Source organism: Rhodocyclus purpureus (assembly GCF_016653115.1).
Classification (GTDB): domain Bacteria; phylum Pseudomonadota; class Gammaproteobacteria; order Burkholderiales; family Rhodocyclaceae; genus Rhodocyclus; species Rhodocyclus purpureus.
Genome location: NZ_NHRX01000058.1, coordinates 1 through 56283 on the forward strand (window position 1 = coordinate 1; position 56283 = coordinate 56283).

Consider the following 56283-nt stretch of genomic DNA (forward strand, 5'->3'; position numbering starts at 1 on the left):
CTGCCACGGCGCTACGCGCCTCGCAATGACGGGATAGCGGCGCGTCATCCGAGCCCGCAGCGCGTGGCAATCCAGACGACGCGTCATCGCGAGCCCGTAGGGCGTGGCGATCCAGTGCGTAGGGCCTGTATTGGGTTGCCCGTGGATGGCTGGCAAGGGCGACGAGACAGTGGAACGAACTGGATTGCCACGGCGCTACGCGCCTCGCAATGACGGGATAGCGGCGCGTCATCCGAGCCGGCAAAGCGTGGCGATCCAGACGACGCGTCATCGCGAGCCCGAAGGGCGTGGCGATCCAGTGCGTAGGGCCTATATCGGGTTGCCCGTGGATGGCTGGCAAGGGCGACGAGACAGTGGAACGAACTGGATTGCCACGGCGCTACGCGCCTCGCAATGACGGGATAGCGGCGCGTCATCCGAGCCGGTAAAGCGTGGCGATCCAGACGGCGCGTCATCGCGAGCCCGAAGGGTGTGGCGATCCAGTGCCAGGGCTGGTATCGCGTCGCCCGTGGATAGCTGCCAAGGGCGAGGAGACAGAAGAACGAACTGGATTGCCACGGCGCTACGCGCCTCGCAATGACGGTAGCGAATGGCTGCGTTTCATGCTCAGGGGCGGCACGACTCTTTATGATATTTGAATACTAAACGAGCACAACCCTATGTTTTGTTGCGTAGTTTTCGTTTTTCGTGGCTGAAAAGAGGTTTTAAGGATCAATCGAGCGCCAGTGTCCGTACCGCCGGAACGCGCGCCATCGCCCAGTGGGCGATCGCCCATTGCCAGAACTCCGGCAGCGGCAGGCGGGCGGCGTCGGCGGGGAGCGGCTGGCCGAGGAAGGCGAGCACCGTGGCCAGCAGCGCGCTGCCGCCCGCCGGATCGACCGCCGGCGCCCGCGTCTGCTTGGAGAGCTTCTGTCCGCCGGCGGTGGCGACCGGAAGGTGTGCGTAGCTCGGCGTCGCCACGCCGAGGCGCTGCTGCAGCCAGATCTGCCGCGGCGTCGACGCGAGCAGGTCGGCACCACGGACGATGGCATTGACACCCTGCTCGGCGTCGTCGACGACCACCGCCAGCTGGTAGGCGAACAGTCCGTCGGCGCGCAGCAGGACGAAGTCGCCGACCTCGCGTTCGAGGTCCTGTGACTGCGGCCCCTGCACGCGGTCGGCAAAGGCGATCGGCGCCGCCGGGACGCGCAGGCGCCAGGCACGGGCGCTGCGTCCTGCCGGCAGGCCGTTGCGGCAGGTCCCCGGATAGACGAGACCGCCATCGACCGCTTCAGCGACGGCTGCGGCGGCGATCTCGCTGCGCGAGCAGGCGCAGGGATAGGCATCGCCGGAAGCCTGCAGGCGCTCCAGTGCGGCCCGGTAGCGGTCCTTCCTCCGGCTCTGCACGAGCAGCTCTCCGTCCCAGGCGAAGCCGAGCGCTGCGAGCGTGTGCCGGATGTCGTCGGCTGCGCCCGCAACGCTGCGCGGTTCATCGACATCCTCGATGCGCAGCAGCCATTCGCCGCCCGCCGCACGCGCATCGAGATAACTGCCGACGGCGGCGAGCAGCGAACCGAAGTGCAGCCGACCGGTCGGCGAAGGCGCGAAGCGACCGCGGTAGCGCGGTTCCCGCGCTGTGAATCCCGTCACCCTGAAAACCTCTTTTCAGCCACGAAATGAAAGATGTGCTTGTCGTCGCTGGTTGATCACCCACCGGGTTGTTTCCAGTCGACGTCGGACCCCATCGATGATTTTTGCGGACGACTGCTTGCTTCGACGCCCCCGCCACACGGGCATCGGACGAGAGGCCGGCAGACGTTCCGGGAGCCGACAATGGTACGACAAGCAGGCCGGCAGGCGTAGCGCCGACGAAAGCGCCGACGAAACGCCCCGGTTCAGGGGCTGCCGAGCTCGATGCCGCTGCTCCGGCAGGCGGCTTCGAGCGCGGCCTGTGCGGCATCGAAATCGAAGCTTTCGATGTGCCCGCGCAAGCCGGGGAAGGCCTCCGGCAAACCGCTGCTCAACACGGCCGCGTTCTCCTCCAGCAGGTGGCCGGAATCGAAATCTCCGTCGAGGAGCAAACGGTACAAGGCCCGACACGCCCGTTGCAGGCTTTCGCGATCGACGGCTGCCGGCTCAGCCTTGCCGGCATCGTCCGCCAGCGCCGAGGTGATGGACTCCTGCGGGCGCCGCACGCCGCTCTCCCCGGCCGGCGCGCGTCTCGTCGCTGCCGACCGCTCGCCGGCGCTCGATGCGGGGGCTTCGCCGGCGAGCAGCGCCCTCGTCGTGGCGAACAGGGACGAGCGGGTGACGGGCTTGAGCAGCACCCCGGCCAGACCGGCCGGGATTTCCTCCTGCATCCCCGGGTCGCACGCGAGCAGGACGACCGACGGCGGCGCCGGAAGCGCCAGCGCCTCGATCGCCCGCACGGTCGCCATCCCGTCCATGCCCGGCATCGACGCGTCGACATAGACCACGGCGACCGGGCTTCCAGTCTGCCCGGCAGCCTGCAGCCGCGCCAGCGCGGCGGCCCCGGAATGCTCGTCGGCGACCATGAAGCGCATCTCGCGCAGCATGTCGCAGAGCAGCGTGCGCGCGTGCTCGTTGTCGTCGACCACGAGCAGCGGGCGCGCGCGCCAGGCTTCTGCGGCGATCCGTTCAGATGCGCTGCGCGGGGCCTGCGCAATGCCCAGCGGGAGACTGAACCAGAAGGAACTGCCGCGGCCCGCTTCGCTCTCGAAACCGATCTCGCCGCCCATCTTCTCGATCAGCTTCCTGGCCAGCACCAGCCCCAGTCCGGTGCCTCCGTACTGGCGCGTGCTCGATCCGTCCGACTGGATGAAGCGACCGAAGAGCTTGTGTTTCTGATCTTCGGGGACACCGATCCCCGTGTCGCGCAGGGTGACGGTGAGGAGCAGTTCGTCGGGCGTGCGCCGCTCGCCGCGCACGCCGAGCACGATCTCGCCGCGCTCGGTGAATTTGACCGCGTTGCCGTAGAGGTGCTGCAGCACCTGGCGCAGCCGCAGCGCATCGCCAACCAGGAAGGGCGGGACCTCGGCCGCGACGTCGACGAGGACTTCGAGCTGCTTGCGCCTGACCTCGCCGTCGAAGGGACGGATTGCCGCCAGCAGTTCGCCCTCCAGCTCGAACTCGCGTTTTTCCAGGCTCAGCCGGTTCGCCTCGAGCGCCGAGAAGTCGAGCACGTCGGAAAGCAGCGCAAGCAGGCTCTGGCTCGAGTGCAGGATCTTGCGCAGGTAGTCGCGCTGCCGCGGCGTCGGCGTGTTGGCGAGCAGGATGTGCGCAAAGCCGATGACCGAGTTGAGCGGCGTACGCAGTTCGTGGCTCATGTTGGAGAGGAACGCGCTCTTGGCCACGTTGGCGACCTCGGCGGCCTCCTTGGCCTGCGTCAGTTCCTCGGTCCGCTGCACGACGAGTTCTTCCAGATGCTCGCGGTAATGATCGAGTTCGCGCGCCGTCTTCCTAAGCTTGCTGACGTCGCGCGCCGCCGCGAAGACGCCGGCGATCTCTCCCGACTCGTCGCGATAGACGCTGGCGTTGTAGAGGACCTCGATGAGCTCGCCGCCCGGGCTGCGGATCGCCAGCGGATAGTCGGTGACGAAGCCCTTCTCGAATACCTGCAGGTAACCGGCGCGCGCCTTGTCCGGATCGGTGAAGTAATCGCTGAAATCGCTGCCGATCATCTGCGCGCGCATGAGCCCGGTGACCTTTTCGGCGGCGACATTGACATCGGTGATCTTGCCCTCGGCACTGATCGTGACCAGCGGATCGAGGCTGCTTTCGAGCAGGCTACGCGCATAGAGGGAAGCTGCGCGCAGCCTTTCTTCGGCGCGTTTCTGTTCGGTGACGTCGAGGATGATACCGTCCAGCCAGAGCGGGCGGCCCTGCGCGTCGTAGTGCGCGCGTCCGCGTTCATTGAGCCACTGGCTGCCGTCGTTGCTGCGCCTGATCCGGTAGCTGACGTTGTAGGACATACGCGCTTCGAGTGCCCGCTCGACCGCCGCGACGACCCTCTCCAGTTCATCCGGATGGACGAGGTCGGCCAGCCCGTATTCGCCCGACCGGAAGCGCTCCTCGGCGATTCCGCTGATGGCTTCGATGCCGTGGCTGACGTAGCGTACGCGCCAGGGCGGCTCGACTTCGCAGCGATAGACGACCCCTGGGGAGTTTTCGACCAGCGTCCTGAACTTTTCGAGGCTCTGCTCGACCTTGGCGGCGGCCCCGCGCATGTACTTCTGGTAGCGGATGTTGAGTAGGATCATGATCAGGAAGAGCAGGCTCAGGCTCAGTCCGCCGGCGAGGATCAGCCACGGCTGGTTGCTCTCGGTCAGATCCTCGAACTCCCGGCTGCTGCGGAAGCGGGCGGTCCAGCGATGCCCGCCGACGACGACTTCCCTGTCGACGACTTGGCGCGCGACGCGCGGCGCCGACTCGGAACTGAACAGCAGGTTCCCGGGCGCGGGTTGGCCGTCGAAGAGTTCGACCTCGATCTCGGTCGCCGGCACCCTGAACAGCCTGCGCATCAGGTCCCCTGCCCTTAACGGCGCATAGACGAAGCCGCGCAGCGCCGCACGGCGTTCATCCACGGTATTCAGCGGCATCCCCCGGCGATAGACGGGTTCGTAGATCATGAAACCCGCCTGGACGTCGACGTCCGTCTCCTGCACGAGGACGAGCTTGCCCGACAGCGCCTGCTCACCGCTGTCGCGGGCACGCTCCATCGCCTCGCGGCGGACGGGTTCGGAGTACATGTCGTAGCCGAAGGCGCGCAGGTTCCGACCGGAGAACGGCTCGAGGAAGACGATGCTGGAGAGCGGGTCGCGTTCGCCGGGCGGGCTGATCGCGTAGTCGGGAAAACCTTCGGCGCGGACGGCCGCCTCGTGCGCGGCGCGTTCGCCCGGCCGCAACATCACCGTATAGCCGAGCCCCAGCATGCCGGGCGGGTTGCGGGCGAGGTCATTGGCGACGACGAACTTGTGCCACTCCTCGCGGCTCACCGAGTCGCTCGAATCGAACAAGCCGCGTCCTGCGCGCAGCACCTGCTGATACCGCTGCATGTGCTCGCCGAGCAGGGTCTGCTGCTTCTCGACGCGATACAGGAAGCGCTCTTCCGCGATCTGCCGGATATGCTGTTCCGTGTAGTACCACAGCCCCACGCTGAGGCAGACCATGAACAGGAAAACGGCCCAGCCCAGCCACGGCTGGTTCTGGAACCGGTTAACCCGCTGCAGGGTGGCCCACTCGCCACTCGGCACGATGTCAAATTCTTCCGCCATGATCTCGTTCCCGACTGTGTTCCCGCATTAAAGCATATCCCGATGAAATAACGGAACATCTACGGAAGCCTCGGCTGGGCATTGGCGGTGGCAAACGAGGCGCGTAGAGGCAGCTCAAGAGGCCTGCTCGTGGCAACTGGCGGGAGAGGACGCACGCTCGTCTGCGCCGGCGCTGGGAAGCAGTCGCCCGGCGATCGAAACGCGTTCGAGGTGTCGAAAACTCTTACAGTGGCATCGCCGCGCCCGTCGCGCACGCCCGCTGCAGTTTATGGATCAAGCACTTGGCCACGCTTATCTTCATGGCATAGCTCGTGCTTATGCTTACAGCAAGGGCTGCGCGCAACAGGGACAGACACCTGCCGGCAGCACTCGGCGAACGCGGAGACGCGATGAGCAAGGCGGTACGGCCATGGCATCGACAGATCTCCTGCTCATTTGAGGGACGGTGAGGCACCCAATGTCCAAACTGCCAGCACCACGCTTCAAGGACGGCGACCAGATCAAGGAATTCCGCAGGAAATACGACCTGAACCAGACCAGTTTCTGGTCGGTGGTGGGGATGACGCAATCTGCCGGCTCGCGGTATGAATCCGGCCGCGAAATACCGAGGCCCCTGCATTTCCTGCTGACGCTGGCCTACGGCACCGACGGCCAGGCCGCGAAGGTGATCGACTACCTTCGTGCCTGGAAGAAGAAGCCCTAGGTTCCGCGCAGCCTTGATCGGCACTCAAGCGGGGCGCAATGCGCAGCCCGCCGACTCATGCGCTTTGCCGGCCACCGCCGGGGGCGACGACCTCCGCGCAAACGGCGGCCGCCGGTTTTCCGGGCCTTCCCGGTCCCCGCCAGGAAGGTCCGGAATAGCGCAGAACTTAGACGTTGAACAGGAAGTTCAGCACGTCGCCGTCCTTGACCACGTATTCCTTGCCTTCGGCGCGCATCTTGCCGGCTTCCTTGGCACCCGCCTCGCCCTTGCAGGCGATGAAGTCCTCGAAGGCGATCGTCTGCGCGCGGATGAAGCCGCGCTCGAAGTCGGTGTGGATGACGCCGGCAGCCTGCGGTGCCGTGTCGCCCTTGTGGATGGTCCACGCGCGCACTTCCTTGACGCCGGCGGTGAAGTAGGTCTGCAGGCCGAGCAGGTGGTAGCCGGTGCGGATCAGGCGGTCGAGGCCTGGCTCGTGCAAGCCCATCGACTCGAGGAATTCGAGCTTGTCGGCGTCGTCGAGGTCGGCGATCTCGGCCTCGATCGCCGCGCACAGTGCGACGACTTCGGCGCCTTCGGCAGCGGCGTGCGCTTCGACCGCAGCAAGGTGCGGGTTGTCGGTGAAACCGTCCTCGGCGACGTTGGCGGCGTAGAGCACCGGCTTGGCGGTGATCAGGCAGAAGGGCTTGAGGCTCGCCCATTCTTCCTTGGACAGGTCGAGCGCGCGCACCGGCTTGCCCTGGTCGAGCTGGGCGAAGCACTTTTCGAGCACCGCGACGAGGATCTTGGCGTCCTTGTCGCCGGCGGCCGCCGGACGCTTGTAGCGATTGATCGCCTTCTCGACGGTGGCCATGTCGGCGAGCGCGAGTTCGGTGTCGATGACCTCGATGTCGCGGATCGGGTCGACCGAACCGGAGACGTGGATCACGTTGTCGTCGGCAAAGCAGCGCACCACATGCACGATGGCGTCGGTCTCGCGGATGTTGGCGAGGAACTGGTTGCCGAGGCCCTCACCCTTCGAGGCGCCGGCGACGAGACCGGCGATGTCGACGAACTCGACGATGGCAGGCTGCACCTTCTGCGGCTTGACGATCGCCGAGAGCTGCTTCAAGCGCGGATCGGGAACTTCGACGATGCCGACGTTCGGCTCGATGGTGCAGAAGGGATAGTTCTCGGCCTGGATTCCGGCCTTGGTAAGCGCGTTGAACAGGGTCGATTTACCGACGTTGGGCAGGCCGACGATTCCGCATTTGAGGCTCATGGACGGGTTTCCTGGTTAGGCTTTGACGTGGAGGATGCGTTGCGCGGCGGCGACGTCGCCGGCGGCAAGTTTGGGCCAGGCGACGAGACAGCGGTCGAGCGCGGCATCGATCGCCTCCTGCTCCTCGCGCCGCGGCGGCTTGAGCACGAAGCTGGCGACCTCGGCGCGCTCGCCCGGATGGCCGATGCCGAGGCGCAGACGCCAGAAGTCGGGCGTCGACAGATGCGCCTGAATGTCCTTCAGACCGTTGTGGCCGCCGTTGCCGCCGCCCTGCTTCATGCGGATCGCGCCAGGCGGCAGGTCGAGGTCGTCGTGCACGACGAGGATCTCGTTCGGCTCGATGCGGTAGAAGCGCGCCAGCGCCGCGACCGCCTGGCCGGAACGGTTCATGAAGGTGGACGGTTCGAGCAGCCACAATTCGCCGGCGCGACCGACCTTGCCGAAGAACTTCGGCTGCGGCGCCAGCGTCGCCTTCAGGTCGGAGGCGAGCCGGTCGACGAACCAGAAGCCGACGTTGTGCCGGGTATCCGCGTACTCGGCGCCCGGGTTGCCGAGGCCGACGATCAGACGGGGAGCGATCATGGTGTGCGAGGCGGGCTAATTCAAGGATGCAAAAAGGCCGCCGCAGGCGCTGGCAGCGCCGGACGACGGCCTCTCATCGATCAGCAGGATCAGGCAGCGGCTTGTTCGCCTTCGGCGGCAGCAGCACCCTTCTTCGCCACGATCGAAACGACGACGCCGTCGTCGCCATGGACCACGACCTTGACGCCAGCCGGGACGACCAGCTGCGAGACGTGGATCGACTGGCCGGCGTTGAGCGCCTTCAGGTCGACTTCGATGAACTCGGGCAGGTCGGCAGGCAGGCAGGTGACTTCGACTTCGTTGAGGACGTGCGAGACGCTGCCGCCAGCGAGCTTGACGCCCGGCGCCTGGTCGGCGTTGATGAAGTGCAGCGGCACCTTCTGGTGCACGGGCTTGCTCGCGTCAACGCGCTGGAAGTCGACGTGCAGGACCAGCGGCTTGTAGGGGTGCATCTGCGCGTCGCGCAGCAGGACCGGCTCGGCGACGCCGTCGACGATCAGCGTCAGCACGGACGCGTGGAACGCTTCCTTGCGCAGGTTGAGCAGCATCTGGTTGTGGTCGAGTTCGAGCGCCTGGGCGGCAGCGTTGCCGCCGTAGACGATCGCCGGGACCTTGTTCGCACGACGCAGGCGGCGGCTCGCTCCGGACCCCTGCAGGGTGCGCTTCTGTGCATTCAGTTCGAATTTCATGGGAACTCCAGGTGGTGTTGCAGACCCGCCCGCGACCAGGCGGGGGTTGGAAATGCCGGACGGCACGCCGCCCGGCAAAGAAGACTGCTTACTCGATGAACAGCGAGGACACGGAATCCTCGTTGCTGATGCGGCGGATGGTCTCGGCCATCACGTCGGCGACCGACAGCTGGCGGATGCGCGGACAGGCCTGAGCGTCTTCGCGCAGCGGGATCGAATCGGTGACGACCAGTTCGTCGAGATCGGAGGCGTTGATGCGCTCGACCGCAGCGCCCGAGAGCACAGGGTGCGTACAGTAGGCGAGCACCTTGCGCGCGCCGCGTTCCTTCAGCGCCGAAGCGGCCTTGCACAGCGTGCCGGCGGTATCGACCATGTCGTCCATCAGCACGCAGGTACGGCCCTCGACTTCGCCGATGATGTTCATCACTTCGGAGACGTTGGCCTTGGGCCGGCGCTTGTCGATGATCGCCAGGTCGCATTCGAGGCGCTTGGCCAGCGCGCGCGCGCGGACGACGCCACCGACGTCGGGCGAGACGACCATCAGGTCGGGGAAGTTCTGCTTCCAAACGTCGGCGAGCAGGATCGGCAACGAGTAGATGTTGTCGACCGGGATGTCGAAGAAGCCCTGGATCTGGTCGGCGTGCAGGTCCATCGTCAGCACGCGGTGCACGCCGGCAGCGGTGAGCAGGTCGGCGACCAGCTTGGCGGCGATCGGCACACGCGCCGAGCGCACGCGACGGTCCTGGCGGGCGTAACCGAAGTACGGGATGGCGGCGGTGATGCGACCGGCCGAGGCGCGCTTCAGCGCATCGACCATCACCAGCAGTTCCATCAGGTTTTCGTTGGAGGGAGCACAGGTCGACTGGAGGACGAAGACGTCCTTGCCGCGCACATGTTCCTGGATCTCGACGCTGACTTCCCCGTCGGAGAAGCGACCGACATTGGCGCGGCCGAGCGAGATGTTGAGGCGCCTGACGACATCGGCTGCCAGCTTGGGGTTGGCGTTGCCGGTGAACACCATGAGGCTGTCGTATGCCACTTCCGACACTCCCTGCGCCCGAAACGGGGCGCACAAATGAAGACGGGCAGGCTTTTGACCTGCCCGACGTTAGAAATCAGGTGGCTGGGGAAGAAGGATTCGAACCTTCGAATGCCGGAATCAAAATCCGGTGCCTTGACCAGCTTGGCGACTCCCCAGCAATCGATCAACAACGTTTGTTGTCGAACGAGGCGCGCATAGTACCCGACTCTTTTGAAAAACACCAGCCCCTGCGCAAAAAATTTTGCAGGACCGTGTGCGCAGCGACCGGCTAGGCCGCGAGCGCGTGCAGCGGGTGGCGGTCGAGACCGTCGGCGAGCCAGCCCTTGAAGCCGGCCGGCGCCTGGCGCAGGACGGCTGCAGCCGCGGCGCGGTCGGCGAATTCGGCGAAGACGCAGGCGCCGGAACCGGTCATGCGCGCGCGCGCGTGGCCGCCGAGCCAGGCGAGGCGTTCGGCGACTTCCGGGAAGCGCGCGACGACGACGGGCTCGAGGTCGTTGCCGCCCGCGCCAGGACGCCAGTCGCCGGCGGCGAGCAGCGGCGTGTCGCGGCGCAACTCGGGCGCCGAGAAGACGAGCGCGGTCGGCACCTCGACCGGCGCCTCCAGGACCAGGTAGCACGCGGACGGCAGCGCGACCGGTTGCAGTTCCTCGCCGACGCCTTCGGCAAAGGCATTCTCGCCGAAGACGAAGACCGGGACGTCGGCGCCGAGGGTCAGGCCGATCTGCTGCAGACGCTGCCGCGAGAGGCCGAGCTGCCAGAGGTGGTTGAGCGCGAGCAAGGTGGTCGCCGCATCCGAACTGCCGCCGCCGAGACCGCCGCCCATCGGCAGGCGCTTGTCGACGGCGATCGTGACGCCCTTGCGGCAGCCGCTTGCGGCCTGCAGCAGGCGCGCTGCGCGCACGGTAAGGTCTTTCTCGGGCGGAACGCCGGGCAGCGGCGTGGCGAGGACGATTTCGCCGTCGTCGCGCGGCGTGAAGCGCAGCGCATCGCCGTGACCGACGAAACGGAAGACGGTCTGCAGGCAGTGATAGCCGTCCGGCCGGCGACCGACGACGTGCAGGAAGAGGTTGAGCTTGGCCGGCGCCGGGTAGACGCTGTCCCAGGTCCAGGAGTCAGGGCCCTGTCCGATGGGCGATGCTTGCGGTGACATGATCAGTTGTTGTTGGAAACAGGTTCAGTGGAAGATGCCGCGGCAGGTGCCGACGGCGTGTTCGGCAGGCCCAGTGCCCGCCATTCGTCGATGACCAGACGCAACTCGGGCCCCGCCGGCAGCGCGACAGATAAGCGCCGCGGCAGCGCATCGGGGGCCTCGCCATGGTAAGCGAACTCGATGCGCCAGCCGGCACGGACGAGCACCAGCGGACGGCCGAGCGCATCGAGCACGTCGTTTTCAGGCGCCGCGCCGTCGACTGGTGGGCGCGCGCGCACCCAGTCGGCGAGCCCGGCCAACGGCAGCGGATAGCCGAGCAGGCGGCGGGTCAGCGCGTCGAGGTCGGCATCACACTCGCGACGTCCGTCGCTGCCGGACAGGCAGGCCAGTTCGCGGGTACCGACGATCTCGGCAATCCCCTGGCCGAACGGCGACGACAGCAGCCACTCGTCGCGTGCAGGCGTGTGCCGCCAGTCGAGACGGCCGGAATGGTTCTGCGCGTCGACGCGCAGCGCGAAGCGCGCCGACAGGGCGAAGCTGTCGCTCGCCGCGAGGGTCGAGCGATCCGGCGGCGTGCCCAGCCCGGCGCACGCGCTCAGGCCCAGCGCCAGCAGCACGGCGCCGACACGCGCGGCGCGCAAGAGAAAAGGAGACACGCAAGGAAGCGACAAGATCGGCCAGCCACGCAGTCGCTCAGGGCGCAAAGCGCTTGAGCACGTCGGCGAGCGCCTCGTTGTCGGGGCTCCTGGCCTGCGCATCGCGCCAGAGGCGGGTCGCCTCCTCGCGGCTGCCGAGCATCCACAGCACCTCGCCCAGGTGCGCGGCGATCTCGGGGTCGGCACGCAAGGCGAAGGCGCGCTCGAGTTGCACGCGGGCAGCGGCGAGGTCGCCCTGGCGGTAGAGCACCCAGCCGAGGCTGTCGATGATGAACGGGTCCTCGGGCGCCAGGCTCAGCGCCTTGGCGATCAGCTCGCGCGCCTCGGAGAGGCGCAGCTTGCGGTCGGCGAGCGAATAGCCGAGCGCATTGTACGCGGTCGGACTGTCCGGGCGCAGCTCGATGAGCCGGCGCAGGTGCTTCTCGAGCAGGTCGATGCGCCCGAGCTTTTCGGCGAGCAAGGCGGTTTCGTAGAGCAGGTCGGGTTCGGACGGCTGACGCGAGAGTTCGTCGGAGAGGAGGACGAAGGCTTCCTGCCACTTGCGCGCATCGCGCAGGATCTGCGCCTGGACGAGCGCGAGCTGCGCACGTTCCTCCGCGCTGCGCGCCTTCACCGTGCGCAGTTGCCGGAGCGCATCCTCGTCTTGCCCGCGCTCGGCGAGCAGCCGCGCCGAGCGCAGTTGTGCCGGCAGGTACTGCTCGCCCGGTCCGACCGCACGGTAGAAGGCCAGCGCGGCGTCGAGCTGCTGACGCTGCTCGGCGATCTGGCCCAGATAGTAGCGGGCGACGCTCTTGTCGGCGAACTCGAGGTCGAGCAGGCGCAGCAGCAGCGTTTCGGCACGCGCGCTGTCGTTCAACTGCAGGGCCAGGATCGCGGCCGGGAAAAGCACCTCGGTGTTGTCCGGTGAGTCGGCGACGAGGAGCTCGAAGTGGCTGCGCGCATCGGCGTAGCGGTTCTCGGCGATCAGGGCGCGCGCCAGGTGCAGACGGACTTCGCGGGCGCCGGGGTTGTCCGCGACGAAACGCTCGAGCGAGGCGACGGCCGCGGCGGTCGAGGAACGCGCCAGCACCTGCGCCCTGAGCAGGGCGGCGAGTTCCCAGTCGGGACGCTGTTCGAGCGCGCGCTGCGCTTCGTCGAGCGCACGCGTCGGCATGGCAGCCGAATTCGCCGCCACTGCCCGCGCATAGTGGGCCTCCGGCAGCCCCAGGAAAGGCTCGGTGACCTGCTCGACCAGCTGCCAGGCTGCGCCGCGGTCGGCGGCGCGCAGCAGCATGCGGTTGAGCCCGACCAGATTGCCGGGCAGGCCCTCGGGATCGGCTGCGAGCATGCGCGTCAGCAGCGGCGCCAGTTCATCGTATTTCTCGCCGACGATGAGGACACCGGCGAGCATCTGCTGCGCACGCGACGAGGAAGGCTCGATTTCAAGCCACAGCCTGGCCGACTCCAGCGCCAGATCGAGGCGCCGCGCATAGCCGGCGACCTCGATGGCGCGTTCGAGCACCTGCGGGTCGCGGCTACGCTGCGCCAGATCGGTCCACGCCTGCGCGGCGAGCGCGACGTCGCCGCGCTGCAGCGCGATTTCGGCGAGCAGCACCTGGAAGACGAGCCGGGCGCTCGCCGATGCCTCTCCGGCCTCGGCGGCGGGCATGACCGGCTTCTTCCCGCGTGCGCGCAGTTCGGGCAGGCGCGACGACGGCGTGCCGGCGGGAGCGACTGCCGGCACGGCAGGGAGCGCAGCCTGGGCTGCCAGCGGTACGGGCTCGGCGGCGGGAGCCGGCGCCTGATCCGCTGCCGCAGCCGGCGCGGCCAAGGCCAGCAACAAGGCCGCAGGCAGCGTCGCGGCAAGCAGTCGGCAAGGGGATCGGCTCATGGCAGAAGTCCTGGTTGCAGCGAGTCGGGACTCGCGGTCGGCACCGGAAAGGCAGCCGCTGGCACAGCCGGAGAAGGCCGCCGCGGGGCCGCCGCCGGCTGCGTGCGACGAGCGAGGCGCGCTTCCCGCGCACGGCCGCCCCGAGCATGGGCGCAGAGCCTTTTCGGCGATAATGGGCAGTCCATGTTATGAACTTTTACTCATTGCAGCAATGCCCGAGCTACCCGAAGTCGAAGTCAGCCGCCTCGGCCTCCTGCCGAGGCTCTCCGCCCAACGCATCGCCGGCGCCGTGTTTCGCGTGCCGAAGCTGCGCCACGAGTTGCCGCCCGCGCTGGCGACGCGCGTGCAGGGATTGCGCATCGACGCCATCCTGCGCCGCGGCAAGTATCTGTTGTTCGACTGCGAGAGCAGCAGGGGCGGCGGCTGGCTGATCCTGCACCTCGGCATGTCGGGAAGCCTGCGCCTGACGGAGCCGGGGACCGCCCCCGGGAAGCACGACCACGTCGACCTCGTCTTTCCCGGAATCGTCATGCGTCTGCGCGATCCGCGTCGCTTCGGCGCGCTGGTCTGGCACGAAGGACCGGCGGTCGAGGAGCATCCGCTGCTGCGCGTCCTCGGCGTCGAGCCGCTCGAGCCCGGGTTCGACGGCGACTGGCTGTACGAGGCGCTGCAACGGCGGCACGCGCCGATCAAGCCGGTGCTGATGGACAGCCATCTGGTCGTCGGCATCGGCAACATCTACGCGGCGGAGAGCCTGTTCCGCTCGGGCATCTCGCCACAACGCGCCGCCGACCGCATCAGCCGCGCGCGCTGCGCGACGCTCGCCAGCGCGATCCGCGAAACGCTGAGCGACGCGATTGCCGCCGGCGGCAGCAGCGTGCGCGACTACATCCACAGCGACGGTGGCGCCGGCTGCTTCCAGTTGAGCTGCGCCGTCTATGACCGCGCCGGCGAAGACTGCCGCGTCTGCGGGACGCCGATCCGCAACCTGCGCCAGGCCGGGCGTTCGACCTTCTACTGCCCGCGCTGCCAGCGCTGAGCGGAGGGCGTGCTGCCACCGCGATCGTCGTCAGGCTGCCGAGCGCCCAGAAAAAAAGCCGCCCCATGGAGACAGTATGAGCATACTGCCCTCAGGGAGCGGCGTCTAAGGGACAGTATGATTCATACTGTCCCTCCCCTCTTAGGCGCGCGGGTTGCCGGTCAGCTGGGTGTACTTGGCCCAGAGCTGGTCTTCGCTTTCGGCGTTGCCGGCGTCCTTGATGATGCAGTCGACCGGGCAGACTTCGACGCACTGCGGGGTGTCGTAGTGACCGACGCACTCGGTGCACTTGGCCGGGTCGATCACGTAGATCTCGTCACCCGGGGAAATGGCGCTGTTGGGGCACTCGGGTTCGCACACGTCGCAGTTGATGCATTCGTCGGTGATCTTCAAAGACATGGTGGCACTTTCCTTCAGTTCATTGGTTGGAAAACTTCTTCGCCAGCCGCTCGCAGACGATCGGCTGTGAGAATTGGCTGACATCGCCGCCTAAGACGGCGATCTCGCGAACCATCGTCGCCGAGACGAACATGTACTGCTCGCCCGGGGTCAGGAACACGGTCTCGACGTGGGGATAAAGCTTGCGGTTCATCCCCGCCATCTGGAATTCGTACTCGAAGTCGGACACCGCGCGCAGCCCGCGCAGGATCACCTGCGCGCCCTGCGCCTGCAGGAAATCCATGAGCAGTCCGTCGAAGCCGACGACTTCCACGTTCTTGTAGTTCTTCAGCACCTCGCGCGCCATCTCGATCCGCTCTGCGAGCGTGAAGCAAGGGCGCTTCGAACGGCTCTCGGCGATGCCGACGACGACCCGGTCGAACAGGTGACCGGCACGCCGCACCAGGTCCTCGTGGCCGCGCGTCATCGGATCGAAGGTCCCCGGATAGACCGCGACGCGCTTGCCGTCGCCGCTGCGGGAAGCCGCCCTGGGTTCATTGTGCGTCACTGGTTTCGCCTCGCCGCATGAAATGATAACTGACCTGCCCGGCCTTGCCGGAACGCTCCGTCCGCCACTCGCCGAGTGCTTCGAGCGGCACTTCCGACTCGGCGTAGATGACCGCGTCGTCCTTGAGGAGACGCGGCAAGAGCGGCAGGAGCCGGTCGAACCAGCCCTGGCGGAAAGGCGGATCGAGAAACAGCACGTCGAAACGCCGGTCCGTGGACCGCGCGAATTCTAACGCATCCGCGCGCACAATCTCCAGCCGCGCATCATGACCGGGATCGATGCCGAGCATCTTCGCGTTGGCGCACAGCGCCGCGTAGGGTTGCGCCGCGCGCTCGACCATCACCACGCGGTCGGCGCCGCGCGAAGCGGCCTCGAAGCCGAGCGCGCCGCTGCCGGCGAAGAGGTCGAGGCAGGAGAGGCCGTCGAGGCGCTGGCCGAGCCAGTTGAACAGCGTCTCGCGGACGCGGTCGGGCGTCGGCCGCAGGCTGGTCGACTCGGGGAAGCGCAGGATCCGGCGACGCCACTCGCCGCCGATGATGCGGACCGAACTCACGCTACTACTCGCCGACGACGACGGTGGTCAGCGCCTGCGGCCGCACGTGCCTGGCGAAGGCCGCGCGCACGTCGGCGGCGCTGACCCGCTCGACGTTCTCGCTGTAGCGATCGAGGTAGTCGAGCGGCAATTCGTAGAAACCGATGGTCGCGACGTTGTCGAGGATCTTGGCGTTGCTGTCGAGGCGCAGCGGGAAGCTGCCGACCAGGTTCTGCTTGGCGGCCTCGAGTTCCTCGGCAGTCGGACCTTCGGCGAGGAAGGTCGCCAGCGTCGCGCGCGCCACCTCGAGCGCGTCGGCGGCCTGCGTCTTCTTGGTCTGCAGGCCGATGGTGAAGGGCCCCGGTTGCTTGAGCGGCAGGAAGTAGCTGTAGACGCTGTAGGCGTAGCCGCGGCGGTCGCGCACTTCCTTCATCAGCCGCGAGACGAAGCCGCCACCGCCGAGCGTGTAGTTGCCGACCAGCAGCGGGAAGAAGTCCGGGTCACCGCGGCGCACCGCCGGCAGGCCGAGCATCAGGTGCGCCTGCGCTGCCGGATGGGCAATGCGCTGTTCGACCGCCGCCTGCGCTGCGGGTACTTCCGGAACGGCCGGAACGGCTTTCCCGGCCGGCAGCCCGGCAGTCAGCTCGGCGGCGATCGCCTCGGCCTCCGGGCGCGAGAGGTCGCCGACCAGGGTGAGCGTCGCCGCGGCCGCGGTGTAATGACTCGCGTGAAAGGCGGCGAGGTCGTCGCGCCCGAGCGCGGCGAGCGACTGCGGCGTCGCCTGTACGCCGTAGGGATGCGTCGGGTACATGCCCGACCAGAAGGCGCGCGCGGCGATCGTCTCCGGCCGCGTCAGCGCTTCCTTGAGCGCGGCGATGCTGCGCGCCTGCTCGCGCTCGAACACGGCAGCGGCAAAGCGCGGCGCGCTCACCACCTCGCGCAGGATCGCCAGCGCCGGCTTCTGCTTGTCGGGCGCGGACAGCGTGCGCAGGCTGACCGAGGCGCGGTCGAGGTCGCTGCCGCCGCCGAGCCTGGCGCCGAGGTCGGCGAGCCGGCTGGCGATCTCGGTCTCGTCGAGCTTGCCGGCGCCGAGTTCGAGCAGGTCGCGCGTCAGCGCGGCCAGCCCCGCCTTGCCCGCCGGATCGTGCGCGTTGCCGGCGGCGAAATCGAGGCGCAGGTCGACGATCGGCAGCGCATGGCTCTCGACGAAGAAGACGCGGGCACCCGACGGCGCCCGCCAGTGTTCGATCGTCACGCCGGCCTGGCTGAACTGCGCGACGAGCAGCAGGCAGACGCCGGCGACGAGCTTGGCAAACTTCATTGTCTGACCTCTCAGTGGCGGTGGGGCAGCGCAGGACGCGGCGCCTTCGCCTGCGCCGGCAAGGGCTGCGGATCGAGCACGGCGACGGTCAGCGCGTCGTCGTCGAGATACTTCCGGGCAACCGCCTGCACCTGTTCGGCGCTGACCGACTGCAGTTTCTCGATGATGCGGTCGATCGCGCGGTACGGGATGCCGACGGCCTCGAGCTGGCCGATCTCCATCGCCTGCGCGAACATCGAGTCGAGCTTGTAGGTTTCGGTTGCGATCAGTTGCGCGCGGGCGCGCGCCAGTTCCTCGGCGTCGACACCGTGCTCGCGGATGCGTGCGATCTCGGCACGGAAGGCGGCTTCGAGCTCGGACACGCTGCGCCCCTCGCTCGGCGAGCCCTCGACGATGAACAGGCCCGGACCGCGCGCGGTCGAGTCGTAACCGGCGCCGGCGCTGACCGCGACGCGCAACTCCTTGACCAGTCGCTTCGGGAAGCGCGCCGCATCGTGCCCGTCGAGGATCGCGGCGAGCATCTCCAGCGCGTAGGGGTCGACATCCTCTTCGACATCGCGGATCACCGGCGCCTTGTACGCCATCATCAGTACCGGCAGTTCGGCGGGCGCCTTCACCGTCAGGCGGCGGATGCCGAGTTGCTGCGGCTCCTGCTGCGGCTTGCGCTTGGGCAGGGCACGAGGCGCCAGCGGCCCGTAGTACTTGTCGGCGAGGCGGAAGACCTCGTCGTGGTCGACGTCGCCGACCACCACCACATAGGCGTTGTTCGGCACGTACCAGCGGTCGTACCACTCGCGCGCGTCCTCGACGCTCATGTTCTCCAGGTCGTTCATCCAGCCGATCACCGGCGCGCGGTACGGGTGCGCGCCGAAGGCGACGGCGTTCAGTTGCTCGTAGAGCAGCGACTGCGGCTGGTCGTCGGTGCGCATGCGCCGCTCCTCCATGACCACCTTGATCTCCTGCGCGAATTCATTCGGATCGAGGGTCAGGTGGCGCATGCGATCGGCTTCGAGGCGCATCATCTCTTCGAGCTGCCCCTTCGGCGTCTGCTGGAAGTAGGCGGTGAAGTCGCGGCTGGTGAAGGCGTTGTCACGGCCGCCGGCAGCGGCGACGCGGCGGTTGAATTCGCCCGGACCGACGCTCGGCGTGCCCTTGAACATCATGTGTTCGAGCAGGTGCGCGACGCCGGTGACGCCGCTCTGCTCGTCGACGCTGCCGACGCGGTACCAGACCATGTGCACGGCCGTCGGCGCGCGCCGGTCTTCCTTGACGATCACCGTCAGGCCGTTGGCGAGCTGTCGTGAGAAGGGATTGGCCTGCGCCGCGAGCGGCGCGACCAGCAGGAAAAGCAGTGCAATCAGTCTCGTGCAGCGCATGGGCATGAGTCGCTTCTGTTAAAATGCACGCGATGCAGCGTGCGCGTCGTGGTGCGACGTCGGGTTTCGGCGGCGCAATCTTACCATCGCCGCGCCTGCCGGGTCCTGCCGGCGCGGCGAATGTCCGCGGCACGGCGCCGGCAGCCGCCGCCCGCACGGGTAGACGTGCCGGCAGGCGCTGAGTTCAGCCCCTGATCGTCGATTCAGGTCCGCCCATCGCCCGCCTCCGAAATCTGCCCTCATGTTTGGTTTCCTGAAGAAATCCCCGGCCGAGACCCCGGCCAGTGCCGCCCCCGCCCCCAGCTGGCGCGAACGGCTGAAGAACGGCCTCGCGCGGACGCGCTCGCAACTCGGCGGCCTCGGCGCGCTGTTCTCGCGCGGCAAGGTCGACGACGAACTGCTCGAGGAGCTGGAAACGCGCCTCCTGATGAGCGACGTCGGCATCGCGGCGACCGAGCGCCTGCTCGCCGACCTGAAGGCGCGCGCCAAACGCGAAAAGCTGGAGACGCCGCAGGCGATCCAGCAGGCGCTCGCCGATGCGCTGGTCGACATCCTCCTCCCGCTCGAACAACCGCTCGAAGTGTCGACGCACAAGCCCTTCGTGATCATGCTCGCCGGCATCAACGGTGCCGGCAAGACGACCTCGATCGGCAAGCTCGCACGCCACTTCCAGGCGCAGGGCAAGTCGGTGCTGCTCGCCGCCGGCGACACCTTCCGCGCCGCCGCGCGCGAACAGCTCGAAACCTGGGGCGAGCGCAACGGCGTCACCGTCATCGCCCAGGAAGGCGGCGACCCGGCGGCGGTGATCTTCGACGCGATCGGCGCGGCGCGCGCGCGCGGCATCGACGTGGTGCTCGCCGACACCGCCGGCCGCCTGCCGACGCAGTTGCACCTGATGGAGGAAATCGCCAAGGTCCGCCGCGTCATCCGCAAGGCCGACCCGACCGCGCCGCACGAGACCCTGCTCGTCCTCGACGCCAACATCGGCCAGAACGCGCTGCAGCAGGTGGCCGCCTTCGACCGCGCGATCGAGGTCAGCGGCCTGGTGCTGACCAAGCTCGACGGCACCGCCAAGGGCGGCGTCGTCGCCGCGATCGCCGCGCAGTGTCCGAAACCGATCCGCTTCATCGGCGTCGGCGAGGGCATCGACGACCTGCGGCCTTTCCGTGCGCGCGACTTCGTCGACGCGCTGTTCGAATGATCGTCTTCAGCTCGGTCTGCAAGCGCTACCCGGAAGGCCGGGAAGCGCTCAAGGACGTCAGTTTCGAGATCGCCGACGGCAAGTTCGCCTGGGTCACCGGCCGCTCCGGCGCCGGCAAGACGACGCTGTTCCGGCTGATCGCCGCCATCGAGCGCCCCTCGTCCGGCGGCATCGTCGTCAATGGCCAGAACCTGGCCTCGCTCGGCCGGCGCGCCCTGCCCTACCTGCGGCGCAACATCGGCCTCGTCTTCCAGGAACAGAAGCTGCTCTTCGACCGCAACGCGCTGGCCAACGTGCTGCTGCCGCTGGCGATCGTCGGCCTGCCGCCGCGCGACGCCGAGCGGCGTGCGCTCGCTGCACTCGACAAGGTCGGCCTGCTCGACCGGGCGAAGGCGATGCCGGTCGCCCTCTCGGGCGGCGAGCAGCAGCGCCTGGCGATCGCGCGCGCCGTCGTCAATCGGCCGGCCCTGTTGCTCGCCGACGAGCCGACCGCCAAACTCGACAACGATTCGGCGGCAGACATCCTCGGCATCTTTCGCGAATTCCATCGCGTCGGCGTCACCGTCGTCATCGCCAGCCACGACCCGCGCCCGATCCCCGGCGTCGAGCCGCAGCTGATCGCCCTCGAACAGGGCAGGCTGCTGGATACGGCGGCGAGCGCCGCGCCCGTGGAGGCTGCGCAATGACTTCCTGGTTCTCGCAACACCTGGCCGGACTGCAGGACGCCTGGCGCCGGCTCGTCGCCTCGCCGCTCAACACGGCGCTGTCGCTGCTGGTCATTGGCATCTCGCTGGCCCTGCCGGCCGCCGGCTGGCTGTTCATCGACAACCTGCGCCTCGCCGTCGGGAACACCGGCAGCTTGCAGCAGGTCAGCGTCTTTCTCGCCGACGACGCCGACGCCGCCGCCATCGCCGAGGTCGAGCGCGGCCTGCGCCAGGCAAAGCTCGGCAGCGTCCGCTTCGTGCCGCGTGACGAGGCACTGCAGGCGCTGCAGGCGCGCGAGGGAATGGCCGACCTGACCGCCGGCCTGCCGCGCAACCCGCTTCCCGACGCCTTCGTCGTCGAGGCCGACGCCAGCCCGGAAGCGCTGGAAGCGGCCGTGAAGGCCTTCGCCGAATTGCCGAAGGTGGACGACGTGCATCTCGATTCGGCGTGGATGCGCAGATTCGATGCCTTCCTGCACGTCGCCCGCCTGGTGGTCGCGCTGATCGGCGGGGTCTTTGCCGCCGGCCTGGTTGCGGTCACCTTCAACACCATCCGCCTGCAGATCCTCGCGCACGCGGAGGAAATCGAGGTGGCACGCCTGATCGGCGCCGCCGACGACTTCATCCGCCGGCCGTTCCAGTATTACGGTGCGCTGCAGGGCGCGCTCGGCGGGCTGCTCGCGGTGGCCCTGGTCACGGCCGGCGGCCTCCTGCTCGCCGATCCGGTCGCCGGCTTGGCGGCGCTCTACGGCGGCAGCTTCAGCCTGCACGGCCTCGTCCCGCTCGAAATCGCTGCCCTGGTCGGCGGCGGGGCACTGCTCGGCTGGATCGGTGCGCAGATTTCAGTGCTGATCCACCTGCGCCGGCTGGGCTGACGTGAAACGTGGAACAGTTTCGTGAAACATCGGCCGACGTGATCTGCGGAAGCCGTCGCGACCAGCAGCCCGTCAGTTGGCAAGGCCGCGAAAGTAGAAAAACGAACTGGATTGCCACGGCGCTGCGCGCCTCGCAATGACTTCAGCAGATGGGCGCGTTTCATGCTCGAAGGCGGCGCAACTCGTCATCGCGAGCCCGCAGGGCGTGGCGATCCAGTGCGCAGGGCTGCTAATTCAAACGGCGCCGAGACAGAAGAACGGACTGGGTTGCCACGGCGCTGCGCGCCTCGCATGACGGCAGCAAATGAGCGCATTTCGTGCGCCGCGGCGAGCCGCCACGACCGCCAGTCGCCGCCAAAAGGCCTCCGGGCCGAGAACCTTTCCGCCTGTTAGCACTCTCATGGCACGAGTGCTAGAATTCTTCGCGTAACAACAAGGAGGACACCGACCAATGACCCAAGCTCTGGCTTTTCCGATGCCCTCAGCCGTTGGCGACCTCGACGCCTACATCCGGGCGGCGAACCGCTTCCCGCTGCTGACCGAGAAGGAAGAGTTCGATCTCGCGTCCCGTTTTCGCAAGGAAGACGACCTGGAGGCCGCGCGCCAGCTGGTGCTGTCGCACCTGCGCCTGGTCGTCTCGATCGCCCGCGGCTACCTCGGCTACGGGCTGCCGCACGCCGACCTGATCCAGGAAGGCAACATCGGCCTGATGAAGGCTGTCAAGCGCTTCGACCCAGACCGTGGCGTGCGCCTGGTGTCGTTCGCGCTGCACTGGATCAAGGCCGAGATCCACGAATACATCGTCAGGAACTGGCGTCTGGTCAAGACGGCGACGACCAAGGCGCAGCGCAAGCTGTTCTTCAACCTGCGCAGCATGAAGTCCGACAGCTCGACCCTGCTGCCGGCACAGGTTGCCGACATCGCCCACCGCCTCTCGGTCAAGCCCGAAGACGTGGTCGAGATGGAAACCCGCCTGTCCGGCCGCGACCTGGCGCTGGAGGCGAACGACGACGAGGATGAAGGCTTTGCGCCGATCGCCTACCTCGCCGACGCGAGCAGCGAGCCGACGCGCGTGCTCGAGGCGCGCGCGCGCGAACGGCTGCAGGGCGAAGGCCTGCAGGCGGCGCTGGCGACGCTCGACCCGCGCAGCCGGCGCATCATCGAGTCGCGCTGGCTGGCCGACGACGAAGCCGCGACCCTGCACGAACTCGCCGCCGAATTCGGCGTTTCCGCCGAGCGCATCCGCCAGATCGAAGCGAAGGCGATGCAGAAGATGCGCGCGGCACTCACGCCCGCGTAAGCGGGCTGGGGACAGTATGGTTCATACTGTCCCGAGAGCGGCGAGCAGCTTGCCGTGGATGCCGCCGAAGCCGCCGTTGCTCATCACCAGCACCTGATCACCGGGACGCGCGGCGGCGACGATCGCCGTGGCGAGCGCGTCGACATCGGCAGCGACCTGCACGCGCTCGCCGAGCGGCGCCAGCGCAGCCGCCGCATCCCAGTCGAGCCCCGCTGAACAGCAGAAGACCCGGTCGGCGCCGGCGAGCGCCGCCGGCAACTGCGCCTTCATCAGGCCGAGTTTCATCGTGTTCGAGCGCGGCTCGATCACCGCCAGGATGCGGGCAGCGCCGACCTTGCGCCGCAGGCCGGCGATGGTCGTCTCGATCGCCGTCGGATGGTGGGCAAAATCGTCGTAGACCGAGACGCCGGCAACGACGCCGCGCAATTCCATGCGCCGGCGGACGCCGGCGAAGCGCGACAGCGCCGCGATCCCCTGTTCGAGCGGGACGCCGACGTGCCGCGCCGCGAGCAGGGCGGCCACGGCATTGGCGCGGTTGTGCTCGCCACTCAGCGACCACTGCGTCGTGGCGACGAGCTCGCTGCCCTGCCACAGGCTGAAGCTGCCGTCGGCGTCGTCGCCGGTGGCATGCCAGCCGTCGGCGCGGTTGAAGTATTCGACCGGCGTCCAGCAGCCGCGCGCCAGGACGCGTCCGAGGCTGACCTCCGAGGCATTGCAGACGATCTGCCCGGAGCGCGGCAGGGTACGCACGAGATGGTGGAACTGCGTCTCGATCGCCGCCAGATCGCTGAAGATGTCCGCATGATCGAACTCGAGATTGTTCAGGACCAGGGTCCGCGGCAGATAGTGCACGAACTTCGAGCGCTTGTCGGAGAAGGCGGTATCGTATTCGTCGGCCTCGATCACGAAGAAAGGCGAGTCGGCGAGCTCGCCGGCCAGGCGCGCGGAAACGCCGAAGTTCTGCGGCACGCCGCCGATCAGGAAGCCGGGGGCGAGCCCGGCATCCTCGAGGATCCAGGCGAGCAGCGACGAGGTCGTCGTCTTGCCGTGCGTCCCCGCCACCGCCAGCGTCCAGCGCCCGCGCAGGACGTTCTCGGCGAGCCACTGCGGCCCCGAAACATAGGGCAGCCCGCGGTCGAGGATTGCTTCGAGCAGCGGATTGCCGCGCGAAATCGCGTTGCCGACGACGTAGAGCTCGGCGCCGAGGTCGATCTGCGCGGCGTCGTAGCCCTCGACGAGGGTGATCCCGGCCGCGGTGAGCTGCTCGCTCATCGGCGGATAGACGCCGGCATCGCAGCCGCTGACCTGATGGCCGGCAGCCCGCGCCAGTTGCGCGAGCCCGCCCATGAACGTGCCGCAGATACCAAGAATGTGAATTCGCATGAGCTTGAAAGCAAACAGTGATCGAGGACGGATTGTAGCGCTGGCGGAGAGGGCCGCAGCGCCCCGGCGGAAACGAGAAAGCAGGATCGGCCGCCGACGACACTTGCCAGCACCGCGGCGGACGGCTAGTCTGCCACTTCCGCACTGCAGCCGGCGCCATCCCGCGACCGGCCAGCCTCCCTCAGCCCCGACACCGACATGCCCCGCCGCCGAGACCATTCACCCCAGCAGCGGGCGCTGATCGCCAGCGCAGCCGCACGCATCATCGCCGAGGACGGAATCGCCGACTACGGCGTCGCCAAACGCAAGGCGGTGCGCATGCTCGCGCTTCCCGACAGCGTCGAACTGCCCGACGACAGCGCCATCGAGAGCGAACTGCGCACGCGCCTGCGCCTCTTCCAGGGCGACGAACAGCGCCAGCGACTGCACCAGCTGCGAACGATCGCCGCCGAAATGATGGCCATCGTGCAGCGATTCAACCCCTATCTCGCCGGATCGGTGGCAGACGGCAGCGCCGGCAGACACGCCGAGATCGACCTGCAGTTATTCACCGACACGGCCAAGGACGTCGAGATCTTCCTCCTCAATCAGGGCATCGAATTCCGCCACAGCGTTCCGCGCAACGACCGGGCCGAGGCCGTCCTCAGCATCGACCGTGGCCCCACCACCGTCAATCTCGTCGTCTATCCGCCGCATGAAGAGCGCGTCAGCGCCCGCGGGCGCGACGGACGGGTGCGCACCCGACTGCGGCTGCCGGCGCTGCTCGCCCTCAATGCCGAAACCGAGGCCAACTCATGAACAGGCTCCCGATCCTCCTCGCCGGCCTGACCATCGCCATCGCCGCCGTGCTTGCCGGACTTTACGCCTCCGCGCCGGGCAAGGACGGCAGCGCCGGCAAGCGCACCGAGATCCCGGCCGACGCCGCCAGCGCGGTGTTCGCCAGCACGCTGGTCGACAGCGACGGGCGCCCGCAAGCACTAGCGCAGTGGCGGGGAAAAACCCTGGTGATCAATTTCTGGGCGGCATGGTGCCCGCCGTGCCGCGACGAAATGCCGGGCTTTGCCCGCCTGCAAGAAAAATATGGCGCAGATGGCGTCCAATTTGTCGGCATCGCCCTCGATTCTGCAGACAACGTGCGCCATTTCGTGGCACAGACACCGGTCAACTACCCGCTGCTGCTGGGTAACGAAGCGGGCCATGAGAGCGCCAGCGAACTCGCCCGCGCGATCGGCAACCGGACACTCGCGCTTCCCTACACGCTGATCATCGATGCCGGCGGTCGTGCGCGCTTCGCGCGCCTAGGCTACGTCGCCGAAGAAGAACTCGAAAACCATATAAAACAATTACTTAACAGATAAGGCGCGGCTAACCAGGAGCACAGACAGGCCACGAGGACAGGCTGCGCTGCACCATGGGCCCTGTGCCGGACGGGGCTCGCCAGGCCCGAACACTGCTTTTTCAGCCGCCCGCGCAGCAGTTTTTTGGCGGCAAGATGACGACAAGAAATGCCGAAGTGGACAAGTTGCGGCGAATTGCGGCAAACTTGCAGACATGAAAAAGCAGAAAGAATCGTCCGACGACGCGGAATCGCCCACTGCTAGCGGACGCGTGCTCGTCATCCACGGACCGAACCTCAACCTGCTCGGTACGCGCGAACCCAAGCACTACGGATTGCACACGCTAGCCGACATCAATCTGGCGCTCGCCTGTCGCGCGGAAGCCGCCGGCATCCAGCTCGACAGTTTCCAGAGCAATCACGAAGGGGCGCTCATCGAGCGGATTCACGCGGCGCGCGCAGAGGGCGTTCGCTATCTGATCATCAATCCCGCTGCCTATACTCATACCAGCGTCGCGCTGCGCGACGCCATCGCCGCGGTCGGCATTCCTTTCATCGAAGTCCATCTGTCGAACGTCCACGCGCGCGAGCCTTTCCGGCAGCACTCGTACTTCTCCGACCTCGCCATCGGCGTGATCAGCGGACTGGGCAACGAGAGCTACCTGCTCGCGCTCGACTACATCATCGGCAGGCTGCGCCAGGACTGACGCGCGCCGCGAGGGGTCGACACAGCACCCGCCGCGCCGGAACGGCACGGCGTTCAAGAATTCTGACGGAGAAATCACATGGATCTGCGCAAACTCAAGAAACTGATCGACCTCGTCCAGGAATCGGGAATCTCCGAACTGGAAGTCACCGAAGGCGAGGAAAAGGTGCGTATCGCCAAGCATGCACCGCAGCCCACCGGTGGCTGGAGCATGCCGCAATACGCGCCGCCGCCGGTCGTGGCGAGCGCGCCCGCCGCGTCGAGCGTTTCGCTCGAAGACGAGGAAGAGGAGCCCGAAGGCAGCGAGGTCACCTCGCCGATGGTCGGCACCTTCTACCGCGCGGCCAGCCCCGGCGCCGAGCCTTTCGTCGAGGTCGGCTCGACGGTCAAGGTCGGCGACACGCTGTGCATCATCGAGGCAATGAAGCTGCTCAACGAGATCGAGGCCGACGTCGCCGGTACGGTGAAGGCCATCCTCGTCGAAAACGGACAACCGGTCGAGTTCGGCGAACCGCTGTTCATCATCGGATAAGACGCCATGTTCGGCAAAATCCTCATCGCCAACCGTGGCGAAATTGCCCTGCGCATCCAGCGCGCCTGCCGCGAGCTCGGCATCAAGACGGTCGTCGTGCACTCGGCCGCCGACCGTGAAGCCAAGTACGTCCGCCTCGCCGACGAGTCGGTGTGCATTGGCCCGGCAGCATCTGCACAGAGCTACCTCAACATCCCGGCGATCATCTCGGCCGCCGAGGTCACCGACGCCGAGGCGATCCACCCCGGCTACGGCTTCCTCTCCGAGAACGCCGACTTCGCCGAGCGCGTCGAGACTTCGGGCTTCACCTTCATCGGCCCGCGCCCCGAGACGATCCGCCTGATGGGCGACAAGGTCTCGGCCAAGGCGGCGATGCGTGCTGCCGGCGTCCCCTGCGTCCCCGGCTCGGAGGGCGCGCTGCCCGACGATCCACGCGAAATCCAGGCGATCGCGCGCGCCATCGGCTACCCGGTGATCATCAAGGCCGCCGGCGGCGGTGGCGGTCGCGGCATGCGCGTCGTGCATACCGAGGCGGCACTGATCAACGCCGTCGCCATGACCAAGCAGGAAGCGCAGACGGCCTTCGGCAACCCGATGGTGTACATGGAGAAGTTCCTCGAGAACCCGCGCCACGTCGAAATCCAGGTGCTCTCGGACAGCCATCGCAACGCCGTTTACCTGCGCGAACGCGACTGTTCGATGCAAAGACGCCACCAGAAGGTGATCGAGGAAGCCCCGGCTCCCGGCATCGCGCTGCGCCATATCGCGCGCATCGGCGAACGCTGCGCCGACGCCTGCCGCCGCATCAACTACCGCGGCGCCGGCACCTTCGAGTTCCTCTACGAGAACGGCGAGTTCTACTTCATCGAGATGAACACGCGCATCCAGGTCGAGCACCCGGTCACCGAGATGATCAGCGGCATCGACCTCGTCCAGGAGCAGATCCGCGTCGCCTACGGCGAAAAATTGCGCTTCAGGCAGCGCGACCTCGAATTCCGTGGCCACGCGATCGAATGCCGGATCAACGCCGAAGATCCGTTCACCTTCGTTCCCTCGCCCGGCAAGATCGTCGCCTACCACCCGCCCGGTGGCCCCGGCATCCGCGTCGACTCGCACATCTACCAGGGCTACACGGTACCCTCGCACTACGACTCGATGGTCGCCAAGGTGATCGCCTACGGCGACACGCGCGAGCAGGCGATCCGCCGCATGCGCATCGCGCTGTCCGAGATGAGCATCGACGGGATCAAGACCAACATCGCGCTGCACCAGGAACTGATGCAGGACGCCCGCTTCGTCGAAGGCGGTACGAGCATCCACTATCTCGAACACAAGCTCGCCGACCGTGGCGAAGTGAAGAAGGTGAACTGAGGTGGCCTGGCTCTCTGTCGCCATCGAAACCGACTGCGCGCGCGCCGAGGCGCTGGCGGACGCCCTGATGGAAGCCGGCGCCCTCTCGGCGAGTATCGAGGACGCTGCCGCAGGCACCGCCGAGGAGAAGCCGCAGTTCGGCGAACCCGGATCGGTGACGACGCCCGGCTGGGACCGTTCCCGCGTCGTCGCGCTGCTCGATGAGGATGCGGATGTCGCTGCCCTGATCGATAGCGCGGCGCAGGCCGTCGGCCTCGCGCAGACGCCCGCCTACAAGGTCGACAGCGTCGCCGAGCAGGACTGGGTGCGACTGACCCAGGCGCAGTTCGAACCGATCCGTGTCTCCGAGCGCCTGTGGATCGTGCCCTCGTGGCACGCGGCACCCGACCCGGAAGCGATCGTCCTCGTGCTCGACCCCGGCATGGCCTTCGGTACCGGTTCACACCCGACCACCCGCCTCTGCCTAGAATGGATCGAACGCGAGGTGAAGCCCGGTGACTCGCTGCTCGACTACGGCTGCGGTTCGGGCATCCTCGCCATCGCCGCAGCACGCCTCGGCGCCGGCGAGGTACAGGGCGTCGACATCGACCCGCAGGCGCTCGATGCCGCCCGCGACAACGCCGAGCGCAACGCGGTCACGGCGCACTTTCACGCCGCTTCGCAACACGTTGGGCGCACGTTCGACATCGTTGTCGCAAATATCCTCGCCAATCCGCTGCGCGCACTGGCGCCGGCGCTCGCTGGCTTCGTGCGTCCCGGCGGCAAGCTCGCGCTCTCCGGCATCCTCGCCGAACAGGCGGAGGAGTTGATCGCCTGCTACGCGCCGTGGATAGCGCTTGCCGTCGCCGACACGCGCGAGGGCTGGGTCTGCCTGAGCGGGACGCGCGCGGAGTAGGCGGTGAAGACGCGCTGCCCGGCCTGCGCGACGATTTTCCGGCTCGACGAGGAACACGCGTCTTCGGCGCAGGTGCGCTGCGGCAACTGCGCCACGATCTTCAACGCGCAGGATTCGGCCGTGACCGACGACGTCGACACGACTGCCGGGAACACCGCCCTGCAGCCGCTGGCCGACGGCGGCAAGGTGGAGCCCGTCCTGCGCGAAGACGCAGCCGCTGCAGGCGGCGAGCAGGATGGCGGCAACGACCTGGCAGCCGGCGGCTTGCTGCCGCGGCAGAGCAGCGAAATCCCCGGCTACAGCAAGTGGAACGAAGGCGCACCTGCGCCAGCCAAGGCGAGCCCGGGGCGCTGGCTGGTGGCGCTGCTCGTCGCGCTGCTCGCCGTCCAACTCGTCTTCCTCTTGGACGGCGAACATGAGCCCAACGCGCCGGCAACGAGGACGCTGGCGACCGACGTCGACGGCAGTCTGCAGCAGATCGAGCTGATCCACTTCGAACGTTCCGACCTGGAGGCTGACCCGCGCCAGGCGGGACAACTGCTGCTGACGGCGACGCTCGCCAACCGCTCGCCGCAGTCACAAGCGCTGCCCCTGCTCGAACTGACCCTGCTCGATGGCGGCGAGCAGGTCCTGGCACGCAAGGTGTTCACGCCCGAGCAATACCTGGCCGACCCGGCGCGCGCCGGCGAGCCCTTCGCCGGCAACAGCGAGATCGCGCTGAGCCTGCGCCTCGATGCCGGCGACCTGGCTCCGGCCGGCTACCGCCTCTACCTCTTCCACCCCTGAAGCTGCCACATCGCGTCCGGGATTTTCGCCGGCGGCGAGGCGCGTGCGCAGCCGACGCCGGACTATAATCCCGACCTTACCCACCATCAAAATCGAACATGTCAACGCTCATCTGCGGCTCCATCGCCTACGACACGATCATGGTCTTCCATGATCGCTTCAAGAACCACATCCTTCCCGAGCAACTGCACATCCTCAACGTCGCCTTCCTCGCTCCCGAGATGCGCCGCGAGTTCGGCGGCTGCGCCGGCAACATCGCCTACAACCTGCAACTGCTCGGCGGCGATCCGCTGATCATGGCCACCGTCGGCGACGACGCCGACCCGTACCTGGCGCGCCTCGACGCGCTCGGCCTGGCGCGCACGCACGTGCGCCGGGTGCCCGGCAGCTTCACCGCGCAGGCCTTCATCACCACCGACCTCGACGACAACCAGATCACCGCCTTCCACCCCGGCGCGATGAGCTTCTCGCACGAGAACCACATCGCCGACGCCGCGAACGCGACGCTCGGGATCGTTTCCCCCGACGGCCGCGACGGCATGCAGAAGCACGCGCGCGACTTCGCCGCTGCCGGCATCCCCTTCTTGTTCGACCCCGGCCAGGGCATGCCGATGTTCTCGGGTGACGAGTTGCTTGAGTTCATGCGCCTGGCCGATTACGCCTGTTTCAACGACTACGAGGCGCGACTGCTCTGCGACCGCACCGGACGGACGCTCGACGAACTCGCCGGCGAAGTGCGCGCGCTGATCGTCACCCGCGGCGGCGAGGGATCGGAAGTCCGTTGCGACGGTGAATTGCTGAAGATCCCTTCCGTCACCGCCGACGAGGTCGTCGATCCGACCGGCTGCGGTGACGCCTACCGCGCCGGACTGCTCTACGGGATCGAGGCCGGCTGGGACTGGGAGAAGACCGGACGCCTCGCCTCGCTGATGGGATCGATCAAGATCGCGCAGCGCGGCGGCCAGAACCACCGCCCGAGCCGCGAGGAAATCGGCGAGCGTTTCGCCGCCGCCTTCGGTGCAGCGCTCTGGTAAGGGAAAAGACTCCGCCCCGCCGGGCGGCACCGCCCAATCAACCGTGAAAGGAACGAACATGAGCATGCTTTCCACCCAGCCATCGGCAACGCAAGACCTCGGCAGGCGGCCGCAGCGCCTTGCCGCAGCGCTGCTCGCCGGCGTCTGCCTCGTCTCGGTCGTCGGCTGCGCCAGCAGCCGTTCGGGCGGCGTCTATACCCGCGAACAGGCGCGCCAGGAGATGACCGTGCGCACGGGCATCGTCGAAAGTGTCCGTGAAGTCAGGCTCGAAGGCACCAAGTCCGGTGTCGGCACCCTCGCCGGCGCTGCCGTCGGCGGCGTTGCCGGCAGCAATGTCGGCGGCGGCAAGGGCCAGATCGTCGGGGCGATCCTCGGCGCGGTCGCCGGCGGCCTCGCCGGCAGCGCTGTCGAGGAACAGACTTCGATCAAGAACGGCGTCGAAATCACTGTCAAGCTCGACAGCGGTGCGCTGGTCGCCATCGTCCAGGAAGCCGACGAAATCTTCCGCCCCGGCGAACGCGTGCGCGTCCTCTCCGGCCGCGGCGAGACGCGCGTCTCGCACTGAACTGCCAATCACATGCCCGGCAGCGCCATGCGTCGCCGGGCATGGCAGGCCTCGGGCGGGAGCCCTGCTCGTGGAAGGGCCCCCGCCCGGCGGCAGCGGCCTGCACCGCTCCCACGCGGTGCAGGCCGCGTAAACTGCACGTAACCTGCGCGCAATCGCTGCGTAATCCTGTCCTCCTAGAGTTGTCCCCACAGTACAAAGGGACAACAAATGACGACAGCACTCTCCACTCGCCAGCAAGGCGCCCGTCCGGCGCGCCACAAACTCTCGGTCGACATCGCGCGTTGCGAACGCGAGATCCTCGCCGCACAAAAACTCCGCTATCGCGTCTTCGCCGGCGAACTCGGCGCCAAGTTGCCGACCCGAACTCCCGGCGTTGATCACGATATCTACGACCCCTACTGCGAGCACCTGGTCGTCCGCAACGAAGACTCGGGCGAGATCGTCGGCACCTACCGCATCCTTTCGCCGGAAAACGCACGGCGCATCGGCGCCTACTACACCGAAAGCGAGTTTGACCTGACCCGCCTGCAGCACCTGCGCCCGCGGCTGGTCGAAATCGGCCGCTCCTGCGTTCATCCCGACTACCGGAGCGGCGCGACGATCACCCTGCTCTGGGCGGGACTCGCCAAGTACATGAGCGACAGGGGCTACGATTACCTGGTCGGTTGCGCCAGCATCGGCATGGCCGACGGCGGCCACGCCGCGGCGAGCATCTACCGCAGCCTCGGCGAGCAGATGAGCCCGCTCGAATACCGCGTCTTCCCGCGTTGCCCGCTGCCGCTGGAAGCACTGGACAACGAGCGCCCGGCCGAGCTGCCGCCCCTGATCAAGGGCTACCTGCGTGCCGGCGCCTGGATCTGTGGCGACCCGGCCTGGGATCCGGACTTCAACACCGCCGACCTGCCGATCCTGTTGCCGATGTCGCGCGTCGGCGAACGCTACGCACGTCACTTCCTCGGCAAGTGAGCCGGCCGGCGGCAGGGCTGCGTATAATCCCGCTGCGGGCGCGCGCGGCTCGCCCGCGCCGCCCGAGCGAGCCGCCCTCTCCACCCCCGCGCGCCCGGCCACCTTCCGGAGCATGCGCCCGCACCACCATGGATCGAACCGAACAGACACCGCTGCCACTGTGCGCCTGGCGCCTGCTGCGCCTCGCGCTGCACCTCCTTGCCGGGGTGGCGACGGTCGCCACCGTCTACCCATTGATCGACGTCCGCCGGCGGCTGGCGCTAAAGCAGCGCTGGTCGCGGCAACTGCTCGCCATCCTCGGCGTTCGCCTCGACGCGCAGATGGTGGGAACCGTTGCGGGCAGCCTGTTCGTCGCCAACCACATCTCCTGGCTCGACATCTTCGCGCTCAACGCGGCGCACCCGCTCGCCTTCATCGCCAAGGCCGAAGTCCGGCAGTGGCCGGTGATCGGCTGGCTGGCGGCAAAGGCGGACACCGTCTTCCTGCTGCGCGGCAGCCGCGGCCACGCCAAGGTGGTCAACGCGCAGATCGACGCGCTGCTCGACGCCGAGCGCGACATCGCCCTCTTCCCCGAGGGCACCACCACCGACGGCACGCACCTGCTCGGCTTCCACGCCGCGCTGCTGCAGCCGGCGATCAGCGGCGGCCGTCCGCTGCAGCCGGTCGCGATCTCCTACCATGAAGCCGACGGCCGGCGCAGCCTGGCGCCCGCCTACGTCGGCGAGACGACGCTGCTCGAATGCCTGTGGGCGATCGTGAAGCGCCGCCAGCTGATTGTCCGCATCCGGGCGACGCAGGTGCTGCCCACTGCCGGTGGCAACCGGCGCGAACTCGCACACGCCGCGCGCGCGGCGATCGCCGACCGGCTGGATCTGCCGCGCGAAGCAGAAGCGCTCGCCGCCTGAGTGTCGGGTGTGAGGTCCTGACACCTAACACCTAACACCTAACCCGCCCCGCTTTCAGAGATCGAGTGCCACCGACTCGCCGCCCGAGCAATCGACCTGGAACAGGCTCAGGTCATCGAGTCGCAGCGCCGACAGGTGGCCGCCCCACAGGCAGCCGGAATCGAGCGCGTAGAGATTGGGCGTGAGCTTGAGCCCGAGTGCCGACCAGTGGCCGACGACCATGATCGCGTCGGCGCTCTGCCGGCCGGGAACCTCGAACCAGGGCAGGTAGCCCGGCGGTGCCTTGGCCACCTCGCCCTTGACGCGAAAATCCATCACACCTCGCGGGGTGCAGAAGCGCATCCGCGTCATCGCGTTGACGATCACGCGCAGCCGCGACCAGCCTTCCAGATCGTCCGACCAGCTCGCAGGCTCGCTGCCCCACATCCTGGCCAGGAACTGCTCGTAGTCGTCGCCGGCCAGCATGGCCTCGACCTCCGCCGCCAGCGCGCGGGCCTGTGAGATGCTCCATTGCGGCAGCAGCCCGGCATGGACCAGGCAGTAGCTGCCCTCGACATGGCACAGCCGTTGGCGGCGCAACCAGTCGAGCAGTTCGTCGCGGTCGGGTGCCGCGAGGATCGCGCCGAGCGTATCGTCCTTGCCCCGCTTGCCGTGGCCGGCGGCCGCCATCAGCAGGTAGAGGTCGTGGTTGCCGAGCACGGTGAGCGCCGCGTCGCCGAGACTGCGCACGAAGCGCAGGGTCTCCAGCGAGCGCGGGCCGCGGTTGACGAGGTCGCCGACCAGCCAGAGACGGTCGCAGGCCGGGTCGAAGGCGCAGCGGTCGAGCAGTCGCCTGAACGAATCGTAGCAACCCTGGATGTCGCCGATCGCGTAGGTGGCCATGTCAGCGCTCGCCTCAGCAGGGCGGCAGATCGGCGTCCGCGAGCAGCGGCGCCACTGCGTCCTTGCCCGACAAGAGCGGCTCGCCCGTGAGCGGCCAGTCGATGCCGATCGCCGGGTCGTTCCAGGCGATCGCGCGTTCGAGCGCGGGCGCCCAGTAGTCGGTCGTCTTGTAGAGGAACTCGGCGGATTCGCTCAAGACCACGAAACCGTGGGCGAAGCCGGGCGGGATCCACAGCTGGCGGCAGTTCGCTGCGGAGAGCACGCAGCCGACCCAGCGGCCGAAAGTCGGCGAGTCGCGGCGGATGTCCACGGCGACGTCGAATACCTCGCCGGCAACGGCGCGCACCAGCTTGCCCTGCGCCTGCGGCGGCAGCTGGTAGTGCAGTCCGCGCAGGACCCCGCGCGCACTCTTCGAGTGGTTGTCCTGCACGAAGTCGCAGTCGCAGCCGGTCGCATCCTGAAAGGCACGCCGGTTGTAGCTCTCGAAGAAGAAACCGCGCGCGTCGCCGAAGACCTTCGGCTCGATCAGCAACACCTCGGGGATGGCCAGCGGAGTGATCTTCATGCGAACACCCTTTCCTGCAGGAGACCGAGCAGGTAGCGACCGTAGCCCGACTTGGCGAGCGGCCGGGCAAGCTGCTCGAACTGCGCATCGTCGATCCAGCCGTGACGCCAGGCGATTTCCTCGGGCGCGGCAACCTTCAAGCCCTGCCGCTTTTCGAGGGTGGCGATGAACTGGGAGGCTTCGAGCATCGATTCGTGCGTGCCGGTGTCGAGCCAGGCGTAGCCGCGGCCCATGGTCTCGACCTTGAGCTTGCCGGCCTCGAGGTAAAGGCGGTTCAGGTCGGTGATCTCCAGCTCACCGCGCGCCGAGGGCTTGATCGTCCGCGCGTGGCGGACGACCTCGCTGTCGTAGAAGTAGAGGCCGGTGACCGCGTAGCGTGACTTCGGTTGCGCCGGCTTCTCCTCGAGGCTGACGGCGCGCCCGGCGTCGTCGAATTCGACGACCCCGTAGCGCTCGGGGTCGTTCACCGCGTAGGCGAAGACGGTGGCCCCGTCCGCGCGCGCCGACGCCTTCTGCAGGAGGGTGGCGAAGTTGTGGCCGTAGAAGATGTTGTCGCCGAGCACCAGCGCCGACGGCGCGCCGGCGAGGAATTCCTCGCCGATCAGGAAGGCCTGCGCCAGCCCGTCGGGCGAGGGCTGCACCGCATAGGACAGATTGATCCCCCACTGCGCGCCGTCGCCGAGCAACTGCGCGAAGCGCGGCGTGTCCTGCGGCGTCGAGATGATCAGGATGTCGCGGATCCCCGCCAGCAGCAGCGTCGACAGCGGGTAGTAGATCATCGGCTTGTCGAAGATCGGCAGCAGCTGCTTGGAAACGACCTGCGTCGCCGGGTAGAGGCGCGTGCCGGAACCGCCGGCGAGGATGATTCCCTTGCGGGCGGGAGTGGAAGAGGGAGCAGTGACGGACATCGGGAACTTTCCTTTGGCTGCCGGCAGGCGGGCGGCCGGCGTGATCGATCAGTAACCGTTGGCGCGCTTCAACGCGAGCAGCTGCATCATGCGCGCGAGGTAGGGCTGCCAGTCGGGCAGTTCAAGCGAGAAATCGCTTTCGAGCTTGCGGCAGTCGAGGCGCGAGTTGCGCGGGCGCGGCGCCGGCAAGGGATAGTCGGCGGTGGCGATCGGCGTCACCGACTCGGGCGCGGGCAGTTCGCCGAAGCCGGGCGTGCGCGCAGCCAGCGCGAGGATCTCGCGCGCGAAGCCGCACCAGCTCACCGGATTGGCAGCGGCGAGGTGGTAGAGCGTGCAGCCCTCGCCAGCCAGTTCGCCACGGCGCAGCGCAGCCAGCACGAGTCCGCTGACGGTCGAGATCATCGCCGCCGGAGTCGGTGAGCCGACCTGGTCGTCGACGATGCGCAAGGGCCGGCCCTCGCCCGCCAGGCGCAGGATGGTCTTGACGAAGTTCTTGCCGCGCGCGCCGAACACCCAACTGGTACGGAAGACAAGCGCGCGCGCGCCGGTTGCGGCGATCGCCTGTTCGCCGGCGAGCTTGCTGCGACCGTACACGGAAAGCGGGTTGGTCGCGTCGGTCTCGACCCAGGGCGAATCCTTGCTGCCGTCGAAGACATAGTCGGTCGAGTAATGCACGAGCAAGGCGCCGAGCGCCTTCGCTTCCTCGGCAAGCAGTCCGGGCGCTTCCGCGTTCACTCGATGCGCGAGTTCGGGCTCGCGCTCGGCCTGGTCCACGGCCGTGTACGCGGCGGCATTGACGATGATGCGCGGGCGCTCGGCGCGCACCCGCGCACGCAAGGCGTCGAGGTCGGACAAGTCGCATTCGCTGCGACCCACCGCGCTGACGCGGCCGAGTGGCGCCAGCGAGCGCTGCAACTGCCAGCCGACCTGGCCATCCTTGCCGAGCAGGAGGATCGGGGTGCTCATCGTCGTTCAGCCCTTCCGGTCGGCGTAGTTAGCTTGTGCCCACTCGCGGTAGGCGCCGCTGGTCACGTTCTCGACCCAGCCGGCGTGGTCGAGGTACCAGCGCACCGTCTTCTCGATGCCGCTGGCGAAGGTCTCGGCCGGCTGCCAGCCGAGTTCCCCGGCGATCTTGCGTGCATCGATCGCGTAGCGGCGGTCGTGGCCGGGGCGGTCGCGGACGAAGGTGATCTGCTCGCGGTAGCTGCCGCCCGAGGCCCGCGGCGCATGGCGGTCGAGCAGGTCGCAGACCGTATGCACGACCTCGAGGTTGCTCATCTCGTTGCAACCACCGATGTTGTAGGTCTCGCCGAGGCGTCCGCATTCGAGCACGCGGCGGATCGCCGCACAGTGGTCGCCGACGTAGAGCCAGTCGCGCACGTTGCTGCCGTCGCCGTAGATCGGCAAGGGCTTGCCGGCGAGCGCGTTGTGGATCACCAGCGGGATCAGCTTCTCGGGAAACTGGTAGGGGCCGTAGTTGTTCGAGCAGTTGGTCGTCAGCACCGGCAGGCCGAAGGTATGGTGCCAGGCGCGGACGAGGTGGTCGGACGCGGCCTTCGAGGCCGAGTACGGGCTGTTCGGCTGGTACTGGTTGGATTCGGCGAAGGGCGGGTCGGAGGCTTCGAGCGAGCCATAGACCTCGTCGGTCGACACGTGCAGGAAGCGGAAAGCTTCGCGGCTGCTTTCGTCCAGGCTTGCGTGATAAGCGCGCGCCGCGTCGAGCAGGCGCCAGGTGCCGACGATGTTGGTCTCGATGAAGGCGCCGGGGCCGTGGATAGAGCGGTCGACGTGGCTCTCGGCGGCGAAGTTCACGATCGCGCGCGGCCGGTGCTCGGCGAGCAGGCGGGCAAGGAGTTCGCCATCGCCGATGTCGCCGCGGACGAAGACGTGACGCGGGTCGCCGTCGAGCGATGCGAGGTTGGCGAGGTTGCCCGCGTAGGTGAGCTTGTCGAGGTTCACGACGGGCTCGTCGCATTGCGCCAGCCAGTCGAGGACGAAGTTGGCGCCGATGAAGCCGGCGCCGCCGGTGACGAGGATCATGCTTTCTCCAGGATATCCAGAAATGGTAAGGCGCGCGTCGCGGCGCGGATGGACAGGATCATAGGCCCTTGTAGCTGCGATACCAGTCGACGAAGCGCATGACGCCCTCCTCGACCGTGGTCTGCGGGGCGAAGCCGACCCAGGCCTGCAGGCGGCTCACGTCGGCGTAGGTCGCCGGGACGTCGCCGTCCTGCATCGGCAGGAAGCGTTTCTGCGCACTCCGGCCGAGCGCCTTCTCCAGGGTTTCGATGAAGTCGAGCAGTGGCACGGGCTCGCTGGCGCCGATGTTGAAGACGCGGTGCGGGACGCGCGCCGTTCCGGCGTCGGGATGCATCGGATCGAAGGCGGCGTCGGCTGTCGCCGGCTTGTCGAGGACGCGGACGACGCCTTCGACGATGTCGTCGATGTACGTGAAGTCGCGGCGCATCTGGCCATGGTTGAAGACGTCGATCGTCTGCCCGGCGAGGATCTTCTCGGTGAAGCTCCAGTACGCCATGTCGGGCCGGCCCCAGGGACCATAGACGGTGAAGAAGCGCAGCCCGGTCGCCGGCAGCCCGTAGAGGTGGCTGTAGGTGTGCGCCATCAGCTCGTTCGACTTCTTGGTCGCGGCGTAGAGGCTGACCGGATGGTCGACCGCGTCGGACTCGGCGAACGGCATCCTGGCGTTGCCGCCATAGACCGACGAGCTGCTGGCATAGACCAAATGGCCGACACCGCCGTGGCGGCAGCCTTCGAGGATGTTCACGAAGCCGACGAGGTTGGCCTGCGCGTAGGCGAGCGGGTTCTTCAGCGAATAGCGCACGCCGGCCTGTGCCGCGAGGTGCGCGACGCGCTCGAAGCGCTCGCCGGCGAACAGCTCGGCGACCGCTGCCGAGTCGGCCAGGTCGCCACGCACGAAACGGAATCCCGGCTTACCCGCGAGCCGCGCCAGCCGCGCCTCTTTGAGCGAGACATCGTAGTAGTCGTTCAGGTTGTCGAAGCCGACGACTTCGTCGCCGCGTGCGAGCAGTCGCTCACAGAGGTGCATGCCGATGAAACCGGCGGCGCCGGTGACGAGGATTTTCATGGTCGGGAGTCTTGACGAAGCTTGCCGGAAGGGTCGGTGCGCTGCTGCAGCTCGATCATCTTGGCGTACTTGCTGAAGCTGTTGAAGCAGCCGATGGCGATGTGGATGAAGCCGGGCAATCCGTCGCGGAAGCCCTGGCGGACGAAGTAGAACTTTACGAAGCGCACCAGCGGGCTCAGCCAGACCTTGCCGGCGCTCGCGCGCTGGCCGGCGGCGACGGCGGCTTCCGCGCCGAGCGTGGTGTAGCGGTTCTGCTTGCCGAGGTAGAGGGCGATGGTCTCGGCCGAGTCGTGCATGAGCTCGCCTGCGATCGTGCCGACCGGGCCGTCGCTGATCACCTTCTCGTGCACCGCGTCGTCCGACCAGCGCGCGCGGCGGCGGTCGAAGAGACGCAGGCTCCAGTCGGGATAGCCCTCGCCGTGGCGCAGGTAGCGGCCGAGGAAGCGGTTGCAGCGCGCAAAGCGATACGCGGAAAAGGGATCAGCGGCAGCCAGTACGCCGCGGATGCTCGCCGCGAGCTGCGCACTGACGCGCTCGTCGGCGTCGAGGCAGAGCACCCAGTCATGTGCCGCCTGCTCGACCGCGAACTGCTTCTGCGGGCCGAAGCCGAGCCAGTCCTGATGGATGACGCGGGCACCGAAGCCGGCGGCGAGTTCCTGCGTTCCGTCGCCGCTCCCCGAATCGACGACGACGATCTCGTCGGCGAAGGCCACGCTTTCCAGACAGGGCCGCAACTGGGCAGCGGCGTCCTTGGTGATGAGGACGACCGACAAGGGGCGCAGAGATGCGCGGGCAGCAGTCTGGGCGGGGGGGGACGTCGGTACGGAAGCCATGGGGCGGGCGGCTATAATCGATGCTTTCGGGCAAAGACTGTCATTTTACCTGCCGATGCGCATTCTATTGATCAAAACCTCCTCGCTCGGCGACGTCATCCACAACCTGCCGGTGCTCAGCGACCTCGCGCGCGCCTTTCCGGACGCGACGGTCGACTGGTGCGTCGAGGAAGCTTTCGCCGACATCCCGCGCCTGCACCCGGGTCTGCACGCAGTCATCCCGGTCGCGCTGCGGCGCTGGCGCAAGGGTCTCGGGCGCGCGCAGACCTGGCGCGAGATGCGCGACTTTCGCGATCGGATCGGCGCCAGCGACTACGACTTCGTGCTCGACACGCAGGGGCTGGTGAAGAGCGCGCTGATCGCCGGTCGTGCGCGCGGCATCCGGCTCGGCTACGCGGCCGACTCGGCGCGCGAGCCGCTGGCAGCACGCTTCTACGACCGGACCTTCAGCGTGCCTCGCAACCTGCACGCGGTGACGCGCAACCGGCTGCTCGCCGCCGCCGCCTTCGGCCTGCCCGCCGACTTCGTGACAAAAACGCCGCTCGCCTACGGCATCGTCCCGCCGCCGCTCGTACCACCATTCGCCTTGCCCTGGCTGGCAGGCAGCCCGCGCCACGCGGTCCTGCTCAGCGCCACCTCGCGCGACGACAAGCTGTGGGCCGAGGAAAACTGGATCGAACTCGGGCGCGAACTCGCCGCGCAAGGCATCACCCCGGTCTTTCCCGGCGGCAGCCCGCGCGAGCGCGAACGCGCAGCGCGGCTCGCCGCGGCCGTCCCCGGATCGATCGCCGCGCCGCCGGTGAGCCTGCGCGAGGCGGCAGCGCTGATCGGCAACGCAGCGATCTGCGTCGGCGTCGATACCGGACTCGTGCATCTTGCCGCAGCGCTCGGAACGCCGACGCTGGCGATCTACACCGCGACCCAGCCTGCACTCACCGGCGCGCTCGGCGGCGAGGTGTCGGCGGCTGCAGGCAGCCCGTGCGGCTTCGTGCGCAACCTCGGCGGCAAGGACCGGCCGCCGACGGTAGCCGAGGTGCTCGCGCTCGCCGCCGTCGCGCTCGACGACGGCGAGCGCCTCCCCGGCAAGGCACAGGGGGGCGGCGCCTGATGCTGCGCGGGCTCTATTCCGGCGCCTTCACCCTCGCCCAGCCGCTGCTGCTGGGGCGCCTCGCCTGGCGCGCGCGCCGCCAGCCCGAATACCGGCAGCACGTCGGCGAACGCTGGGGCCACTACCCCGCTCTCGCCGCCGAATTGGCCGGGCGACCGCTGCTCTGGGTGCACGCCGTCTCGGTCGGCGAGACGCGCGCCGCGGTTCCGCTCGTCGATGCGCTGCTGGCGGCGCACCCGCAGCACGTCCTCTTGCTCACGCACATGACGCCGACAGGACGCGCCACCGGCAGCGAACTCGTGGCGCGACATCCGGGACGGATCGTGCAGGCCTACCTGCCCTACGACCTGCCGGGGGCCTGCAGGCGGTTCTTCGCACACTTCCGGCCCGAACGCGGGCTGATCATGGAAACCGAGATCTGGCCGAACCTGTGCGCCGCCGCAGCGGCTCAGGGGGTGCCGCTGGCGCTGGTCAACGCGCGCCTTTCGGCACGCTCGGCCGCCGGCTACGCACGCGTGAGCGGGCTGATCGCACCGGCGCTCGCTTCGCTCGCGGTGATCGCCGCGCAGACCGAGGCCGACGCCGAGCGCCTGCGCCAGCTCGGCGCGCGGCGCGTCGTCGTCTGCGGCAACCTCAAGTTCGACGTGAGTCCCGCCCCCGGGAAACTCGCGCTCGGCGCACAATGGAAGAAACTGTTCGTCGACGTTGAAGGTCGGCAACGCCCGCTGCTGCTCGCGGCGAGCACGCGCGACGGCGAGGAAGCGATCATCCTCGACGCACTCTCCCGCGCCGGCTTCTTCGCCGCCGCCGATGGGAAGCCGGCGCCGCTGCTGATCCTCGTGCCACGCCACCCGCAGCGCTTCGAGGAAGTCGGCGCGCTGGTGCGCGAGCGCGGACTTTCCCTGGCGCGGCGCAGCAAGCTCGACGCCGCGAGCGCGATACCGCCGGTGCAGGTCTGGCTCGGCGACAGCATGGGCGAGATGGTCGCCTACTACGCGGCCGCCGACCTGGCGCTGATCGGCGGCAGCCTCCTGCCCTTCGGTGCGCAGAACCTGATCGAAGCCGCGGCCTGCGGCTGCCCGACCCTGATCGGCCCGCACAGCTTCAACTTCGCGCAGGCGACCGCTGACGCGATTGCCGCAGGTGCCGCGCGCCGCGTCGCCGACGCCGACGACGCCGTCCGCGAGATGCGCGCGCTGCTCGCCGACGCGCAGGCGCTGGACGAAATGCGCGAGCACGCGCTCGCCTTCAGCCGCGCGCACCGCGGCGCGACCGAACGCACGCTGGCGGCGGTGGTCGAAGCAACGTCCGCCCGCTGAGACCCGTACCGCCATGTGCCTCGCCGTTCCCATGCAGATCATCGACATCGACGGCGTCGACGCGCGCTGCCGCGCCAGGGGCGTCGAGCGCCTGGTCAGCCTGTTCATGCTGCAGCACGAAGCGCCACAAGTCGGCGACTGGGTGCTGGTGCATGTCGGCTACGCGCTGCAGCGGGTCGATGCCGAAGAGGCGCGCGCGACCTGGGAAGTGTTCGACCAGCTGAATGCCGGGGAGCATCCGCTTGCATGAACTGTCGCTGTGCATGAACCTCGTCGAGCAGCTGAGCGCGCTGTGCCGCCGGCACGGCGCCCGCTCGGTCGCGCGCGTCGAGGTCGAGGTCGGCATGCTGTCGGGGGTCGAGGCGCTGCTGCTCGAGGAAGCCTTCCCCTTCGCCGCCGCCGCTTCGCTCGCTGCCGGGGCACAGCTCGTCACCACGGTCGTGCCACCGCGCATAAGATGCCGGAATTGCGGTGAGGAAGCCGAGGCTGCGCCGAGCCGGCTCGGCTGCCCGGCCTGCGCCAGCTTCGACACCGAGCTCGTGCGCGGACACGAACTGAGCATTGCCCGCGTCGAACTCGTGCGCGAAGACCCGCCGACGAATGGAGCAGAGGAGAAAAACGATGTGCACTGACTGCGGCTGCGCCGTTCCTGGCGAGCATCGGCATCTTCCCGGAGAGGGACACGACCATGATCATGGCCACTCGCACAGCCACTCGCACAGCCACTCGCACGGCCATATGCACGACCACGCGCATGGCCATGGCCACGGGCACGGCGCGACCGAAGAGGCCGCCGGATTCCTGGATTCGCTGATGGCGCACAACGACGCGCACGCGCGCACCAACCGCGCCAGGCTCGACCGCCACCGGATACTGACGATCAACCTGATGTCATCGCCGGGGTCGGGCAAGACCGCGCTGCTCGAAGCGACGATCCGCGCCCTGCAGGGCTCGCTGCGCATCGCCGTCATCGAGGGCGACCTGGAGACCGAGAACGACGCCGAACGCATCCGCGCGCTCGGCGTTCCCGCGCAGCAGATCACCACCGGTACCGCCTGCCACCTCGACGCGCACCTGGTCGGGCACGCGCTCGAACACCTCGACCTCGACGCCATCGACCTCCTGTTCATCGAGAACGTCGGCAACCTGGTCTGTCCGGCGAGCTTCGACCTGGGCCAGCACCGCAACGTGATCCTGCTCTCGGTCACCGAAGGCGACGACAAGCCGGCCAAGTACCCGGTGATGTTCCGTGCCGCCGACCTGATGCTGCTCGCCAAGACCGACCTCCTGCCCTACCTCGACGAGTTCTCGCCAGCGCGCGCCGAGCGCTGCTTGCGCGAACTGGCGTCGCCGGCGCCCGTGCTGCCGCTCTCGGCGAAGAGCGGCGCCGGCCTCGACGCATGGATCGCCTGGCTGCAGGCAGCGCGCGCCGAACATGGGCGACACCTCGAACAGGGTGAGAGCCTGCTGCCCGTCGGCCGGAACGCCGCGCAAAGCCGGAAGGGCGGGCAGCAGCCCGAGATCAGCTTCTCGGCAGCAGGCTGAACGCATGCCGGGCCAAGCGCAGGACTGGCTCACGCGGATACGGGAACTGCCGCTGGCCGCTCCGCTGCGCATCATGAACGTCTGCGGCGGGCACGAGCGCTCGATCTCGATGGCCGGACTGCGCACGTTGCTGCCGCCGGAGATCCGCCTGATCCCCGGACCGGGCTGCCCGGTCTGCGTCTGCCCCGAGGAGGACATCCATCAGGCGATCGACTGGGCCATGCACCAGGACGTGATCGTCGCCAGCTTCGGCGACATGCTGCGCGTCCCGGCCAACGTCGCGCGCGGCGAAGTCCGCTCGCTGGCCGAGGCCAGGGCCGCCGGCGCCTCGGTGCATGCGATCGCCTCGCCGCAGGACGCGCTCAGGATCGCGCGCGAAAACCCGCAGCGCAAGCTCGTCTTCCATGCGGTCGGCTTCGAGACGACGATGGCGCCGATCGCGGCGATGATCGTCGAGGGGCTACCGCCCAACCTGTTGCTGCTGAACAGCGGCCGGCTGACCTGGCCGGCCGTGGCGATGCTGCTCGAATCGCCCGACGCAGGAGAGGAGGCAGGCCTCGACGCGCTGATCGCGCCGGGACACGTTGCCACCGTGATGGGGCCCGCGGAGTGGGACTTCGTCCCGACGCGCCATGGCATACCGACAGCGATCGCCGGCTTCACCGCCGAGAGCCTGCTCGCGGCGATCCACTCGGTGCTGGAACAGTCGCGCACGGGACAAGCGGCGCTGGAGAACTGCTACGGGGCAGCGGTCAGGGCGGGTGGCAACCCGCTCGCGCGCCGCCTGCTCGACACGGCCTTCAGCGTCGTCGATGCGCCCTGGCGCGGCATCGGGACGATCGCGCGCTCAGGCTACGCACTCAAGGATGAGTTCGCCGCGCACGACGCGCGCCTGCACCTGCCCGCCACTGCCGGCGGGCGCAAGGCGGGGGAGATGCCCGCCGGCTGCGACTGCGCGCGCGTCGTCCTCGGCCGCATCAGCCCCACCGGGTGCCGTCTGTACGGCTCGGCGTGCCGGCCGGCGTCGCCGGTCGGGCCGTGCATGGTCTCGGACGAGGGCGCCTGCCGCATCTGGTGGGCATCCGGAGTGCGCGCGCCCAGCGCCGGCTGAGGAGAAGCGGCCTTGGTCGAGGCAGCGAGCGCCCGCCACCTCCGCCTCATCGGGCGCGTCCAGGGTGTCGGTTTCCGCCCCTTCGTGCTCAGGCTGGCGCTCGCGCACGGGCTGCACGGCTGGGTGCGCAACCTGGGCGGAGAGGTAGACATCCACGTCGAGGGCGCGGCCGAGTCGATCGATCAGTTCGTCGACGCACTGACGCGCGAGGCGCCACCGCTCGCCCAGCCCGGCCCCGTGCAGGCGTCCGCTGCCGAGTTCCATGCTTACGCGGATTTCCGGATCGTCGACAGCGAAGCTGGCGTCACCGCGCTCCCAAGTGTCGCGCCCGACCATTTCGTCTGCGCGGACTGCCTCGCCGAGATGGCCGACCCCGGGGCGCGGCGCTACCGCTACCCCTTCACCAACTGTACCCAGTGCGGCCCGCGCTACACGATCATCGACCGCCTGCCCTACGACCGGCCGCACACGGCGATGGCCGGATTCACACTGTGCGCCGATTGCCGCGCCGAGTACGAAAACCCGGCCGACCGGCGTTTCCACGCGCAACCGCTGGCCTGCCCCCGCTGTGGCCCGCGGCTTGAGTTCCGCCGGCCGGGAACGGAGCCAGTCCGCGGCAACGAGGAGGCGCTCGCCGCCTGCATCGCCAGCCTGCGTGCAGGGCTGATCGTCGCGGTCAAGGGGATCGGCGGCTACCACCTGCTCTGCGACGCGTCTTCCGACGCTGCGGTGAAAAGCCTGCGCGCGCGCAAGCAGCGGCCGGCGAAGCCGCTCGCCGTTCTGCTCAGCGAAGGCCTGCTTGCTGCAGGAAGGATCGCGCAGCCCGACGCCGGCGAACTCACGCTGCTGAAGGATCCGCAGCGCCCGATCGTGCTGACGAAGCTGTCCGCGGGCAGCCTGCCGCTCGCCACAGCCATCGCCCCCGGACTCGACGAGGTCGGGCTGATGCTGCCCTACTCGCCGCTGCACCACCTGCTGCTCGAAGGCTTCGCCGGCCCCCTGGTCGCGACCTCGGCCAACCTCTCCGGCGAGCCGGTGCTGACCGACGCCGAAGAAGTCGAGCATCGCCTCGGGAAGGTCGCCGACGCCTTCGTGCATCACGACCGGCCGATCCGCCGCCCCGCCGACGACCCGGTCTTCCGCGTCATCGCCGGCGCGCCGCGGCCACTGCGCCTGGGCCGCGGCAACGCGCCGCGCGAACTGAAGCTGCTTGAGCCGGTCCCGCGTCCGCTACTCGCCGTCGGCGCCGACCTCAAGAACACGATCGCGCTCGCCAGCGGCGACCGCGTGATCGTCTCGCCGCACCAGGGCGACCTCGCCTCCCCGCGCAGCCTCGAAGTCTTCGCGCAGGTGATCGACGACCTCTGCCGGCTCCACGCGGTCGTACCCGAAGTGCTCGTCTGCGATGCGCATCCGGGCTATTTCTCGACGCGCTGGGCGCGCGCACGCGGCCTGCCGCTGCTGCAGGTCCTGCACCACCACGCGCACGCATCCGCGGCGTACGCTGAAAATGGTGAGCCGATGGGGCCGTTGCTGGTGTTCGCCTGGGACGGGCTCGGCTGGGGTGGGGACGGGACGCTGTGGGGTGGCGAGGCCTTGCTCGGCGCTCCGGGAGGGTGGCGAAGGGTGGCCAGCCTGCGCCCGTTCCGCCTGATCGGCGGCGACCGCGCCAGCCGCGACCCGTGGCGCTGCGCGCTGTCGCTCTGCCTGGAAACGCAAGCCGACTGGCGGGGTCGCCCCGCGGCGAGCGGGCTGGCCGCCCAGGCCTGGGAAAAACGGATCAACAGCCCACTCACCACTTCCGTCGGCAGACTGTTCGACGCGGCGGCAGCCTTGATCGGCGTCACCAACGAGCAAAGCTACGAGGGCGAAGCGGCGATGCGCCTGGAGGCTCTGGCCGCCGACGCGAGCGAGGCCAACGAGGAAACCGACGGCGCCGCGCTGCCGCTCTACCGCGACCAAGGACTCTGGCGCGCCGACTGGTCGGCACTGCTGCCGCAACTGCTGAACGAAGAACGCCCGCCCCGGCAGCGCGCCGCCCAATTCCACGCCGTCCTCGCCGCGACCCTGTGCGCACAGGCGCGACGGATCCGCGAAGAAAGCGGCGTCGCCCGCGTCGGGCTGGCCGGCGGGGTGTTCCAGAACCGCCGGCTGACGGAACTGGCAATGCGCTGGCTGCGGCAGGACGGCTTCACGGTCTTCCTGCCGCAACGGCTGCCGGTCAACGACGCGGCGATCGCCTTCGGCCAGATCGTCGAAGCGCAGGCGCTGCTCGCGTCAGCGCCGGCAGCGGGCGTTTAGAATGTGCCGGAGCGGACGCCTCGCGCGGCCGTCGCCCTCTCACCCTTCGAAGCCGATCCGCCATGTCCGATTCCGTGCCCGATTCCGTGCCCGATTCCGTACCCGACTCCCTGCCCGACTCCATGAGTGATGCCGTCACCGACTCCCCGTTCCCGCCCGGCGCGCGCATCTCTCTGGCGCACGGCAACGGCGGCCGCCTGATGCGCGAGCTGATCGACGGGCTGTTTGCGCGCATCCTCGGCACGGGCATCGACACCCGCGTCGACGCCGCAGCGATCCCCAGCGATCCCGCCGGCGGCGAGTGGATGATCACCACCGACGGCTTCACCGTCGAGCCGCTGGAGTTTCCCGGCGGCGACATCGGCAGCCTGGCGGTGCATGGGACGGTCAACGACCTCGCCGTCTCCGGTGCGCGTCCGCGCTGGCTGAGCCTGAACGTCTTCGTCGAGGAAGGGCTGGAAATCGCGCTGCTCGAACGCGTGATCCGCTCGATCGCGCGCGCCTCTGCCGAAGCGGGGGTCGGCATCCTCGCCGGCGACACCAAGGTCGTCCGCCGCGGCCAGGGCGGCGGCATCTACCTGGCGACCACCGGCATCGGCACGCGCGTCGCGCCGATGCCGCTAGGCCTCGACCGCATCAAACTCGGTGACCAAGTGCTCGTCAGCGGCAGCGTCGGCGACCACGGCGCCGCGGTGATGCTGGCGCGCGAACAGTTCGGGATCTCCGGAGAATTGAGGTCCGACGCCGCCTGCGTGCTGCCGGTCACCGACATCCTGGTCGGACAGTCCGGACTGCGCTTCATGCGCGACCCGACCCGCGGCGGGCTGGCCACCGTCGCCCACGACATCGCGAGCGTCACGGGCGCCGGCGTGCGCCTCTTCGAGGAAAGTATCCCGGTGCGCGCGCCGGTCGCCGGCGTCTGCGAGATCCTCGGCTACGACCCGCTCTACCTCGCCTGCGAAGGCCGGGTCGTCGCCGTCCTCGACCCGGATTCGGCGCAGCCGGCGCTCGCCGCCCTGCACGCCGCCGGCTTCAGCGACGCCCGCATCGTCGGCGTGGTCGAGGCGCTCGCCGGGCGCGTGGTCCTGCAAACCCCGCTCGGCGGCGAACGCATCCTGCCCGAACTCGAGGACGACCCCTTGCCGCGGATTTGCTGAGGCAGGATCAGCCTCAGGGGGACGTTCGTCATCCTGTGCCTGATCTGCGTCCCCGGAATAGAAGTATTCCAGGAGTGCATGGAGAGGGGCTGAGAGCGTAACCGTCAAACGGCACTGAGACAGAAGAACGGACTCGATTGCCACGGCGCTGCGCGCCTCGCAATGACGCCGCTGTGCATCGATTGGCCGCGCTTACTTTCTCCCGAAAACCGTGGTCTGTACTCCCATTGGCGTCGGGTCAGCGCAGCGTCACCCGACAGCGGCGCCGGAAGATCAAGGTTCATCGCGCCTCAGGGGAAGGCGCGATGAAGCGAAATCAACGCTCGAACAAGCCGTTCACCCGCTGCAGGTCTTCCTCGGCGAGCGTGCCGACCGCGGCCTTCAGGCGCAGTTGCGCGAGCAGGGTGTCGAAGCGTGCGCGCGCAAGATCGCGGCGGGTCAGGTACACCTGCTGCTCGGCGTTGAGCACGTCGATGTTGATGCGCACGCCGACCTCGTAGCCGAGCTTGTTCGATTCGAGCGCGCTCTTCGACGAAACCAGCGCCGCTTCGAGCGCACTGACCTGGGCGATGCCGTTGACCACGCCGAGGTAGGACTGGCGCGCCGAGAGCGCCGCGCTGCGGCGCGCGTTGTCGAGCGCGGCCAGCGCCGCGTCGCGGTTGGCGGCAGCTTCGCGCGTCTTCGAATTGACGAGTCCGCCCTGAAAGATCGGGATGTTGAGCTGCAGTCCGGCCTGGCGCACCGTCGATTCGAAGCGGTTGGCGCCGAACTGCGTCTGCCCGGCGTTGTTCTGCGTGTACGCGGCGACCGCGTCGAGCGTCGGGTAGTGGCCGGCGCGGTTGCGCTCGACCTCGCGCGCGGCGACTTCGGCAGCAGCCTGCTGCGCCTGCACCGTCGGGCTGCCCTGCTCGGCGGCAGCGACCCAGTCGGCAAGCGCCGCCGGCTGCGGCGGGCTGAGCGTCGCGTCGGCACGCAGGCGGTTCAGTTCGCCGGGGTCCTTGCNGTTGCTGCGCGATCGCTTCCTTGTTGGCGCGCACCGCCTTCAGGTTCTCCTCGGCGTAGAGCACGTCGAAGTAGGCCTGGGCGACGCGCAGGATCAGGTCCTGCTGCGCCTGCGCGAGGTTCGCTTCAGCCTGAGCCACCTGGTACTGCGCCTGCCCGTACTGGACGAAGTTCTGCCAGCGGAAGAGCGGCTGCGTCAGGTTCACCGAGTAGCCGTTGCTGTTGAACCGGGCGTCGGGAGCCGTCGCCCTGGTCGGATAGCTGTTGTCGTTCCAGGTCGTGTTCGCCGACGCGCTCAGGGTCGGCAACAGGCCGGCGAGCCCCTGCGGCAGCTTCTCGCGGCCCGCTGCGGCCGTCGCGCGCGCCGCGGCGTACTGCGCGTCCCAGGCGAGCGCATCGCGATAGACCTGGAGCAGGTCGGCGGCGAAAGCCGGCGTTGCCGCGAGGAGCGATGCGGCAAGCGCGGCGCTGCCGAACAGTCGGCGCTGGCGGCTGCCGGAAGCGCTACCGCTCCCGGCGAGGTCTGACAGTACGCGGGAATTCGTCTTGGTCATGGCTTGGTCTCGTCGGGCTTGAGGTATGCGGGAAAGGGCTCAGGCGAAGCGCAAATTCGCGGCTGCCGCCGCTCCCACGAAAAACGCTCGCAGCATCAGCATATATTGGGCAGGCCGAAAGGACCGAATCGACGACAGCCCACGCTGCTGTTTCACGGCAACTAGAAGACGAAAGCGCTTTGCCGCTCGGCGTTGGCGAGCGGGGTGACGACGGTCTCGAACAGGTTGACGGTATTCCACGCGTCCTCGTCGGTGCGCGTGACGAGCTGCACCTTCATCGCCGGGGCATCACCGACGATGGCGACGAGGCGGCCGCCGACCTTGAGTTCGCGCTTGAATTCGTCGGGCAGCTGCGGCAGCGAGCCGGAGACGACGATCACGTCGTAAGGCGCCTGCTCGGGCCAGCCACGCGACGCATCGCCGACCTCGACGCTGACGTTGGCGATGCCGGCGCGCGCGAGGTTCTGCTCGGCGAATTGCGCCAGTTCGGGGGCGATCTCGATGCTGACGACGTACTCGGCCTTCGACGCGAGCAGCGCGGCCATGTAGCCCGAACCGGTGCCGACCTCGAGGACGACGTCGGTCTTGCGCACGCCGAGTTCCTGCAGGATGCGCGCTTCGAGCTTCGGCGCGAGCATCGTCTGTTCCTGGCCGATCGGCAGTTCGAGGTCGGCAAAGGCAAGCGTCTTCAGCGCCGGCGGAACGAAATCCTCGCGGCGAACCACCGAGAGCAGGTCGAGAACGGTCGGGTCGAGCACTTCCCACGGACGGATCTGCTGCTCGATCATCTTGAAACGCGCCTGTTCGAAGTCCATGCGGTCCTTTTCCTTGAAGAGTGTCCGCCTGCGGCGCCGGCCGCCGCAAGCCGTCAAAATTATACCCGAGCCACCGGCGCCGGCCGGAGCCGATGACGCAGGCTCGACGGTGCGCGGCAGCTCCGGCGCCCGCGCCCGCTTCTGTTCCCGCTTCTTGCCATTGCCGGTCGATTACAGTAACTTGCCGACTCCGCCGGCCCGCCACGACCGCTCGAGCCGGCCACCTGCAGCCGCCATCGCCAGGCACCCCGGCGAGGCCATCCGCAAGCAGCGCCCAGTCGCCACCACAGTTCGCTCCACAGTCCGCACCTCCGCCCGCACGGGCGCCGTGCGCCCTCGTCAGGAAACACCATGAACGCCAAGCAAGAATTCATCGCTGCCGAAGCCCACGTCGACGCGGCAGCCGTCGCGCCGCTGCCCAATTCGCGCCGCATCTACGTCGCCGGCAGCCGCCCCGACCTGCAAGTGCCGATGCGAGAGATCAGCCAGGCCGACACCCCGACCGCGTTCGGCGGCGAAAAGAACCCGCCGATCTACGTGTACGACTGTTCCGGCCCCTACGGCGACCCGCAGGCACAGATCGACATCCGCGCCGGCCTGCCGGCGCTGCGTGCCGGCTGGATCGCCGAGCGCGGCGACACCGAGGAACTGCCCGGACCGAGTTCCGAATTCGGCCGCCAACGCGCCGCCGACCCCGAACTCGACGCGCTGCGCTTCCCCGGCCTGCACCGCAAGCCGCTGCGCGCGAAGTCCGGCGCCAACGTCACCCAGATGCACTACGCGCGCCGCGGGATCATCACCCCGGAGATGGAATACGTCGCCATCCGCGAGAACAACAACCGCCGCGCCTACCTCGAAGGGCTGCGCGCCTCGGGTCCGCAGGGCCAGAAGCTCGCCGACCTGATCGGCCGCCAGCATCCGGGCCAGCGCTTCGGTGCGATCATTCCCGACGAGATCACCCCCGAGTTCGTGCGCGACGAAATCGCGCGCGGTCGCGCCATCATCCCGGCCAACATCAACCACCCGGAAGCCGAGCCGATGATCATCGGCAGAAACTTCCTGACCAAGATCAACGCCAACATCGGCAACTCGGCGCTCGGCTCGTCGATCCAGGAAGAAGTCGAGAAGATGACCTGGTCGATCCGCTGGGGCGGCGACACGGTGATGGACCTGTCGACCGGCAAGAACATCCACGAGACGCGCGAATGGATCGTTCGCAACAGCCCGGTGCCGATCGGCACGGTGCCGATCTACCAGGCGCTGGAGAAGGTCGCCGGCCGCGCCGAGGACCTGACCTGGGAGATCTTCCGCGACACGCTGATCGAACAGGCCGAACAGGGTGTCGACTACTTCACCATCCACGCCGGCGTGCTGCTGCGCTACGTGCCGCTGACCGCCAACCGGCTCACCGGCATCGTCTCGCGCGGCGGCTCGATCATGGCCAAGTGGTGTCTCGCGCACCACAAGGAAAGCTTCCTCTATACGCACTTCGAGGAAATCTGCGAGATCATGAAGGCCTACGACGTCGCCTTCAGCCTCGGCGACGGCCTGCGTCCCGGATCGATCTACGACGCCAACGACGAGGCGCAGCTGGGCGAGCTGAAGACGCTCGGCGAACTGACCGAGATCGCCTGGAAGCACGACGTGCAGGTGATGATCGAAGGTCCCGGCCACGTGCCGATGCAGTTGATCAAGGAAAACATGGACCTGCAGCTCGAATGGTGCAAGGAAGCGCCGTTCTACACGCTGGGCCCGCTGACCACCGACATCGCCCCCGGCTACGACCACATCACCAGCGCGATCGGCGCCGCTCAGATCGGCTGGTACGGCACTGCGATGCTCTGCTACGTGACGCCGAAGGAACACCTGGGCCTGCCCGACAAGGACGACGTCAAGGAAGGCATCATCACCTACAAGCTCGCCGCGCACGCCGCCGACCTCGCCAAGGGCCACCCCGGCGCGCAGATCCGCGACAACGCCCTGTCCAAGGCGCGCTTCGAGTTCCGCTGGGACGACCAGTTCAACCTCGGCCTCGACCCGGACAAGGCGAAGAGCTTCCACGACGAGACCCTGCCCAAGGAATCGGCCAAGGTCGCCCACTTCTGCTCGATGTGCGGCCCGCACTTCTGCTCGATGAAGATCACCCAGGACGTGCGCGACTTCGCCGCGGCGCAGGGGCTGAGCGAGCAGGAAGCGCTCGAAAAAGGCATGGAGACGAAGTCGGTCGAGTTCGTGAAGACCGGCGCCGAGGTCTACCACAAGGTGTGAGGCCGTCGTAGCCTGCTGCTGACCAAGGGCCGGGAACGCACCCGGCCCTTTTTCATCCTGAAACAAGCAGTTGGCCACGAAATGCACGAAAAGCACGAAATCGTTCATGGAGTGCGAAGCTCGGTGGAAACAACCCGATGGCTTAGACACTGAACGACCGCAAACCTATGTTTTGTTTCGTGGCTTTCGTGTTTTTCGTGGATGAAAAGAGGTTTTAAGGTTCATTCTGCAAGTCTCAGCGCCGCTGATCGAGGCCCCGGGCGAGCAGCAGCCCGGCAAGCGCGGCGACAGCACAGAACACCCAGGTCCATTGCCAGCCGCCGGCCAATGCGGCGATCCAGGCGACCAGCGGCGGGCCGGTGAACTGGCCGAGCGAAGAGCACTGCTGCATCCAGCCGACCGTCGTCGACACCGTGCGCTCGTTCGGCGCCACATGCACCGCCAGCGAGAACAGCGTTCCGGGGATCAGTCCGCCGACCGCCGAGAAAAAGACGACGGCGAGGTAGCGCAGCACCGGCAGCCCGGCGGTGAGCGGATTGAAGGCGAGGAAGGCGGCGCAGGCCATGCCGACGAAGCCGACGTAAAGCAGCGCCCGCGCCGCGAAACCGTCGTGCAGCAGGCGGCCGGCGGCGACGTTGCCGACGACGTTGGCGAAACACGCGAGCGCGGTCAGTGCGCCGGCGACCTGACCGTTCACGCCCGCCTGCGCGTAGATCGACGGCAGGAAGCCGATCACCGCCAGCCACTGGCAGGAATACATGGCGAAGGCGAGCGCGATTCGCCACGGACCGGAAGCGGTGAGCGTCGTGCGCAGCCTTTCCCGCCAGGCTTCGCTGCCCGCCACGACCGGCGCAGCAGCCGCGCGCCGCTGCCGGTCGGAAGGAACGCTGAAGAACACTGCGCCGGCGGCGAGGCACGACAGGACGGCAAGTGCCGCCCACAGCGCGCTCCAGCCGAAACCGGCCATCAGCAGCGGGCCGAAGAGCAAGGCCAGCGAGGCCCCCGCCGGCATGTAGGCGCCCCACAACCCGAGGTGGAGCGCGAGTTTTTCGGGCGGCACCAGCTGACGGATCAGCCCCGGAACCGGCAACACCGCCAGCAGGAAACCGCAGCCTTCCAGCGCGCGCAACAGCAAGAGGTCGGCAGGATCCTGCGCCCACAGCGCCGCCAGACTCGCCATTCCCAGGATGGACTGCCCCGCGATGACGCTGCGCCGCATGCCGATGCCGTCGGCCATCAGCCCGACGAATACGCCGGAGAGCATCCCCGCCACCTGCACCAGCGAGAGCAGGAAGCCCGCTTCGACCAGCGAGACGCCGAGCGCGTCGCGCAGCAGCGGGATCGCCGGCGGAATCTTGCCGATGTGCATCGCGGCGACGACCCCCGAGACGATGACGACGGTCGCCGCTGAAAAACGCTGGAAGTTCAAGGTGCCTCGCGCAGTTTGCCTAGGTGTCCATTGTCTGCGAAACGGGGCTTTCAGGCGAGGAACGCGCCGGTACCGGCGCCGGGCACGCAACAGGCGAAGGAGCGAAAGCGGTCCCTCGATGCGCGGATGAGCGAAAATGGCGCCTCCGCTTCTACACATGCCCCACCGCCCATGGACTGCCGCCCCGCCTGCGCCGCCTGCTGCATCGCGCCTTCGATCGCCACGCCGATGCCCGGCCACCCGCAGGGCAAGCCGGCGGGAGTGCCCTGCGCCAACCTGACCGCCGACCTGCGCTGCGGGCTGTGGCAGAATCCGCAGCGTCCGGCGTGCTGCGGCGGGCTGCAGCCCTCGGCCGAGATGTGCGGCGACGATCGCGAATCCGCGCTCGCCTGGCTGGCCCGGCTCGAACGACTCACCGCGCCCGAGGCCTGAAACCTGAGTACACGACCTTCCCTGACGCTCATGGCGAGTTGCACCACCCCGGCGCATGCAACGCCTCCATCCGCTGCCGTCATTGCGAGGCGCGCAGCGCCGTGGCAATCCAGTTCGTTCTTCTGTCTCCTCGCCCTGACCAGCTTCCGCGGGTGCGCCAAGATCAGCACGCACTGGATCACCCGGCCCTGCGGGCTCGCGATGACAGGCTGCGGCTCCGGGGCAAAGGCTTCATCCCTTCGCAGTTTTACCGTAACCCCAGCAAGGAGATTCCCCCCATGGCCAGCCAGTTGTTCACCCCCTTCAAGCTGCGCGAACTGACCCTGCCCAACCGCGTCGTCATCGCGCCGATGTGCATGTACGCATCGACCGACGGCAAGGTCGGCGACTGGCACGTGATGCACCTCGGCAACCTGTCGCACAGCGGCGCCGGCATGCTGATCATCGAGGCCACCGCCGTCGCGCCCGAGGGGCGGATCACGCCGCTCTGCCCCGGGCTGTGGGACGAGGCCTGCGCCGACGCCTGGGCGCCGGTGCTGGCCGCAGTGCGCCGGCATTCGCGGATGCCGATCGCGATCCAGCTCGCCCACGCCGGGCGCAAGGCCTCGTGCGCAGCCCCCTGGCAGGGCGGCCAGCAGGTATCCGCCGCGGACGGCGGCTGGCAGACGGTGGCGCCATCGCCGCTCGCCTTTGCCGAAACCGACGCGCTGCCGCACGAACTCGACGCGGCCGGGCTCGCGCGCATCCGTGAGTCCTTCGCCGCCGCGACGCAGCGTGCCGATCGCCTCGGCATCGACGCGATCGAGATCCATGCCGCGCACGGCTACCTGCTGCACCAGTTCCTGTCGCCGCTGACCAACCAACGCAGCGACGAGTACGGAGGTTCGCTCGAAAACCGCATGCGCTTCCCGCTCGAAGTCTTCGCGGCGATGCGCGCCGCCTGGCCGGCGCACAAACCGCTCGGCATGCGCGTTTCGGCGACCGACTGGGTCGATGGCGGCTGGGATCCGGCGCAGACGCTGGTGCTGGCGCACGAACTCAAGGCGCGCAGCTGCGACTTCCTGCACGTGTCCACGGGCGGCCTGTCGGCAGCGCAGGCGATCACGCCGGTGCCCGGCTACCAGCTGCCGTTCGCGCGGCAGGTGAAGGCAGAAACCGGGATGACGACGATCGCGGTCGGGCTGATCACCGAAGCGCAGCAGGCCGAAGCGATCGTCGCCGACGGTGACGCCGACCTGGTCGGTCTGGCGCGCGGCATCCTGTGGAACCCGCGCTGGCCGTGGCACGCGGCAGCGGCCCTCGGCGCATCGATCGACGCACCGCCGCAGTTCTGGCGCGGCGCGCCGGCGGGGACTGCGGGAGTGTTCCGTCGCGAGTAAACAGGAATGACATACGGGGCTGACGGCCGCCGGCCGGCCGTCCCCGTTATAATCACGTCCTTTTTGCCGAGCACCGCCGCATGGACCCGCTGTTACTTCTCAAGGCCGTCATCCTCGGCGTCGTCGAAGGTCTGACCGAATTCCTGCCGGTGTCCTCGACCGGCCACCTGATCCTCGCCGGCGACCTGCTTAATTTCAACGACGATCGCGGCAAGCTGTTCGAGATCGTCATCCAGTCCGGCGCGATCCTCGCCGTCTGCTGGGAGTACCGCGCGCGCATCATGCGCGTTGCGCTCGGCCTGCCCAGCGAGCGCTGGGCGCAACGCTTCGTGCTCAACGTCGGCATCGCCTTCCTCCCGCTGGCGATCCTCGGGCTGCTCTTCGGCAAGGCGATCAAGGCCAACCTGTTCAACGCGCCGACGGTGGCCACCACCTTCATCGTCGGCGCCCTGATCATCCTCTGGGCCGAACGCCGCGAGCATCAGGTGCGCGTACGCGAGGTCGAGGACCTCTCCTTCCTCGACGCGATCAAGCTCGGCCTGGCGCAGGCCTGCGCGCTGATCCCCGGCG

Annotated in this window: 54 protein-coding genes, 1 tRNA gene and 1 pseudogene (1 of these 56 only partly in view); 29 read left to right on the forward strand and 27 right to left on the reverse strand. The window is 68.3% G+C overall.

The genetic code is table 11. The features are described 5' to 3' along the window. Positions 1-711 precede the first annotated feature (711 nt). Positions 712-1629 (reverse strand): tRNA glutamyl-Q(34) synthetase GluQRS, encoded by a 918-nt coding sequence (gluQRS, locus tag CCR84_RS11235; protein ID WP_201212290.1) that lies wholly within the window; start codon positions 1627-1629, stop codon positions 712-714. A 245-nt stretch (positions 1630-1874) separates the two neighbouring features. After that, positions 1875-5273 carry a CHASE domain-containing protein gene (locus tag CCR84_RS11240; protein ID WP_201212292.1) on the reverse strand — a complete coding sequence of 1133 codons (3399 nt, stop codon included), beginning with the start codon at positions 5271-5273 and terminating at the stop codon, positions 1875-1877. 457 nt (positions 5274-5730) lie between these two features. On the opposite strand from CCR84_RS11240, the gene CCR84_RS11245 reads away from it, so the two are divergent. Further along, positions 5731-5976: a helix-turn-helix domain-containing protein gene (locus CCR84_RS11245; RefSeq protein WP_201212293.1), complete on the forward strand. Its 246-nt coding sequence runs from the start codon at positions 5731-5733 to the stop codon at positions 5974-5976. A gap of 166 nt (positions 5977-6142) precedes the next feature. Here the strand turns inward: CCR84_RS11245 and ychF are convergent, their stop codons facing one another. The 8 genes from ychF to CCR84_RS11285 all read right to left on the reverse strand — a co-directional run bounded on the left by ychF (position 6143) and on the right by CCR84_RS11285 (position 13223). Further along, on the reverse strand, positions 6143-7234 hold the full coding sequence (ychF, locus tag CCR84_RS11250; protein ID WP_201212295.1) for a redox-regulated ATPase YchF: 1092 nt from the start codon (positions 7232-7234) through the stop codon (positions 6143-6145). Between the two features lie 15 nt (positions 7235-7249). Further along, complete coding sequence (pth, locus tag CCR84_RS11255) at positions 7250-7816, reverse strand: aminoacyl-tRNA hydrolase (protein WP_201212297.1); 567 nt, start codon at positions 7814-7816, stop codon at positions 7250-7252. 89 nt (positions 7817-7905) lie between these two features. Next, positions 7906-8505 (reverse strand): 50S ribosomal protein L25/general stress protein Ctc, encoded by a 600-nt coding sequence (locus tag CCR84_RS11260; RefSeq protein WP_201212299.1) that lies wholly within the window; start codon positions 8503-8505, stop codon positions 7906-7908. Between the two features lie 88 nt (positions 8506-8593). Next, entirely contained in the window at positions 8594-9544 is a 951-nt protein-coding gene (locus tag CCR84_RS11265; protein WP_476705552.1) for a ribose-phosphate diphosphokinase, read from the reverse strand. 81 nt (positions 9545-9625) lie between these two features. After that, a tRNA-Gln gene (locus CCR84_RS11270) sits at positions 9626-9702 on the reverse strand. Positions 9703-9815: 113 nt separating this feature from the next. Further along, positions 9816-10697 (reverse strand): 4-(cytidine 5'-diphospho)-2-C-methyl-D-erythritol kinase, encoded by an 882-nt coding sequence (ispE, locus tag CCR84_RS11275; RefSeq protein ID WP_201212301.1) that lies wholly within the window; start codon positions 10695-10697, stop codon positions 9816-9818. Positions 10698-10699: 2 nt separating this feature from the next. After that, positions 10700-11353, reverse strand: a complete 654-nt coding sequence (locus tag CCR84_RS11280; RefSeq protein WP_201212303.1) for a lipoprotein insertase outer membrane protein LolB — start codon at positions 11351-11353, stop codon at positions 10700-10702. Between the two features lie 37 nt (positions 11354-11390). Further along, the gene (locus CCR84_RS11285; RefSeq protein ID WP_201212306.1) at positions 11391-13223 is read right to left on the reverse strand and encodes a tetratricopeptide repeat protein; all 1833 of its coding nucleotides are present in this window, start codon (positions 13221-13223) and stop codon (positions 11391-11393) included. A gap of 211 nt (positions 13224-13434) precedes the next feature. On the opposite strand from CCR84_RS11285, the gene mutM reads away from it, so the two are divergent. Continuing rightward, positions 13435-14262, forward strand: coding sequence for a bifunctional DNA-formamidopyrimidine glycosylase/DNA-(apurinic or apyrimidinic site) lyase (gene mutM, locus CCR84_RS11290; protein WP_201212308.1), 828 nt, complete (start codon positions 13435-13437; stop codon positions 14260-14262). 141 nt (positions 14263-14403) lie between these two features. Here mutM and CCR84_RS11295 read toward each other — a convergent pair whose 3' ends face one another. Genes CCR84_RS11295 through CCR84_RS11315 form a run of 5 tightly spaced genes read right to left on the reverse strand, consistent with a single transcriptional unit; the run spans position 14404 to position 18443 of the window. Then, entirely contained in the window at positions 14404-14661 is a 258-nt protein-coding gene (locus CCR84_RS11295) for a YfhL family 4Fe-4S dicluster ferredoxin (protein WP_201212310.1), read from the reverse strand. Positions 14662-14680: 19 nt separating this feature from the next. Then, positions 14681-15208, reverse strand: a complete 528-nt coding sequence (coaD, locus tag CCR84_RS11300) for a pantetheine-phosphate adenylyltransferase (RefSeq protein WP_338052602.1) — start codon at positions 15206-15208, stop codon at positions 14681-14683. Further along, on the reverse strand, positions 15195-15761 hold the full coding sequence (gene rsmD / locus CCR84_RS11305; protein ID WP_201212312.1) for a 16S rRNA (guanine(966)-N(2))-methyltransferase RsmD: 567 nt from the start codon (positions 15759-15761) through the stop codon (positions 15195-15197). The genes coaD and rsmD overlap by 14 nt, the downstream gene beginning before the upstream one ends. Before the next feature lie 4 nt (positions 15762-15765). Then, entirely contained in the window at positions 15766-17061 is a 1296-nt protein-coding gene (locus CCR84_RS11310; protein WP_201212314.1) for a M16 family metallopeptidase, read from the reverse strand. Between the two features lie 11 nt (positions 17062-17072). Then, a complete protein-coding gene (locus CCR84_RS11315; protein ID WP_201212316.1) occupies positions 17073-18443 on the reverse strand; it encodes a M16 family metallopeptidase in 1371 nt (456 codons plus the stop codon). 235 nt (positions 18444-18678) lie between these two features. Between CCR84_RS11315 and ftsY the strand changes: the two genes are divergently transcribed. From ftsY to rpoH, 4 genes are all read left to right on the forward strand, one after another. Further along, on the forward strand, positions 18679-19638 hold the full coding sequence (gene ftsY, locus CCR84_RS11320; protein ID WP_201212318.1) for a signal recognition particle-docking protein FtsY: 960 nt from the start codon (positions 18679-18681) through the stop codon (positions 19636-19638). Further along, on the forward strand, positions 19635-20324 hold the full coding sequence (locus CCR84_RS11325) for a cell division ATP-binding protein FtsE (RefSeq protein WP_201212320.1): 690 nt from the start codon (positions 19635-19637) through the stop codon (positions 20322-20324). The genes ftsY and CCR84_RS11325 overlap by 4 nt, the downstream gene beginning before the upstream one ends. Next, positions 20321-21217, forward strand: coding sequence for a permease-like cell division protein FtsX (gene ftsX / locus CCR84_RS11330; protein ID WP_201212321.1), 897 nt, complete (start codon positions 20321-20323; stop codon positions 21215-21217). Before CCR84_RS11325 ends, ftsX begins: the two co-directional genes overlap by 4 nt. A gap of 451 nt (positions 21218-21668) precedes the next feature. Continuing rightward, positions 21669-22517: an RNA polymerase sigma factor RpoH gene (gene rpoH / locus CCR84_RS11335; protein WP_201212324.1), complete on the forward strand. Its 849-nt coding sequence runs from the start codon at positions 21669-21671 to the stop codon at positions 22515-22517. A 21-nt stretch (positions 22518-22538) separates the two neighbouring features. On the opposite strand, the gene mpl is transcribed toward rpoH, so the two are convergent. Continuing rightward, complete coding sequence (gene mpl / locus CCR84_RS11340) at positions 22539-23900, reverse strand: UDP-N-acetylmuramate:L-alanyl-gamma-D-glutamyl-meso-diaminopimelate ligase (protein WP_201212326.1); 1362 nt, start codon at positions 23898-23900, stop codon at positions 22539-22541. 198 nt (positions 23901-24098) lie between these two features. Here mpl and CCR84_RS11345 point away from each other — a divergent pair, with 198 nt between their 5' ends. The 11 genes from CCR84_RS11345 (at position 24099) to CCR84_RS11395 (ending at position 32999) form a co-directional block, all read left to right on the forward strand. Next, positions 24099-24698 carry a hypothetical protein gene (locus CCR84_RS11345; protein ID WP_201212328.1) on the forward strand — a complete coding sequence of 200 codons (600 nt, stop codon included), beginning with the start codon at positions 24099-24101 and terminating at the stop codon, positions 24696-24698. After that, on the forward strand, positions 24695-25258 hold the full coding sequence (locus tag CCR84_RS11350) for a TlpA family protein disulfide reductase (RefSeq protein ID WP_201212330.1): 564 nt from the start codon (positions 24695-24697) through the stop codon (positions 25256-25258). The genes CCR84_RS11345 and CCR84_RS11350 overlap by 4 nt, the downstream gene beginning before the upstream one ends. 193 nt (positions 25259-25451) lie before the next feature. Then, positions 25452-25943, forward strand: coding sequence for a type II 3-dehydroquinate dehydratase (gene aroQ / locus CCR84_RS11355; protein WP_201212331.1), 492 nt, complete (start codon positions 25452-25454; stop codon positions 25941-25943). A 78-nt stretch (positions 25944-26021) separates the two neighbouring features. Continuing rightward, a complete protein-coding gene (accB, locus tag CCR84_RS11360) occupies positions 26022-26474 on the forward strand; it encodes an acetyl-CoA carboxylase biotin carboxyl carrier protein (RefSeq protein WP_201212333.1) in 453 nt (150 codons plus the stop codon). A gap of 6 nt (positions 26475-26480) precedes the next feature. Then, a complete protein-coding gene (accC, locus tag CCR84_RS11365) occupies positions 26481-27845 on the forward strand; it encodes an acetyl-CoA carboxylase biotin carboxylase subunit (protein ID WP_201212335.1) in 1365 nt (454 codons plus the stop codon). Between the two features lies 1 nt (position 27846). After that, entirely contained in the window at positions 27847-28740 is an 894-nt protein-coding gene (prmA, locus tag CCR84_RS11370) for a 50S ribosomal protein L11 methyltransferase (RefSeq protein ID WP_201212337.1), read from the forward strand. Positions 28741-28743: 3 nt separating this feature from the next. Next, positions 28744-29526 carry a DUF3426 domain-containing protein gene (locus tag CCR84_RS16530; protein WP_201212339.1) on the forward strand — a complete coding sequence of 261 codons (783 nt, stop codon included), beginning with the start codon at positions 28744-28746 and terminating at the stop codon, positions 29524-29526. A 98-nt stretch (positions 29527-29624) separates the two neighbouring features. Continuing rightward, positions 29625-30560, forward strand: coding sequence for a carbohydrate kinase family protein (locus CCR84_RS11380; RefSeq protein WP_201212341.1), 936 nt, complete (start codon positions 29625-29627; stop codon positions 30558-30560). A 58-nt stretch (positions 30561-30618) separates the two neighbouring features. Continuing rightward, entirely contained in the window at positions 30619-31125 is a 507-nt protein-coding gene (locus tag CCR84_RS11385; RefSeq protein ID WP_242508681.1) for an outer membrane lipoprotein, read from the forward strand. A gap of 210 nt (positions 31126-31335) precedes the next feature. Further along, positions 31336-32094 carry a GNAT family N-acetyltransferase gene (locus CCR84_RS11390; protein ID WP_201212343.1) on the forward strand — a complete coding sequence of 253 codons (759 nt, stop codon included), beginning with the start codon at positions 31336-31338 and terminating at the stop codon, positions 32092-32094. Between the two features lie 128 nt (positions 32095-32222). Beyond that, positions 32223-32999: a lysophospholipid acyltransferase family protein gene (locus tag CCR84_RS11395; RefSeq protein ID WP_201212345.1), complete on the forward strand. Its 777-nt coding sequence runs from the start codon at positions 32223-32225 to the stop codon at positions 32997-32999. A gap of 54 nt (positions 33000-33053) precedes the next feature. On the opposite strand, the gene CCR84_RS11400 is transcribed toward CCR84_RS11395, so the two are convergent. From CCR84_RS11400 to CCR84_RS11430, 7 genes are read right to left on the reverse strand one after another with little or no spacing between them, the layout of a single operon-like run. Then, positions 33054-33881 (reverse strand): symmetrical bis(5'-nucleosyl)-tetraphosphatase, encoded by an 828-nt coding sequence (locus tag CCR84_RS11400; protein WP_201212347.1) that lies wholly within the window; start codon positions 33879-33881, stop codon positions 33054-33056. A gap of 13 nt (positions 33882-33894) precedes the next feature. Beyond that, complete coding sequence (gene rfbC / locus CCR84_RS11405; RefSeq protein ID WP_201212349.1) at positions 33895-34446, reverse strand: dTDP-4-dehydrorhamnose 3,5-epimerase; 552 nt, start codon at positions 34444-34446, stop codon at positions 33895-33897. Further along, entirely contained in the window at positions 34443-35354 is a 912-nt protein-coding gene (rfbA, locus tag CCR84_RS11410) for a glucose-1-phosphate thymidylyltransferase RfbA (protein ID WP_201212351.1), read from the reverse strand. Before rfbA ends, rfbC begins: the two co-directional genes overlap by 4 nt. 48 nt (positions 35355-35402) lie before the next feature. Further along, positions 35403-36320, reverse strand: a complete 918-nt coding sequence (gene rfbD / locus CCR84_RS11415; RefSeq protein WP_201212353.1) for a dTDP-4-dehydrorhamnose reductase — start codon at positions 36318-36320, stop codon at positions 35403-35405. A gap of 6 nt (positions 36321-36326) precedes the next feature. Next, a complete protein-coding gene (gene rfbB / locus CCR84_RS11420; protein ID WP_201212355.1) occupies positions 36327-37394 on the reverse strand; it encodes a dTDP-glucose 4,6-dehydratase in 1068 nt (355 codons plus the stop codon). Between the two features lie 58 nt (positions 37395-37452). Next, positions 37453-38460, reverse strand: a complete 1008-nt coding sequence (locus CCR84_RS11425; protein ID WP_201212357.1) for an NAD-dependent epimerase — start codon at positions 38458-38460, stop codon at positions 37453-37455. After that, positions 38457-39233, reverse strand: coding sequence for a glycosyltransferase family 2 protein (locus CCR84_RS11430; protein WP_242508682.1), 777 nt, complete (start codon positions 39231-39233; stop codon positions 38457-38459). The genes CCR84_RS11425 and CCR84_RS11430 overlap by 4 nt, the downstream gene beginning before the upstream one ends. Positions 39234-39360: 127 nt before the next feature. Between CCR84_RS11430 and waaC the strand changes: the two genes are divergently transcribed. From waaC to hypE, 8 genes are all read left to right on the forward strand, one after another. Beyond that, positions 39361-40401, forward strand: a complete 1041-nt coding sequence (waaC, locus tag CCR84_RS11435; protein ID WP_242508683.1) for a lipopolysaccharide heptosyltransferase I — start codon at positions 39361-39363, stop codon at positions 40399-40401. Next, entirely contained in the window at positions 40401-41720 is a 1320-nt protein-coding gene (gene waaA, locus CCR84_RS11440) for a lipid IV(A) 3-deoxy-D-manno-octulosonic acid transferase (protein WP_338052604.1), read from the forward strand. Before waaC ends, waaA begins: the two co-directional genes overlap by 1 nt. 13 nt (positions 41721-41733) lie before the next feature. Continuing rightward, positions 41734-41970 (forward strand): HypC/HybG/HupF family hydrogenase formation chaperone, encoded by a 237-nt coding sequence (locus CCR84_RS11445; protein ID WP_274610810.1) that lies wholly within the window; start codon positions 41734-41736, stop codon positions 41968-41970. Next, a complete protein-coding gene (locus tag CCR84_RS11450) occupies positions 41963-42352 on the forward strand; it encodes a hydrogenase maturation nickel metallochaperone HypA/HybF (protein ID WP_201212365.1) in 390 nt (129 codons plus the stop codon). Before CCR84_RS11445 ends, CCR84_RS11450 begins: the two co-directional genes overlap by 8 nt. After that, complete coding sequence (hypB, locus tag CCR84_RS11455) at positions 42342-43265, forward strand: hydrogenase nickel incorporation protein HypB (RefSeq protein ID WP_201212367.1); 924 nt, start codon at positions 42342-42344, stop codon at positions 43263-43265. Before CCR84_RS11450 ends, hypB begins: the two co-directional genes overlap by 11 nt. Before the next feature lie 4 nt (positions 43266-43269). Then, complete coding sequence (hypD, locus tag CCR84_RS11460; protein WP_201212369.1) at positions 43270-44376, forward strand: hydrogenase formation protein HypD; 1107 nt, start codon at positions 43270-43272, stop codon at positions 44374-44376. 12 nt (positions 44377-44388) lie between these two features. Then, complete coding sequence (gene hypF / locus CCR84_RS11465) at positions 44389-46677, forward strand: carbamoyltransferase HypF (protein WP_201212371.1); 2289 nt, start codon at positions 44389-44391, stop codon at positions 46675-46677. 122 nt (positions 46678-46799) lie between these two features. Next, a complete protein-coding gene (gene hypE / locus CCR84_RS11470; protein WP_201212373.1) occupies positions 46800-47834 on the forward strand; it encodes a hydrogenase expression/formation protein HypE in 1035 nt (344 codons plus the stop codon). Positions 47835-48150: 316 nt separating this feature from the next. Here hypE and CCR84_RS16535 read toward each other — a convergent pair whose 3' ends face one another. From CCR84_RS16535 to CCR84_RS11480, 3 genes and pseudogenes are all read right to left on the reverse strand, one after another. Further along, the gene (locus CCR84_RS16535; RefSeq protein WP_338052605.1) at positions 48151-48726 is read right to left on the reverse strand and encodes a TolC family protein; all 576 of its coding nucleotides are present in this window, start codon (positions 48724-48726) and stop codon (positions 48151-48153) included. 111 nt (positions 48727-48837) lie between these two features. Then, positions 48838-49390, reverse strand: a pseudogene (locus CCR84_RS16540) (TolC family protein); the annotation flags it as partial. Positions 49391-49551: 161 nt separating this feature from the next. Further along, complete coding sequence (locus CCR84_RS11480; RefSeq protein ID WP_201212375.1) at positions 49552-50205, reverse strand: protein-L-isoaspartate O-methyltransferase family protein; 654 nt, start codon at positions 50203-50205, stop codon at positions 49552-49554. 351 nt (positions 50206-50556) lie between these two features. On the opposite strand from CCR84_RS11480, the gene thiC reads away from it, so the two are divergent. After that, the gene (gene thiC / locus CCR84_RS11485; RefSeq protein WP_201212377.1) at positions 50557-52473 is read left to right on the forward strand and encodes a phosphomethylpyrimidine synthase ThiC; all 1917 of its coding nucleotides are present in this window, start codon (positions 50557-50559) and stop codon (positions 52471-52473) included. A 235-nt stretch (positions 52474-52708) separates the two neighbouring features. On the opposite strand, the gene CCR84_RS11490 is transcribed toward thiC, so the two are convergent. Further along, on the reverse strand, positions 52709-53902 hold the full coding sequence (locus tag CCR84_RS11490) for an MFS transporter (RefSeq protein ID WP_242508685.1): 1194 nt from the start codon (positions 53900-53902) through the stop codon (positions 52709-52711). A gap of 171 nt (positions 53903-54073) precedes the next feature. Here CCR84_RS11490 and CCR84_RS11495 point away from each other — a divergent pair, with 171 nt between their 5' ends. From CCR84_RS11495 to CCR84_RS11505, 3 genes are all read left to right on the forward strand, one after another. After that, on the forward strand, positions 54074-54334 hold the full coding sequence (locus CCR84_RS11495; protein ID WP_201212383.1) for a YkgJ family cysteine cluster protein: 261 nt from the start codon (positions 54074-54076) through the stop codon (positions 54332-54334). A gap of 278 nt (positions 54335-54612) precedes the next feature. Next, positions 54613-55713: an NADH:flavin oxidoreductase/NADH oxidase gene (locus CCR84_RS11500; protein WP_201212385.1), complete on the forward strand. Its 1101-nt coding sequence runs from the start codon at positions 54613-54615 to the stop codon at positions 55711-55713. An 80-nt stretch (positions 55714-55793) separates the two neighbouring features. Then, on the forward strand, positions 55794-56283 hold the 5' portion of the coding sequence (locus tag CCR84_RS11505; RefSeq protein WP_201212387.1) for an undecaprenyl-diphosphate phosphatase. 335 nt of this gene lie beyond the right edge of the window; 490 of the gene's 825 nt are visible here — the first part of the coding sequence; it begins with the start codon at positions 55794-55796; its stop codon lies beyond the right edge, outside the window.

Bases quoted from the DNA above. Each gene is read 5' to 3' on its own strand.
- CCR84_RS11240 (WP_201212292.1), bottom strand. From the start codon at position 5,273: ATGGCGGAAGAATTTGACATCGTGCCGAGTGGCGAGTGGGCCACCCTG.
- CCR84_RS11245 (WP_201212293.1), top strand. From the start codon at position 5,731: ATGTCCAAACTGCCAGCACCACGCTTCAAGGACGGCGACCAGATCAAG.
- ychF (WP_201212295.1), bottom strand. From the start codon at position 7,234: ATGAGCCTCAAATGCGGAATCGTCGGCCTGCCCAACGTCGGTAAATCG.
- pth (WP_201212297.1), bottom strand. From the start codon at position 7,816: ATGATCGCTCCCCGTCTGATCGTCGGCCTCGGCAACCCGGGCGCCGAG.
- CCR84_RS11260 (WP_201212299.1), bottom strand. From the start codon at position 8,505: ATGAAATTCGAACTGAATGCACAGAAGCGCACCCTGCAGGGGTCCGGA.
- ispE (WP_201212301.1), bottom strand. From the start codon at position 10,697: ATGTCACCGCAAGCATCGCCCATCGGACAGGGCCCTGACTCCTGGACC.
- CCR84_RS11285 (WP_201212306.1), bottom strand. From the start codon at position 13,223: ATGAGCCGATCCCCTTGCCGACTGCTTGCCGCGACGCTGCCTGCGGCC.
- mutM (WP_201212308.1), top strand. From the start codon at position 13,435: ATGCCCGAGCTACCCGAAGTCGAAGTCAGCCGCCTCGGCCTCCTGCCG.
- CCR84_RS11295 (WP_201212310.1), bottom strand. From the start codon at position 14,661: ATGTCTTTGAAGATCACCGACGAATGCATCAACTGCGACGTGTGCGAA.
- CCR84_RS11310 (WP_201212314.1), bottom strand. From the start codon at position 17,061: ATGAAGTTTGCCAAGCTCGTCGCCGGCGTCTGCCTGCTGCTCGTCGCG.
- CCR84_RS11315 (WP_201212316.1), bottom strand. From the start codon at position 18,443: ATGCCCATGCGCTGCACGAGACTGATTGCACTGCTTTTCCTGCTGGTC.
- ftsY (WP_201212318.1), top strand. From the start codon at position 18,679: ATGTTTGGTTTCCTGAAGAAATCCCCGGCCGAGACCCCGGCCAGTGCC.
- CCR84_RS11325 (WP_201212320.1), top strand. From the start codon at position 19,635: ATGATCGTCTTCAGCTCGGTCTGCAAGCGCTACCCGGAAGGCCGGGAA.
- ftsX (WP_201212321.1), top strand. From the start codon at position 20,321: ATGACTTCCTGGTTCTCGCAACACCTGGCCGGACTGCAGGACGCCTGG.
- rpoH (WP_201212324.1), top strand. From the start codon at position 21,669: ATGACCCAAGCTCTGGCTTTTCCGATGCCCTCAGCCGTTGGCGACCTC.
- mpl (WP_201212326.1), bottom strand. From the start codon at position 23,900: ATGCGAATTCACATTCTTGGTATCTGCGGCACGTTCATGGGCGGGCTC.
- CCR84_RS11345 (WP_201212328.1), top strand. From the start codon at position 24,099: ATGCCCCGCCGCCGAGACCATTCACCCCAGCAGCGGGCGCTGATCGCC.
- CCR84_RS11350 (WP_201212330.1), top strand. From the start codon at position 24,695: ATGAACAGGCTCCCGATCCTCCTCGCCGGCCTGACCATCGCCATCGCC.
- aroQ (WP_201212331.1), top strand. From the start codon at position 25,452: ATGAAAAAGCAGAAAGAATCGTCCGACGACGCGGAATCGCCCACTGCT.
- accB (WP_201212333.1), top strand. From the start codon at position 26,022: ATGGATCTGCGCAAACTCAAGAAACTGATCGACCTCGTCCAGGAATCG.
- accC (WP_201212335.1), top strand. From the start codon at position 26,481: ATGTTCGGCAAAATCCTCATCGCCAACCGTGGCGAAATTGCCCTGCGC.
- CCR84_RS11380 (WP_201212341.1), top strand. From the start codon at position 29,625: ATGTCAACGCTCATCTGCGGCTCCATCGCCTACGACACGATCATGGTC.
- CCR84_RS11385 (WP_242508681.1), top strand. From the start codon at position 30,619: ATGAGCATGCTTTCCACCCAGCCATCGGCAACGCAAGACCTCGGCAGG.
- CCR84_RS11390 (WP_201212343.1), top strand. From the start codon at position 31,336: ATGACGACAGCACTCTCCACTCGCCAGCAAGGCGCCCGTCCGGCGCGC.
- CCR84_RS11395 (WP_201212345.1), top strand. From the start codon at position 32,223: ATGGATCGAACCGAACAGACACCGCTGCCACTGTGCGCCTGGCGCCTG.
- CCR84_RS11400 (WP_201212347.1), bottom strand. From the start codon at position 33,881: ATGGCCACCTACGCGATCGGCGACATCCAGGGTTGCTACGATTCGTTC.
- rfbC (WP_201212349.1), bottom strand. From the start codon at position 34,446: ATGAAGATCACTCCGCTGGCCATCCCCGAGGTGTTGCTGATCGAGCCG.
- rfbA (WP_201212351.1), bottom strand. From the start codon at position 35,354: ATGTCCGTCACTGCTCCCTCTTCCACTCCCGCCCGCAAGGGAATCATC.
- rfbD (WP_201212353.1), bottom strand. From the start codon at position 36,320: ATGAGCACCCCGATCCTCCTGCTCGGCAAGGATGGCCAGGTCGGCTGG.
- rfbB (WP_201212355.1), bottom strand. From the start codon at position 37,394: ATGATCCTCGTCACCGGCGGCGCCGGCTTCATCGGCGCCAACTTCGTC.
- CCR84_RS11425 (WP_201212357.1), bottom strand. From the start codon at position 38,460: ATGAAAATCCTCGTCACCGGCGCCGCCGGTTTCATCGGCATGCACCTC.
- waaA (WP_338052604.1), top strand. From the start codon at position 40,401: ATGCTGCGCGGGCTCTATTCCGGCGCCTTCACCCTCGCCCAGCCGCTG.
- CCR84_RS11445 (WP_274610810.1), top strand. From the start codon at position 41,734: ATGTGCCTCGCCGTTCCCATGCAGATCATCGACATCGACGGCGTCGAC.
- hypB (WP_201212367.1), top strand. From the start codon at position 42,342: ATGTGCACTGACTGCGGCTGCGCCGTTCCTGGCGAGCATCGGCATCTT.
- hypD (WP_201212369.1), top strand. From the start codon at position 43,270: ATGCCGGGCCAAGCGCAGGACTGGCTCACGCGGATACGGGAACTGCCG.
- hypE (WP_201212373.1), top strand. From the start codon at position 46,800: ATGAGTGATGCCGTCACCGACTCCCCGTTCCCGCCCGGCGCGCGCATC.
- CCR84_RS11480 (WP_201212375.1), bottom strand. From the start codon at position 50,205: ATGGACTTCGAACAGGCGCGTTTCAAGATGATCGAGCAGCAGATCCGT.
- thiC (WP_201212377.1), top strand. From the start codon at position 50,557: ATGAACGCCAAGCAAGAATTCATCGCTGCCGAAGCCCACGTCGACGCG.
- CCR84_RS11495 (WP_201212383.1), top strand. From the start codon at position 54,074: ATGGACTGCCGCCCCGCCTGCGCCGCCTGCTGCATCGCGCCTTCGATC.
- CCR84_RS11500 (WP_201212385.1), top strand. From the start codon at position 54,613: ATGGCCAGCCAGTTGTTCACCCCCTTCAAGCTGCGCGAACTGACCCTG.